Origin of the sequence: Kitasatospora sp. NPDC001540 (genome assembly GCF_042894345.1) — a bacterium.
GTDB classification, from domain to species: domain Bacteria; phylum Actinomycetota; class Actinomycetes; order Streptomycetales; family Streptomycetaceae; genus Kitasatospora; species Kitasatospora phosalacinea_C.
In genome coordinates this window covers 87,423-141,921 of the sequence record NZ_JBIAVO010000013.1, presented here as the reverse complement: position 1 = coordinate 141,921, position 54,499 = coordinate 87,423, and the positions used below count along the sequence as shown (strand labels likewise).

Genomic DNA, 54,499 nt, shown 5'->3' with positions numbered 1-54,499 from the left:
GGCGACTTCGAGGCGTTCGGCGAGGGCGCCGACCGGCATCGGGCCGTCGAAGACCAGGTAGGCGAGGAGCGAGAGGTGCCGGGGCGCGAGCTGGAACCCGGCCAGCGCCTCGGGGACGGCGGTCCGCTTGACCCGGGCGGCGACCCGGGGCATCAGCAGCAGCATCGCCCGGACGGCGTCGTCCGCGGACAGCCCCTCCGCGGAACCGGCGGAGGCCAACGGGCCGGTCATGCGCCCTCCCGGCAGCTCATGCACCCTCCCGGGCCGGTGCGCGGTCGGTGCGCGTCGAGGTCCGGCCCCGCCGGTCGCGGGGCCGGACCTCACGGTACCGGACGGCCGGTCAGGGCTGCGGGTGCGGGGCGGACGCGGCGAGCAGGTGCTCCTCCTCGTAGGCGAAGTGGGCTTCGAGCCCGTCGGTGAGCCGGTCGAGTTCGGCGCGCAGCGCGGCGGGATCGTCGGCGCCGGGGGTGGCGAGGTGGGCCTCGAAGCGGGCGAGCGCCTCGGCGACGGTGCGGTGGTCGGCGCGCAGGCGGTCGAGCGCGGGGGCGAGTTGCGGGTAGCGGCGCTGGAAGGCGGTGAAGGCGCCCTCCTCGCGGATGTGGTGCATGTCGAGCCCGTGGCAGAAGCTGAGGCAGCGGGCGCGGAGCTGGGCGGCCGGGTCGGGGGCCGGGGCGGGCGCGGCGCCGTTCAACTGGTCGCGCAGGTCCGCGAGTTGGCGGCGCAGGTCGGCGTGGTGGAGGCGGAGTCCGGCGACGATCGCGGCGGGCAGGGCGGGGTCGCCGGAGAGGTCGAGGGGGTGCAGGGCGACGACCGGGATGTCCCGGTCGGCGCGGGCGGCGTACTCGGCGAAGGCGGGGACGCGGCGGGCCTGTTCGGCGTACTGGCGGGCGCGTTCGTCGGGGTCGAGTTCGACGGGGCGGACGGAGTGGGCGACGGTTCCGCCGCGTCCGTCGGGGAGTTCGGCGGTGCCGCCGCCCGCGGCGAGCAGGTTGCGGTACCAGAGCGGGTGGCGCGGGCCGCCGCCGTTGGAGCCGAAGACGAGGAAGCGTCCGGCGTCCTCGCGGTAGACGAGCGGGGTGGTGCGGGGCCTGCCGGTACGCCGCCCGGCGGTGGTGAGCAGCAGCAGGTCGGGGAATCCTTCGACCCGGCCGCCGTTGGCCCGGAACCGTTCGATGACCTGCTGGTTGAAGTCCTCGGCCATGGCGTGCCTCTCCGTGTGGCTCTCCGTCGCGCGGTCCCTCGTCGGTGCCGCCGTCGATTCATATTTGCAAGCAAATACAATCTAGGCACACCCCGGCGCGGCGGTCAACCACCGCCCCGCTCCGCACACGTCCTTCGACTCCTATACGCACGGGGGTTGACGTGGCCGCGCCGACGCCCCTAACTTCACGTCTTGAAAAAGGTCCAGACCAAAGTCGGCAGGGCTGCTGGCCACCACCACGTCGCTCCCCCGTCCGGGGGATGCGCCGCCCTGCCCGCACCACTCCGGACGCTCCCTCAGGCATCGCTTCGCGTTCACTTCATGAACGAGTGAACGTTCTCCCCCACGAGGAGCCGCCTTGATCCGCACCCGTTCCGGCGCCCGTTCCAGCGCCCGTTCCCGCACCGGCCTGCGCGCCGCCGCGGCCGCCGCCGCGCTGCCCCTCGCCGCCTCCGCCCTGCTGGTGGCCGGCGCCGGCCAGGCCGCGGCCGCCGCCAACGCCGGTCCCGGCTTCCCCGCGCACTACGCGGCGCCGTACCTGGAGACCTGGAACTCGCCGAACACCCTGGCGGACGCCCGCACCAACGGCGGGCTGAAGTACGTCACCCTCGCCTTCGTGATCAGCGACGGCAGTTGCAACGCCACCTTCAACGGCAACACCCCCGTCACCGACGCCGGTTGGACCAGCGCGATCAACGCGCACCGGGCCGCGGGCGGCGACGTGATCGCCAGCTTCGGCGGCGCCGCGGGCACCGAGCTGAGCCAGGCCTGCACCAGCGTCTCCACCCTCCAGGCCCAGTACAAGCGGGTGGTGGACGCGCTCAACCTGACCAGGATCGACCTGGACATCGAGGGCGGCGCGCTCAACGACACCGCCGCCAACGACCGCCGCAACCAGGCGCTGGCCCAGCTCCAGCAGGCCCAGGCGGCGGCGGGCAAGCGCCTGGACGTCAACTACACGCTGCCGGTCAGCCCTTCGGGACTCGAATCCAACTCGCTCAGCCTGCTGAACAACGCCAAGAGCCGCGGGCTGACCGTCAACGCCGTCAACATCATGACGATGGACTACGGCTCGCCGATGGACATGGGCCAGGCCGCGATCAGCGCCGCCAACGGCCTGCACACCCAGCTCGGCCAGATCTGGACGTCCAAGACCTCCGAGCAGCTGTGGGCGATGGAGGGCAACACCCCGATGATCGGAGTCAACGACACCACCTCCGAGGTGTTCACCACCGCCAACGCGCAGTCCCTGGAGACCTTCGCCGCCTCCAAGGGCATCCAACTGCTCGCCTTCTGGTCCCTCGGCCGCGACAAGGCCTGCGCCAGCAGCGGCACCCTCTCCGACACCTGCAGCGGCACCCCGCAGTCGGCGTACCAGTTCGCGAGGACCTTCGACGCGCTCACCGGCGGCTCCACCACCCCGCCCCCGAGCGGCCGCACCGGGCAGATCACCGGCTACGGCGGCAAGTGCGTGGACGTGGCGGGCGCCAACTCCGCCAACGGCACCGCCGTGCAGCTCTACGACTGCAACGGCACGGCCGCCCAGCAGTGGACGGTCGGCACCGACGGCACGATCCGGGCGCTCGGCAAGTGCCTGGACCTGACCTCCGGCGGCACCGCCAACGGCACCCAGGCCCAGCTGTACGACTGCAACGGCACCGGCGCCCAGCAGTGGCAGGCCCAGTCGAACAGGACCCTGGTCAACCCGGCCTCCGGCCGCTGCCTCGACGCCACCGGCCCGTCCTCCGCCAACGGCACCCGTCTGCAGGTCTGGGACTGCTTCGCCGGCGCCAACCAGCAGTGGAACCTGCCCGCCTGACCGCCCGCCGACCCGAGAAAGGAGCGACACCCATGCGCAGCAGCACCAGACTCCTCCCGCTGACCGCCACGGTCGGCCTGCTGGCCTCCTCCGCCGTCCTGCTGGCCCCCGCGCCGTCCGCCCTGGCCGCCGTCCCGACCGGGGCGACCACGCTGGTGGCGCAGAACTCCGGCAAGTGCGTGGACGCCGCCGCGGCCGCCACCGCCAACGGCACCGTCGTCCAGCAGTACGCCTGCAACGGCACCACCGCCCAGCAGTGGCAGGTCCAGGACCTCGGCAACGGCTACGTCCGGATCAACAACCAGAACGACACCTCGAAGGTGCTGGACGTCACCGACGTCTCCACCGCCGACGGCGCGAAGGTCCAGCTCTGGACGTACGGCGGCGGCCTGAACCAGCAGTGGCAGGCCGTCGCCGAGAGCGGCGGCGCGTACCACTTCGTCAACCGCAACAGCGGCAAGTGCCTGGACGTGCCGAGCGCCTCCACCGCGGACGCGGTGCAGTTGCAGCAGTACGCCTGCAACGGCACCGCCGCGCAGTCCTTCACCTTCGGGAGCACCGTCACGAACCCGCCCGGCACGCCCGACTTCGGGCCGAACGTGACCGTCTTCGACCCGTCGACGCCCGCCGCCACGATCCAGGCCAAGCTGAACGCGGTCTTCGCGCAGCAGGAGACCAACCAGTTCGGCGCCCAGCGCCAGGCCCTGCTGTTCAAGCCGGGCAGCTACAACGTGGACGCCAACGTCGGCTTCTACACCCAGGTCGCGGGCCTCGGCCTGTCCCCCGACGACGTCACCGTCAACGGCGCGGTGCACGCCGAGGCCGACTGGTTCCAGGGCAACGCGACGCAGAACTTCTGGCGCTCCGCCGAGAACCTGTCGGTCAACCCGACCGGCGGCACCGACCGCTGGGCGGTCTCCCAGGCCGCGCCGTACCGCCGGATGCACGTGCGCGGCAACCTGCAACTGGACGACGGCGGCTGGTCCTCGGGCGGCTTCATCGCCGACTCGAAGATCGACGGCCAGCTCCGCTCCGGCTCCCAGCAGCAGTGGCTGTCGCGCAACGCGCAGTGGGGCAGCTGGACGGGCTCCAACTGGAACATGGTGTTCGTCGGCGACGTCAACGCGCCCGCCAACTCCTTCCCCAACCCGCCCTACACCACCGTGGGCCAGACCCCGGTGGTGCGCGAGAAGCCCTTCCTGTACGTCGACTCCGCGGGCGCCTACAAGGTGTTCGTCCCGGCGCTGCGCACCAACACCTCCGGCACCACCTGGGCGGGCGGCGCGCAGCCGGGCAGCTCGCTGCCGATCGACCAGTTCTTCGTCGTGAAGCCGGGCGCGACCGCCGCCGACATGAACGCGGCGCTGGCGCAGGGCAAGAACCTGCTGGTCACCCCGGGCGTCTACCACCTGAACCAGCCGCTGAACGTCACCCGGGCCGACACCGTGGTGCTCGGCCTGGGCCTGGCCACCCTCGTCCCGGACAACGGCGTCACCGCCGTGGACGTCGCGGACGTGGACGGCGTGAAGCTGGCCGGGCTGCTGATCGACGCCGGGACGGTCAACTCGCCGGTGCTGATGCGGATCGGCGCCGCGGGCTCCACCGCCGACCACTCGGCGGACCCGACCTCGCTGCACGACGTGTTCTTCCGGATCGGCGGCGCGGGCGTCGGCAGGGCCACCCAGTCGCTGGTGGTCAACTCCAACAACGTGATCGGCGACCACATGTGGCTGTGGCGCGCGGACCACGGCAGCGGCGTCGGCTGGACCAGCAACACCGCCGCCAACGGACTGGTCGTCAACGGCAACAACGTCACGATGTACGGCCTGTTCGTCGAGCACTACCAGCAGACCCAGGTGATCTGGAACGGCAACGGCGGCCGCACCTACTTCTTCCAGAACGAGCTGCCGTACGACCCGCCGAACCAGTCCGCCTGGACGAACGGCACCACCCGCGGCTACCCGGCCTACCAGGTCGCCCCCGGTGTCACCACGCACGAGGCCTGGGGCCTGGGCTCCTACGCCTACTTCAACGTCAACCCGGCCGTGGTCGAGGACCACTCCTTCGAGGCCCCGAACCGCTCCGGCGTCCGCTTCCACGACATGGTGACCGTCTCGCTGGGCGGCACCGGCACCATCGCCCACGTCATCAACTCCACCGGCGGACCGTCCGACTCCACCACCAACGTGGCCAACCTGGTCGCGTACCCGTAGGCCCGGCCCCCGCCGGAGAACGGCCGCCCCCTCCGTGCGGGAGGGGGCGGCCGCGCGTTCTCAGTCCCGGGCCGCCGCCGCGGACCGCTCCGCCGCGCTGCGCAGCACGCAGAACTCGTTGCCCTCCGGGTCCGCCAGCACCGCCCAGCCCGTGCCGTCCGCGTCGCGGTGGTCGCCGACCAGCACCGCGCCGAGGGCCAGCAGGCGTGCCACCTCCGCGTCCCGGTCGCGGTCCTCCGGGCGCAGGCACAGGTGGACCCGGTTCTTGACCGTCTTCGCCTCGGGCACCTGGTGGAAGTACAGCACCGGCCCGTCCGCCACCAGCACCTGCGTCTCCCGGTCGCCCGGCCCGCACTCCGGGTCGACCCAACCGCCCGTCACCCCGCTCCAGAACCGGGCCAGCCGGTACGCGTCCGCACAGTCGATCGCCACGTTCTGCACCGTCGAAACCATGCCCGTGAGTCTCCCCCACCGACCCGCCGGACGGCGAACGGGCGTGGGAGCGCCGCCACGGGGTATCCGGCGCAGGCACGGAACCGGGTGGTGGAGCGCAGGCGCGAAGGAGGGCCTCGACGGTGGGCAGCGAGCGGACGGCGGGTGTCGGGCGGGGGGAGCCGGTGCGGGAGGGCGGCGGCCGGGCGGGGCGGAGCGTCCCCTGGTGGCACCGGAGGCAGGAGAAGCAGGGGCGGAGCGGGCCCGCGCCCGCCGCCGACACCCCGGCGGCGGAGCGGCCCCGGCAGCCGTTCCTGCTCCGGTCCGGGCCGCTGTCCGTCGCCGTCCGGCTGCTGGTCCTGCTGGCCGGGCTGGTGCTGACCGTGGTGTTCGCGGTCGGGCTGGCCCGGGCGACGCTGGTGCCGGTGCCCGGCGCGCGGGACCTGGTGCACCCCAACTACCACCTGGGCGCGTCGATCCGCGGCTACCTGGACCAGCCCGCCGTCCGGGCCGCGGTGCAGCAGGTCGGCGGGAACGTCCTGCTGGGCGTGCCGTTCGGCGTGCTGCTGCCGGTGCTGTTCCCCCGGCTGCGCAGCGTGCTGGCCGCGACGGCGCTGACCGCGCTGGTGATGGTCACGGTCGAGGCGGCGCAGGGCCTGCTGGTGGAGGGGCGGGCGTTCGACGTGGACGACGTGCTGCTCAACACCCTCGGCGCCCTGCTCGGCCACCTGGTGCTGGGCCGCCGGATCGGCCGCGCCCTGTACGAGCGGCACTGACCCCGGACGGCCGCCCGCCGCTCGGCAACGGGCCGTTCAGCGGCGGGCGGCCCAGACCCGACGCTCGGTGCGCACCGCGAGGTCCGCGCGCCGGGCGACGCTGTCGGGGCCGTCGGCGTCCAGCAGGCGGTCCAGGGCGGCGAGGTCGGCGGGGTCGAGGTGCTCGGCGACGGCGGTGCGGATCCGGCGCAGGGCGGCCAGGGCGTAGCGGCCGACGGAGGGGTGCTCGGTGGCGGCGACCCGGACGGTGACGGTGCGTTCGCCGGTGACGGTGAGGCCCGCGGCGGTCAGCACCGGGCCCCAGTCGGCACCGCGGTGGGGCACCTGCTCGGCGTGCATGCGGTCGGTCGCGGCGTGGCAGCGCTCCTCCAGGCCGGGGCGCTCGGCGGGGGCGTCCGGCGGCAGGAAGCGCGGGAAGCCGGCCAGTTCGACCAGGGCCAGCAGGCCGTCCGGGGCGAGGAGCCCGCGGACCTCGCGCAGGGCCCGCCCGGGGTCGGCCAGGTGGTGCACCGAGGCGGAGGCCCACACCAGGTCTGGGGTGCCGAGGTCGGGCCAGTCGGCGGCGTCCAGGTCGGCCTGCACGGTGGTGACCCGGTCCGCGAGGCCCAGCGCCCCGGCCTTCTCGCGCAGGCGCAGCAGGTGCCCGGGCGAGGCGTCGACGGCGGTGACCCGGGCCCCGGGGAAGCGGCGCAGCAGGGCGAAGGTGCCGGCGCCGGTTCCCGCGCCGAGGTCGACGATCCGCTGCGGCGCGGTCTCCAGGGGCAGCCAGTCGGTGATGGCGGCGAGGTGGTCGGCGAGCACCTCGGCGTCGAGGTCGAGGACCTCGACCAGGGCGGCGTCGTCCTCGGCCGGATGCGGGTGCTGGTGCTGGTGGGTGTGGGTGTGGGTGTGGGCACTGGTGCGGGCGTGCGGGTGGCTCATGGGGCCACCGTACGGCGGTCATGCGCCTGGGGCACGCGTCCTCCCGGAATGCGCAAGAGCTTGCCCCTCCCGCATGCCGCAGGCGCAAACCGCCCGGTCAGCGGTCGCGCGGGCCGGGGTCGGGCCGGTGGCCGCGGCGGGCGTCCCGGTCGAAGATGCCGAGCACCTCGCACGGGCCGCCCTCCGCGCCGATGGCGTGCGGCAGCATCGTGGGGAACTCGGCGGCCTGGTGGGTGGTGAGGCGGATCCGGCGGTGGCCGAGCAGCAGGACCGCGGTGCCGGAGAGCACGACCAGCCACTCCCGTCCGGGGTGGGCGCGCATCCGGGCCGGGTTGTCGGGCGGCGGCTCGGTCATCCGCTGGCGCACCACGCTGATCCCGGGGTCGCCCCTGACCGGCCAGCGCATCGTGCCGTGCCGGGCGTCGACCGTCGGGGTGATCACCACGTCCTCGGCCGCGGTCTCCACCAACTGGTCCAGGGTGGTGTCCAACGCCCTTGCCAGCGTGACCAGTTGGTCGAGCGCGAGGCGGCGCTGCCCGTTCTCGATCCGGCTCAGCGAGGACTGGCTGAGGTTGGCCCGGGCCGCCAGTTCCTCCAGCGACCACCCCTGGGCCAGCCGCAACGCCCGGATCCGCTTGCGGACCAGCCCGTCCAGGTCACCGGCGTCTTCCGTCATGTCCGGCATGCTAGTGCCGGGCGTTCAGCGGCGACGGTCGATCAGGTGCCGCACGTCCGGCTTGCGCGGGGCCCGCCAACGCAGCCGGTTGCCCAGCCCGACGCCGGTCGCCGCGACCGCGCAGCCGGCCAGGATCAGCGGCAGGCTCCCCAGCCGGACCCCGGCGCCCGCCACCACCAGCCCGGCCGGCCCCAGGTACTCCCAGCCCGACCCCGACCCGCGCAGCACGATCTCCGCGCACATCAGGGCCACCAGCACGATCAGCACCAGGAGGCCGAGCACCGGCACGCCCTCCGGGTGCGGCAGCGCGATCCGCATCCGCCCACCCCCTCGGGGGGACCCTACTGCCCGTGGTCGTAGACCGTGACGGGCACGCCCCGGTCGGTCAGGCGGGCGGTGACCAGGGGTTCGACCCGCTCCCACTTACCGCCGGCCAGGCCGCAGCCGATCCGGGGCATGTGGACGGAGGCGCCCAGGCGCAGGGCCTCGGGGGCGAGCGCGGCGAGGGCGGTGTCGATGGCCTCGTAGCGGACGGGGGCGCCGGTGGAGCGGGCGGTGCGGATGCCGCGCTGGCCGACCATGTTGGCGACCCAGAGGTGGGGGGTGACCTGGACCAACTGGAGGGCGCCGAGGCCGAAGTCGTTGCCGGCCCGCTCGCGGTGCCAGCGGCGGAAGGCGGCCTCGGGTTCGGGCCAGCGGCGGGAGATCGCGAGGACGAAGCCCCTGCCCCAGCCGCCCAGGTCGTTGCAGACGTGGGCGATGATCCGGGGGCCCTTGCCCTGGGGCGCGGTGGCGTCGCCGCGCAGGTAGGTGATCGTCTCGGCCATGTCGGCATCCTGGCAGCCGTCACCGACAGCGCGCCAAGCGTTTTCGTCATGGGGTCGGCCGGCGCTCCCGGACGACGGGCCGCTCGGACGCCGGCCCGGGCCTTCGCGGGAGAACGGGCGGGCCGGCCCGGCCGACCTGATGCCGATCAGGTGGCCGGACCGGCTCGCCCGTTCCGGGCGTGAGCCCGGGGTACGGGCCTACTGCGCCCGGTGGGTGTTGGTGCGGCGGCGGCGCACCAGGACGAGGGTGCCGGCGCCCAGGACGAGGGCGGCGGCACCGGTGGCGGCTATGGCGGTGGAGTCGCTGCCGCCGCCGGTGCTGGCCAGGCTGCTCTGGGCCTGCTTCTTGGCCTCGTCGACCGTGGTGGTGGAGGGCTTCTTGGTGGGCAGCCCGGACGGCGCGGCCGTGGGCGCGGCCGAGGACGACGCCGACGCGGACGGCTTGGCCGAGGCGGAGGGCTTGGCGGACGCGGACGCCGACGCCGAGGGCTTGGCGGACGCCGAGGCGGAGGGCTTGGCCGACGCGGACGCCGACGCCGACGCCGACGCCGACGGCTTGGCCGAGGCGGAGGCCGAGGCGCCGCCGCCGGGGGCGGTGATGGTGAACGCCTGCTTCGCACCCTTCAGGAAGTCGTCGCCCTCGGGCTCCTCCTCGGACTCGGAGGCCGGGAACAGGACCGCGTAGGGCTGGGCGGTGGCCGCACCGGCGAGGGCGTCGGCGGCCACGGTCAGGCGGACCTGGATGGTGACGCTCTTGCCCGCCGGGACGAAGACTACGGAGTTCTCGTCGGGCTCGGCGTCGTTGTCGAGGGTTCCCAGGATGAGCGCGGCGCCCGGGCCGTCGGGGCCCTCGTCCTCCAGGTGGGCGTCGACCCACTTGTGGGTGTACGGGTTCTGGAACTGGGCCTTGACCTGGCCGGTGGACAGGTCGCCGGTCGAGGTGAGGAAGACCACCGGGAGCGCGACCGCGTCGTCGCCGGTGTTGGTGACGGTCTCGGCGAAGGTGACCTGGGCCCCGCCGGCCGCGACGGTGGAGGGGAAGTCCTTCAGGGACACGGTGCCGCCGAGCTTGGGCGCGGCGGGAACAGCGGCCACCGCGGAGACGGCGGGAGCGGCCAGGGCCGCCGGGGCGGCCGCGAGGGCGACACCGGTGACCAGCGTCGTGGCGGCGGATACAGCCATGGCACGGCGCAGCTTCATGCAGACCTCACAGGGTCGACCGGCGCGCCGCGGCGCGTCGGCTCAGGGGGGAGGGACAGGGGATCCGCGCAGGCCAAGTGCCGTATGCCGTGGCGACGGCCCGGGATCCGGTGCCGGATCATACGCACAGAGATGAAGGCGCTGTGAAGGCGCCCCCGAGCTGCGGAGCGTCGAACTCCGCTTTCCCGGCGGCAAATCGGAACAATTCCGTCCGGATGCTCCTCCGAACCGGCTGCGGCCACGACCGACACCTGCGCACCGGAGCGGGCCCGACTCGCGACGGCGGGTCAAGGTCCGACAACGCCCCAGGTCACGGGCACGGCCCGCACCACGAGGACGAACCGCCCCGACTCCGGAGCGCCGGGGCGCGATGACTCGTGGCGCGCCGGGAAGCCCGATCGGCGGGCAGGGGGACGGCACTCTTGCTCCTCAGCCGATCCGGGGGCCCCCTTCGTGGTACTCGTCGCCGTTTCCAGGGCCGCGCTGCCGGTCGCGGTCCTGGAGCGCCGCACGGTGCTGTGCACCGACAGCATGCGCGCCGCCCGGCGCACCCCCGCGGGCCCGCTGCGCCGATTCCCGGGGGTTTCGTGAACGACCGGCATCCCATCGGCTTCTGGACCTTCGCCCGCTACGGCCTCCCCGTCACCGTCGCCGTCTGCGCCCTCTACCTGTGGCTGCGCCACTTCGCCCCCGCCTGAACCGCCGCCGGGGCCGGGCCCGCCGGTGGAACGGGGGGCCCGGCCCCGGGCGGTGCGGTGCGTCGGTGTCGGGTCACCAGCGGTACCAGCGGTGCCGGCCCCCGGAGGGGTGCGTGCCGCGGGCCGCGAAACCGACCAGCCAGAACACCAGGACGACCACGGCGGCCAGCCAGAGGATCTTCACCGCGAAACCGGCGCCGAACAGCAGCAGGGCGAGGAGCAGGACCAGCAGAAGGGGAACCACGACGACCTCCAGGGGCTCGACTGTCGCGGCCTCTGCTGCCCGGGACCGGGGCGGATATTCACCGGAATCTTCCGGCGGACACGGGGCACCCGAGTGTTCGTCAGCGAGGAGCCGACAGCCGACCGAGAGCCAACCGACAGCCAGGAGGCGGACATGGGAGCGGGCGACAAGGCCGGGAACACCGGCGAGAAGATCGAGGGCGCCGTCAAGAAGAACGTCGGCAAGGCCGTCGGCAACGAGCGCCTGGAGGCGGAGGGCCGGGTCGAGCAGGCCGAGGGCGACCTCAAGCAGGCCGGGGAGCACGTCAAGGACGCCTTCCGGCGCTGAACGGCCCACGCCCACCTCCGGGCTTCCGCTGCACCACGGGTGGCAGCGGACACCGACGCCGCCCCGGCGTGATTCCAGGTCTCCGCCGCGGCGGTGCGGCCGGTGGAGCAGCACCCGGCCGAGCGGGCCCCGGGCACCGAACACCCTCACCGGTGAGGTGCCCGGGGCCGTGCCGTATCCAGGCCTCGCACCACCCGCCACACCTGCACCACCCGTACCACTCGTCCTACCCGCACCACGGCCGCGAACGGAACGGACCGACGACCATGAAGATGCCACCGGGACTGCGCGTCGTCACCACCGGCGCCGCCGACGGGATCCGCCGACGGCTGCTGGTGCCCCCCGACGCCGCCCCGACCGCGCCACCGGCCGACCCACCGGCCGACAGCCCGGCCGACCCACCGCCGTCCGCGACGCCGTCCGCGGGACCGTCCACGGCGCCGGTCCGGCGCTCCTCCCCCGCCCGGTGGCCCGGGTTCGCCACCGGCCTGCGGCTGGCGCTCGGCGCGCTCACCGGCTGGTTCCTCTTCCGCCAACTGCTGCGCCTGGAGGAGTTCCTGACCCTGCTGCTGCTCTCCGTCTTCCTCGCGGTGAGCCTGGAGCCGGTCGTCGCCGCGCTGTGCCGACGCCGACTGCGGCGCGGCTGGGCGGTGGCCACCGTGCTCGGCGTCTTCCTGCTCCTGGTCGCGGGCTTCCTGCTGCTGGTGGTCCCGCCGGTGGGCCAGGAGGCCGGGGTGCTGGCCCGGCGCCTCCCGGCCTGGCTGGAGCAGGTGCACGACCACCACTCGGCGCTCGGCCGGATCGAGGACCGCTTCCACCTCGCCGAACAGGCCAAGAACGCCCTCGGCGGCAGCGGCGGCCCGGGCCTGATGGGCGGGGTGCTGGGCGCCGGCCGCCTGCTGCTCGACACCGTCACCTCGGTCGTCGTGGTCGCCACCGTGACCCTGTACCTGATGGCCGACATGCCCGACATCAAGGAGTTCTGCTACCGCTTCGTGAAGGGCAGCAGCCGCGACCGGGCCCGCGAGCTCACCGAGGAGATCCTCGCCCGCACCGGGCGCTACATGCTCGGCAACCTGGTTACCTCCGTGATCGCCGGCATCGCCACCGCCGTGTGGTGCGCCGCCGTCGGCGTGCCGTACGCCGCCGCCCTCGGCGTGTTCGTGGCCCTGATGGACCTGGTGCCGATCGTCGGCTCCACCATCGGCGGCATCGTCGTCAGCCTGGTCGCCCTCGCGGTCTCCTGGCCGGTCGCCCTGGCCACGGCGGGTTTCTACATCGGCTTCCGGCTGCTGGAGGACTACCTGATCATGCCGCGGACGATGAAGTTCGCCGTCGACGTCCACCCCTTCGTCACGGTCGTGGCCGTCCTGGTCGGCGGCGCGCTGCTGGGCATCGTCGGCGCGCTGGTCGCCGTCCCGGCCGCGGTCGCCCTCGGCCTTCTGCTGGACGAGTTCGTCTTCCCCCACCTGGACCGCCGCTGAGGTTCACGGGCGCTCCCGGGAACCGCCCAGCGGAACGGGGGTGAACATCGGCGGTTCCTGGTCGGGCGTGAGCGCGGTCGGGCCGTAGATCCAGTCGGTGAACGCGTAGTCGTCGACGGCCCGTTCGCGCAGGACGGCGTTGCGCCGCAGGCGGGCCTCGCCGTCCAGGTGCCAGAGTTCGCCCCAGGCCCGGGCGGTGCTCTGGACGCGTCGGCAGTGCTCGACCCGGACGGCCTGGTAGGCGGCCAACGCGGCGTCCCAGTGCGGGGGTTCGCCCTCGCGGGCGAGCCGGGCGACATGCTCGGCGAGCACCCAGCCGTCCTCGATCGCCATGATCGCGCCCTGGGCCGTGTACTGCAGCGGCGGGTGCGCGGCGTCGCCGAGCAGGGCGATCCGGCCGTGCACCCAGGTCTCCACCGGGTCGCGGTCCATCATCTGCCACCAGCGGTCGCGCCACATCAGCGGGATGCCGGAGCGGACGGTGTCGCAGGTCGCCGCGAAGGCGGCGTCCAGTTCGTCGGGGGTGCCCCAGTCCGCCTCGCCCGCCTTGGCCTTCGGCGACTCGAAGACCGCGACCTGGTTGAACATCTCGCCGCCGCGCAGCGCGTACTGCACGAAGTGGCAGCGCGGGCCGACGTACACGGTGACGTCGCGCTCGGCGATCCCGTTCTCCCGGACCCGTTCGATCGGGACGGCGGCCCGGTAGGCGACGTAGTCGGAGCTGACCACCTCGTCGCCGACCAGTTTGCGCCGCGCCACCGAGTGCAGCCCGTCCGCGGCGATCACCAGCGGGGCCCGCTCGACGCCGCCGTCCTCCAGCACCACCCGGGCGCCGTCGCCGTCCTGCTGGTAGTCGACCACCGTCCGGTCGGTCAGCAGCTCGACCCCGGCCCGGCGGCAGGCGCGCAGGAAGATGCCGTGCAGGTCGCTGCGGTGGATCACCAAGTACGGGTGGCCGTAGCGCCGTTCGAGGTCGCGCAGGTCGAGGCGGGTCAGCTCGCGGGCGTCCAGCGCGTCGCGCATCACCATGCCCTCGGGCACGACACCCAGTTCGCGCGCCTCGTCCAGCAGGCCGTGGTCGGCGAGGATCCGGGTGCAGTTGGGCGCGAGCTGCAGCCCGGCCCCGACCTCCCCGAACTCCTTCGCCCGCTCCAGCACGCGCACGCCCAGGCCCTTGCGGGCCAGCGCGAACGCGGCCGCGAGACCGCCGATGCCGCCGCCGACGACGAGCACGTCAGGGGTGGTGGGAGGGTTCATGAGGCTGCTTCTTTCGACATCACGGGGAGGCAGGTGCACGCCCGGGGAGGGGCGCAGTGGGGTACGGGCCGCGCCGCGCATCACGATCCTGCTGACGGTCGATGGTTGGTCGCGCAGCTCCCCCGCGCCCCTGCCGGGGCGTGGGAAGAGGGGCCGGAAGGCGGAAGTCCGGGTCAGAGCCAGGGGCCGAGGGGCGGCGCGCCCTCGATGTGCTGACGACCCGTCAAGTAGGCTGCGAGCTGCGGGAGTTCAGCTTCGACCACCGGCTGATCGGCGTCACCCGCCGGGACCCACCGCACGCTTCCGTCCGGGGTCCGCAGGACGAACTCCGGCGCCCGCTTGGCGAGGACGTCCGCGCAGAGCGCGGCGAGGAAGTCCGCCGGGAGGTCGGCGAAGGTGACGCCCGCGGCCAGGTCGACCGCGTGGACGCAGGCCTCGCGGGCGCGGAGCCACGGGAGTTCGGCGGCGGGGACGGTGCGGCCCTGGGCGGTGACCACGGGGGCCTGCCACTGCTCGGGGGTGAGGGCGTCCAGCGCGGCGGCCAGCCGCTCGGCGGATTCCCGTACCCGGCGGGTGAGTTCGGCGGCGGGCAGGGCGCGTCCGCGTTCGATGCCCGCGAGCCGCTCCGCCGGGGAGGCGTACATCGGGGTGGGGGTGCCGGTCGCGGCCCAGTGGACGAGGTTGCCGAGCGCATCGGCGTTGGCGGCGAGGTGGGCGGCGAGGTGGGCGCGGCTCCAGCCGGGCAGCGGGCCGGGGGCGGCGTACTCGGCGGGGCCGAACGGGGCGGCGGCGGCCAGGAAGAGTTCGGTGCCGAGGGCGGCCCAGCGGCGGGCGTCCGCGAGGGTGCGGGTGCTCACGCGGCGCCGCCGTCCCGGACGACGCGGTTCTCCAGGCGGCCGAGGCCCTGGATCTCGGTGACGACCGTCTCCCCGCCGCGCAGGTAGCGGGGGGGCTTGCGGGCGTGACCGACGCCGCCGGGGGTGCCGGTGGCGATCAGGTCGCCGGGGTTGAGGCGGACCACGGTGGAGACGTACTCGACCAGGGTGACGGGGTCGAACAGCAGGTCGCCGGTGTTGTCGGACTGCAGGGTCTCGCCGTCGACGGCGAGCGTGACGTCGAGCGCGGGGCGGACGCCGCCGGGCAGTTCGTCGGGGGTGACCAGGTAGGGGCCGACGGGGGTGGTGGAGTCCCAGGTCTTGCCCTGGAGCCACTCGCGGGTGCGGAACTGCCAGTCGCGGCAGGTGATGTCGTTGAGGACGGTGAACCCGGCGATGGCGGCCGCGGCCTGCTCGCCGCGGGCCCGGCGCACGGACTTGCCGATGACGACGGCGAGTTCGACCTCCCAGTCGAACTCCTCGGTCTCCACCGGGCGCAGGATGTCGTCGCCCGCGCCGATCAGCGCGTCGGCGAACTTGGCGAACAGGGTGGGGTGTTCGGGCAGGTCGCGGCCCATCTCCTGGATGTGGTTGCGGTAGTTGAGGCCGACGCACACCACCTTGGAGGGCCGCGGCACCACGGGCGCGAACTCGGCGCCCGCGAGCGGGTACGCGGTGCCGGTCGCGGTGGCGGCGGCCGCCGCCCAGTCGTCCCGGCCCAGCAGCGCGCCGAGGTCGGGGTGCCCGAGGTCGACCAGGGTGTCGCCGTCGAGCCGGACGGCGCGGGTGGTGCCGCCGGTGCGGAGGGTGGCGAGCTTCATCGGGTGGTTCCTTCCACGTGGGTGCGCTGCAGGTGCAGGGCTTCGAAGATCGGGGCGTCACTGAACCGGAACAGGTCGAGCGCGCCGGAGTCGGAGTCGGTGGCGCCCGCCTCGGATCGGGCCGAGAAGGGCAGCCAGGAGGGGACGGTGAACAGGTCGCCGCGGCCGACCGTCCAGGTCCGCTCGCCGACCGTGACGGTGCCGGAGCCGTCGAAGACCTGGTAGACGGAGGAGCCGGTCTCGCGGACGGGCGCGGTCTCGGCGCCGCGGGCGATCCGGTGCACCTCGGCCCGGATGGTGGGCAGCACGTCGCCCGCGGTGGCCGGGTCGGTGAACCGGACGGCGGCGTGGCCGGGCTCCACGGTGCCGCCGAACCCCTCGGCCTCCAGGGCGAGTTGGTCGGCCAGGGCGCGGTCGGTGTGCTCCCAGCGGTAGGCCAGCAGCGGGCTGCCGGGGCCGGGGCGCCCGGCGGCGACCGGGCGCAGGCCGGGGTGGCCCCAGAGGCGTTCGGCGCGGGAGCGGTCGGGGGTGGCGCGTTCGGCGGCGGAGATCGCGTCGCGGCCGAACTCGAAGAACTGGGTCTCGCCGGTGTACTGGAACGGGATGTCGAGGCCGTCGATCCAGGCCATCGGCTCGCTGGTGGCGTTGTGGTGGGCGTGCCAGTTCCAGCCCGCCTGCGGGAGGAAGTCGCCGCGGCGCATGGCGACCGGGTCGCGGCCGACCACCGTCCACACGCCCTCGCCCTCGACGACGAAGCGGAAGGCGTGCTGGGTGTGGCGGTGCTCGGGGGCGTCCTCGCCGGGCATCAGGTACTGGACGGCGGCCCACAGCGTGGGGGTGGCGAACGGGCGGCCGCCGAGCGCGGGGTTGGCCAGCGCGATCGCCCGGCGCTCGCCGCCACGCCCGACCGGGACCAACTCGCCCGCACGGGCGGCGAGTTCGCGCAGGCGCTGCCAGCGCCACAGGTGCGCGGCGGCCTGCGAGCGGGGGTGGGCGGGCATCAGGTCGCCGATCTCGGTCCACAGCGGGACGAGCAGCTCCTGTTCGAAGCCCCGGTAGAGCGCGTGGAGCGCCGGGGTGACCTCGGGCTGCCCGTCCGCGGCGACGGCCTGGAGCCGGACCGGGGAGCCCGTTGCGGTGTCTGGGGCGGTGGTGGACTCGATCACGGGCTCGGCGTGCCTCGTCCCGCCCAGGAGAACGGATGGATTCTCCACAGCAGAACAGCCACTGAGAGGCCCGCCGTGGACAAGCCGCTGAAGACCCCGCCGCCGTACCCGATCGCCAGCGTGGACCACGCGCTGCGGGCCGCGACCATGCTGCAACTGGAGGGCGGGGCGACGGTCTCGCAGGTCGCCGAGCGCCTCGGCGTGGCCCGCTCCGCGGCGCACCGGATCCTGGGGATGCTGGTCCACCGGGACTTCGCGGTGCAGGGCGACGACCGGGTCTACCGGGCCGGGCCGGTGCTGGAGCTGGCCACGCACTCGCGCTCGCTGGTCTCCCGGCTGCGTCCGGCGGCGCTGCCGCACCTGCGCCGGGCGGCGGACGTGCTGGACGAGACGGTCAACCTGATCGTCCGCTCCGGCGACACCGCCCGCTTCATCGCCAGCGTGGAGTCCGCGCAGACGCTGCGGGTGGGCTCGCGCGAGGGCGTGGTCTTCCCGGCGCACCGCACCACCGCCGGACTGCTGCTGCTCGCCGAGCTGACCGACGAGCAACTGGAGGAGGTCTACGCCGCCGAGCGCTACCGGGACCGGCCCGGCGAGCGCCCCGATCTGCCGGGCCTGCGGGCCGAGTTGGCGAAGGCGCGCCGCAGCGGGTTCGCGGTCAACCGGGAGCGCTCCGAGCGCGGCCTGACCGCGGTCGGGGTGACGGTCCGGGACGGGGCGGGGGCGGCGGTGGCCGGGCTGTCGGTGTCGATGCCGAGCGTGCGCTACGACCCGCACCGGCTGCAGTCGCTGGTGGCGGTGCTGGAGGCGGCGGCCCGCGCCCTGGATGCGGACCTGGCCGAGCAGTCCTGAGCCGTTCGGCTGCACACTGACGAATGGTCAACTACTCTCACCCGCAGCAAGGTTGTGCACGTGAAGCAGTGAAGTCCGAGAGGTGCACCCGCTCTGATGAGCCACCAGGAACGATTGAGTTTCGGCCTCAAGACCACCCCGATGCACGTCGACTACGACGACATCCTGCGGGTCTGGCAGGAGGCCGACGGCATTCCCGAGATCGAGCACGCGTGGCTGTGGGACCACCTGCTGCCGCTGGCCGGCCCCAAGGAGGGCAAGATCTACGAGGGCTGGACGCTGCTGTCCGCGCTCGCCGCACAGACCTCGCGGCTCAAGCTGGGCCTGCTGGTGACCAGCAACCGGATCCGGCAGCCCGCCGTGCTCGGCAAGATCGCGACCACCGTCGACGTCGTCTCCCGGGGCCGACTGGTGATGGGCCTCGGCGTCGGCGGCACCCACCAGCCGGCCGGCGCGGGCGGCATCGCCGGTGACAACCCGGCGATCGCGGAGTACGAGGCGTACGGGCTGACGCTCGTCCCGCCGGGCGAGGGCATCGCCCGGCTGGACGAGACGGTCCGCATCCTGAAGCGGATGTGGACCGAGAAGGAGTTCGACTTCGAGGGCCGCTACTACACCCTCAAGGGCAACCGCAACGAACCCAAGCCGGTGCGGCCCGGCGGCCCCCCGCTGCTGATCGGCGGCTGGGGCGACCGGACGCTGCGGCTGGTGGCCGAGCACGCCGACATCTGGAACGTCCCCGGCCCGCCGCACAACCGGCTCGACTACATCGTCGAGCGCAGCCGCGTCCTGGACGCGCACTGCCGCGCGATCGGCCGGGACCCGGCGGAGATCCAGCGCTCGGTGCAGGTGATCGTCTCGTACGAGGACGACGAGGCGAACCGCCGGGTCGTCCGCGAGCTGATCGGCGCCGGGCTGACGCACATCGTGCTGAGCCTGCCGCGCGGCTACCCGCAGGGCATCGTCCGACGGCTGGCCGACGAGATCGTCAACCCCCTGCGCGCGGAGCTGGCAGCCGCCTGAACCGCCCGCCCGCCCGGGCCCGGAGGGCCGTCGGGCCACCGGGTGCGGACTCCCGCCCACGACGATCGCACCGGCGGCACCGACCGCCGACGGGCCGGTCGCGGGTCCGGGCCGCAGTGCTGACGACCCGTCGGCCGGAGCCCGCACGCCCGTACCCGCCGAACCCGCCGCATCCGCCGCACCCGCTCGACAGGGCTGAGGTCGCCCGCGCCGCGGTCCCCACCCGGCCCCGAGCGGTGCCGGCGGCGGACCGGCTCCGAACGCGCCGGAAGAAGTCAGCGGTCGGCGCCGTCGCGGCCCCGATCTTCCGGGCGGTCCTTCGGGCGGTCCTTCAACCGGTCCAGGGAGTCGACGTACTTGAGCATCAGGCGGGCGAAGTCGAGGCGTTCGGTGTCGGTCCAGTCGGCGGTGATGTACTCGAACGCGGAGCGCTGGTGGCGGCGGAAGCGGGCCATCAACTCGGCGCCCTGGGGGCTGAGGTGCAGGACGGTGCGGCGGCCGTCGTGCTGGGAGGCGGCGCGGAGCAGGTAGCCGGCCTTGATGTTGTCGGTGACCATCCGGCTGGCGACGGAGGGGTCGACGGCGAGGAGTTCGGCGATCGCGCCGACGGTGACCTCGGCCTCGGAGTCGCGGGTGTGCTCCAGGACGAGGTTGAGCACCAGGGTGCGGCTGAGGTCCTTGGCGGAGATGGGGTGCTCGACGTCCAGCAGCGAGGTGCGGCGCAGCTTGCCGAAGGCGGGGCCGACGGCGTCCAGCAGCTCGTCGGCCGTGGGGTGCGGCCAGTGTTCCTCGTTCTTCGTCATGCGCCCATGGTAGGTGCGTGGGCCGGGACAACTGCATGGGTGGGCACAGAAAGATGTTGCCCAGCAATTAGATGCATGACAGCATGCATGTGCAGGGCGGCGCATCCGCCGCCCCGTCCACCATCTCTTCCCGGGGGTTCCCATGACCGTTCTCGTCACCGGCGCACGCGGCCAGGTCGGCCGCGCCGTCCTGCAGCAGCTGCACGCCGCCGGGCGTCCCGTCCGCGCCGCCAGCGCCCGTCCCGCCGAGCTCGCCGTCCCGGCGGGGGTGCCGAGGGTGGAGCTGGTGCTGAACCGGCCCGACACCTTCGCCGCCGCGCTGGCGGGCGTCCGGCAGGTGTTCCTGTACCCGGAGCCCGCGGGCGTCGACGCGTTCGTCGCGGCCGCGGAGGCGGCGGGCGTGGAGCACGTGGTGCTGCTGTCCTCCGCCTCGGTGCTGGCGCCGGACGCCGAGAGCGACCCGCTGGGCGCGCACAATCTGGCGGTCGAGCGCGCCCTCACCGCCTCCGGCCTGAGCGCCACCCTGCTGCGGGCGGACGCCTTCGCCAGCAACGCGCTCGGCTGGGCCCGGCCGATCGGCGCCGGTCTCCCGGTCGAACTCCCCTACCCGGAGGCGCACTTGGCGCCGATCCACCCGGCGGACATCGCCGACGTCGCAGTCGCCGCACTGACCGACGACGCTCCGACCGGCACCACCCCGACCGGCACCACCCCGACCAACGCCACCCGCCCGGGGCTGCGCGGCCGCGCCGTCACGCTCACCGGCGGCCAGTCGCTGACCCTGCGCGCGCAGGTCGGTGTGCTGGCCGAGGTGCTGGGCCGGGAGGTGCCGGTGCGGACGATCAGCCGGGCCGAGGCGGAGCGCCAGCTGTCCCGCTTCATGCCCGCCCCGATGGTCGGCTCGCTGCTGTCCTACTGGTCCGCCGCCACCGCGGGCCCCGCGACCGTCGGCGACACCACCCGCAGCCTGCTCGGCACCCCGGAACGCACCTTCCACCAGTGGGCGGTCGAGAACGCGGCCGCCTTCTCCGCGAACTGACGCGCACTCAACTCCGTTCCCCCGCCCAGGAGAAGGCGGTTTGCCGGGCCGACGCGTCCGGTCGTACGCTGACGGCCGTCCACGGGGGCCCGGGCCTCCGGCGCTGCCACCGCCACCCCTTCCGGAGGGCCGATGCTCGAGGTCTCGCTGTCCGCCGCACCGCTGCTGTTCCCGGCCTTCGCCGTGCTCGGCGTGCTGTTCGGGGCGGTGGCGTTCCGGCTGGCCCGGCGGTGGGGGCGGCCGCCGCTCGGACCGGTGCTGTGGGGCGTGGCGCTGGCGGGCGAGTTGGCGGTGACGCTGGCGCCGACCACCGGCGGGTCCTTCGGGGAGCCGAACTGCGTGTTCGGTACGGGCGGCTGGGGGGTGGCGCACGGCCTGCAGGGGGCACTGAACCTGGCCCTGTACGTACCGCTGGCGGCGCTCGGCGTGTGGGTGTTCCGGCGGCCGCTGTCCGTACTGGCCGGGTGCGTGCTGCTCTCCGCCACGACCGAGGTGCTGCAGACCGTACTGCGGACGGGCCGCCTCTGCGACGCCGCCGACCTGCTCGACAACTCCTCGGGAGCGCTGCTGGGCACCGTCCTGGCCGCGGCCGTCCTGGCGGTGGCGGGGCGAGCGGCCTCCCCGTGGCGGTCGTTCGCCCCGCGCCGGGACGCGCTGGGCGCGCTGACCACCGCCGGTGGCGGTCTGGCGGCCGTCGCGCTGGTGGTGTGGCTGTACGTCCCGCTGTACGGTCCCGCGGGCCACACCCCGCCCCGTCCGGACGTCACGGACGTCCGCGCCCCGGCGCAGTATCTGATGGCGGGGCTGTTCGGCCCGGGTGACCGGCTAGAGCGGACCTCGCCGGTGACCGACACCGCGCACTCGGTCTTCCCGCTGACCGAGGCGGTCACCGACCGGGGCCGGTTCCGGTTCGAGGCGGGCTCCGGCCGCTTGGTCTCCGTCGAGTTCACCGCCCCGGAGGCGGCCGGAGGCGGCCCGCGCTCGGAGGACGAACTCCGGCACGTCGGAACGGAGTTCGCCAAGACCTGGTTCCCCGACCTGGCCGCCGGTGCGCCCAGCCCCACCGTCGCCGCCCCGGGCCCGGACGGCTCCCGGCTGCTCGCCTTCCGACCGCCGGACACCGCCGGCACCCGGCTGCTGGAGGTGACTGTCTCGGCCTCCGGCCGGGTCCGCTCCGCCATCGCCACCCGCGTGCGCTGACCACCGCCCGGAGCCGCCCCCACCGCCGATGCCACACCCACCGCCGATGCCGACCGCCACCCGCGTGCGCCGCGACCACCCCTCGGGCGGCAGCTCAGGCCAGCGCCGGAATGACCTGCTCCCCGTACGCGTCGATGGTGGCCTCCCGCGCGTCGTGCATCGCGTACACCGCGAACTGGTCGACGCCCAACTCCCGTAGCACGCGCAGCTTCTCGACGTGCGCGGCGGCGGGGCCGAGCAGGCAGAAGCGGTCGACGACGGCGTCGGGGACGAAGTCGGTGGAGGGGTTCCCGGCCCGGCCGTGGTGGCTGTAGTCGTAGCCGTGGCGGTCCTTGACGTAGGCGGTGAGTTCTTCGGGGACGAGGTCGGAGTGCTCGCCGTACCTGGCGACCAGGTCGGCGACGTGGTTGCCGACCATGCCGCCGAACCAGCGGCACTGCTCGCGGGCGTGGTCGAGGTCCTCGCCGACGTAGGCGGGGGCGGCGACGCAGACGGTGACGGCGGCGGGGTCGCGTCCGGCTTCCTCGGCGGCCCGGCGGACGGCCTTGACCATCCACTCGGTGAGGTACGGGTCGGCGAGCTGGAGGATGAACCCGTCGGCCTTGCGCCCGGCGAGGGCGAGCGCCTTCGGCCCGTAGGCGGCCATCCAGACGGGCAGTCGGCCGTCCTTGATCCAGGGGATCCGGACCGGGTTGCCGTCGACCTCGGCCTCCCGCCCCTCGGCGAGGTCGCGGATGGCGTCGATGGCGGCGCCGAGCCGGGCGAGCGTGTTGGGGCGGCGCCCGGCGACCCGCATCGCGGAGTCGCCGCGGCCGATGCCGCAGACCGTCCGGTTGCCGTACATGTCGTTGAGGGTGGCGAAGGTGGAGGCGGTGACCTCCCAGGTGCGGGTGCCGGGGTTGGTGACCATCGGGCCGACCCGGAGGCGTTCGGTGTGCTCCAGGATGCGGCTGTGGATGACGAAGGGCTCCTGCCAGAGCACGGCGGAGTCGAAGGTCCAGCCGTGGCTGAAGCCGGCCCGTTCGGCGCGGCGCATCAGTTCGACGACCTTCGCGGCGGGCGGGTCGGTCTGCAGGACGAGTCCGAAGTCCACGCGGGGCTCCTCGAAGGGGGTCAGAGGTACTGGCAGGCGGAGCGGGGCAGGAAGGCGCCGTGGCCGGGGCGGCCGAGGTAGTCGCCGCGGTCGAGCAGGACCTCGCCGCGGGAGAGCACGGTCTCGACCTTCCCGGTGACGGTGCGGCCCTCGTACGCCGAGTAGTCGACGTTCATGTGGTGGGTGGCGGCGGAGAGGGTCTGCACGGCGTGCGGGTCGTAGATGACCAGGTCGGCGTCGGAGCCGGGGGTGATGGTGCCCTTGCGCGGGTGGAGGCCGAACATCCGGGCGGGGGCGGCGCAGGCGAGGTCGATCCAGCGGCGGCGGCTGATCCGGCCCTCGACCACGGCCTGGTGCAGCAGGTCCATCCGGTGCTCGACGCCGGGCAGGCCGTTGGGGATCTTCGAGAAGTCGCCGACGCCCAGCTCCTTCTGGCCCTGGAAGCAGAACGGGCAGTGGTCGGTGGAGACCACCTGCAGGTCGTCGGTGCGCAGGCCGCGCCACAGGGCCGCCTGGTGGTCCTTGGGGCGCAGCGGGGTGGAGCAGACGTACTTGGCGCCCTCGAAGCCGGGTTCGGCGAGGTTGTCGGTGGAGAGGAACAGGTACTGCGGGCAGGTCTCGCCGAAGACGGGCAGTCCGAGGTCGCGGGCGGCGGCGAGTTCGGCGAGCGCCTCGCGGGCGGAGACGTGCACCACGTACAGCGGCGCCCCGGCGACCCGGGCGAGCTGGATCGCGCGGTGGGTGGCCTCGGCCTCCAGCAGGGCCCGGCGGACCTCGCCGTGGTGGCGCGGGTCGGTCTCGCCGCGGGCCAGGGCCTGTTCGACCAGGACGTCGATGGCGGGGCCGTTCTCGGCGTGCACCATGGTGAGCGCGCCGACCTCGGCGGCCTGCTGCATGGCGCGCAGGATCTGTCCGTCGTCGGAGTAGAAGACGCCGGGGTAGGCCATGAACAGCTTGAACGAGGTGACGCCCTCGCCGACCAGGCCGGGCATCTCGCGCAGCACCGACTCGTTGACGTCCGAGACGATCATGTGGAAGGCGTAGTCGACCGCGCAGTTGCCGTCGGCCTTGGCGTGCCAGTCGTCGAGCCCGGCGCGCAGCGAGGAGCCGCGGGTCTGGATGGCGAAGTCGACGATGGTGGTGGTGCCGCCCCAGGCGGCGGCGCGGGTGCCGGTGGCGAAGGTGTCGGAGGCGCGGGTGCCGCCGAAGGGCATCTCCATGTGGGTGTGCGCGTCGACGCCGCCGGGGACGACGTACCTCCCGCTCGCGTCGAACACCTGGTCGGCGCTCCACTGCTGGCTGCCGTGCCGGGCGAGCGCGACGACCCGGCCGTCCTCGACCAGCACGTCGGCGGGCGTCTCCTCGGCGGCGGTGATCACCAGGCCGCCGGTGATCAGGGTGCGGGCCACCGCGCTCAGCCCTCGGTCAGCGGGCCGTAGGCGTCCGGGCGCCGGTCCCGGTAGAACGCCCACTGCTGGCGGACCTCGTCGATCATGCCCAGGTCGAGGTCGCGGACGACGAGTTCCTCGCTCTTGTCGGAGGCGACCTCGCCGACGAACTGGCCGCGCGGGTCGACGAAGTAGCTGGTGCCGTAGAAGTCGTCGTCGCCGTACTCCTCGACGCCGACCCGGTTGATCGCGGCGACGAAGTACTCGTTGGCGACGGCGGCGGCGGGCTGCTCCAGCTGCCACAGGTACCCGGACAGGCCGCGGCTGGTCGCCGACGGGTTGTAGACGATCTCGGCCCCGGCCAGGCCGAGTGCCCGCCAGCCCTCCGGGAAGTGCCGGTCGTAGCAGATGTAGACGCCGACCTTGCCGACGGCGGTGTCGAACACCGGCCAGCCCAGGTTGCCGGGCTTGAAGTAGTACTTCTCCCAGAAGCCGTGCACCTGCGGGATGTGGTGCTTGCGGTACTTGCCCAGGTAGCTGCCGTCGGCGTCGATCACGGCGGCGGTGTTGTAGTAGAAGCCGGGCCTCTCGATCTCGTACACCGGCGCGACCACCACGATCCCCAACTCCCGGGCCAGCGCCTGCATCCGGCGCACCGTGGGCCCGTCGGGGACGGGTTCGGCCCAGGCGTAGTGCTCGGGTTGCTGCACCTGGCAGAAGTACGGGGCGTTGAACACCTCCTGGAACCCGATGACCTGCGCGCCCTGCGCGGCGGCGTCCCGCGCGGCGCGTTCGGCGGCGGCGAGCATGGTTTCCTTGTCGCCCGTCCACGCGGTCTGGAACAGGGCGGCCCTGACGACACGACTCATGGCCGTACTCCTCGGCTCGGAGGCGCAAAGGCGCAGCGGGAAGAGCGCGGTAGCGCTGTAGACCGTTGAGACTAGGAGTTCCGCGGCGGATGGCCGGTTGCCACGCGGGAGCGGGGAATAAATCGGTCCGGCGGGGATGAAACGGTCAGACGGGCAGCAGGCGGTCCAGGGCGCGGCGGGTGCGGGTGGCGGCGAGCGGGTCGCGGAGCAGTTGCAGGGCCTGGTTGAGGGCCAGGTAGATGCCGGTGAGCTCGTGGACGACCTGCTCGGGGTCGGTGTCGGCGGGCAGTTCCCCGGCCTCGACGGCGAGCCGGACCTCACCGGCCAGGCGGCGGCGCCAGACCATCAGCAGCCGGGCGACGTTGCGGCGGACCGGGCCGTCGTGGGCGTCGAACTCGACGGCGGCGGTGGTGAACAGGCAGCCGCCGGGGAAGACCTCGCTGGCGTGCTCCAGGTAGTCGATCCAGCTCTGGCAGACCGCCCGCAGGCGGCGCAGGCCCGGTTCGGCGGCCGCCGCCGGGTCCCAGACCAGGGCGGTGAAGAGGGTGGAGGCCCGTTCCAGGGTGGCCAGTTGGAGGGCCTCCTTGGTGCCGAAGTGGCCGAGCACGCCCGCCTTGGACAGGCCGAGGTCCCCGGCCAGCCGTCCGATGGTCAGGCCCTCCAGTCCGTCGACCGAGGCGAGGGCCACGCTCCGGTCGATGATCCGGGCCCGGGTCCGGCGGGCCTCGGCCATGGTGCTGCGCGGGCTCATCGCTCCTCCTCCGTGCTCGGTCCCGTCCGGGCGCGTCCGCTGCGCGCGTTCCGCGCCCAGGTCCGGAATCCTACGCGGGCGGCGCGCCCGTCCGGCGTTCCGCGGGGCGGTGCTCCATCAGCAGGTTCCCGTCCACCGACGGCTCCCCCGTCTTGCGGAACCCGGCCTTCTCCCAGGCCCGCACGGCCCGGACGTTCGCCGCCGCCGGGTCGACGGTCACCCGCCGCCACCCCGACTCCCCGCCCAGGTGGGCCAGCAGCGCCCGCGCGGCGTCCGGACCGAGCCCGCGGCCCCGGTCCTGCGGCCGCAGCACCAGGTCGATGCCGCCGCCCTCCGGCCCGGCCCGCCAGTACTGGGCGTAGCCGACCGGCCCGCTCCCGTCGAGCACCAGGAAGGACTCCACCCGCGGGCGCCGCCGCCCCAGGTACTTCGCGGCGACCTCCGCGCGCGACAGCGGCACCCCGCCCCAGTGCTCCACGAACCCGGGGTCGGCGAACCACCCGGCCAACAGCTCCAGGTCCCCCTCGCCGGTCGGCACCAGCCGGGTCAGCGCCCCCTCCAGGACGACACCACTGCTCACGGATCCTCCTCGCGCCGTTCCCCGTCCCTGCCGCAGGCCCACTGTCACACACCCCCCGGGGCCGTCGGCGGCACGGCGGTCCCCCGGCCCGGGCCCGTCCGGGAGCAGGCCGGTGCGGCGGGCCTTCAGGGTCGCCCAGCCCGCGAGGTTGCCGCGCGGGTGGGTCCGCAGGGCGGCCAGGTGCGCGGGCCAGCCGGGGCCGCGCAGGAGCGCGGTCAGCTGTTCGCGGACCGCGTCCCGGCCGTCCTCCGGGTGCTCGGTGAGGTGGGCGGCCAGGGTCAGGACGGAGCGGTAGCGGTCGGTGCCGGGGGCGAGGCGGACGACGTGGCGGGCGTAGTGGGTGAGCAGGTGGTCGGCGTCGTCGAGGTCGGCGAGGGTGGCGCCCATGCCGTGGCTCTCGGCGGTGGCGCGCAGCAGCCGCCCGGTCTGGTCGACGGTCTCGGGGTCGGCGTGCGGGTCGGCGATCGCCCGGCCGACGGCGGCGGCGACCAGCGTCTCGCCCGCGAAGCAGCCGGTGAAGTCGCCCTCGTCGGCGGCCCGTCGGCGCAGCCAGTGGACGGCCCGCGGGTCGGCGGGCCGGTCGGGCGCGGCCAGCGGGTGGGGGCCGGAGCGCCACGGGTAGTGGGCCCGGGGCGCGGCCAGCCGGTTCAGCGCGTGGACGCAGTACGTGCGGTCGATGCCGGTGGTCCGTTCGGCGAGCCAGATCAGGGCCGGTACCGCCGCCGGTGTCCGCAGGCGCTCCAGCGCGTACGCGGGCAGGCCGCCGAACGGCTCGCCGAGCAGGCCGACGGTCCGGATCAGTGGCGCCTCCCGCTCGGTGGCGGTCTCGACGAGCAGCAGCAGCCCGGCCGCCACCGCGTCCCGTTCGGTGCCGTGCCGCACCAGTCGGCGGCCGACCGCCCGCAGCAGCCCGGGCGGGTGGCACCGGGCCAGCGCGCCGATCGCCGGGTCGGGCCACCGCGGCACCGGCAGCTGCGCGAGCGCGCAGGCCGGCCGCCGGAGCGCGGCCGGGGTCAGCGGCCGGGCGAGACGCCGCTCCAGCAGGGCGGCGACCCGGGCGCCCGCGGGCTCCGGCCCTGCCCCGCGCCGCTGCTGGGCCCGCCGGTACCGCTCCTCGTCCGGCAGCGGCACCGTCCGCGGGAGCGGACTGTCGGGGGCCGCCCGGTGCAGTCGCAGCGCGTGCTCGTACAGCGGGACGCGGCCCCGCGTTCCGGGGGCGGTCACCGGAGGGTGTCGGACTCGATCCTCTTCACGCCCCGGAGCCTGGCACCGCGATCCCCCGCCCCGCAAGCCCCTTCCCGCCCCCGCCCGTCGCGGCCGCACCGGCTGCGTCCAGGAGGGCCGCCAGCTCGTCGGCCGACTCGGCGGTCAGCCGGTAGAACCCCTGCAGGCCGACGGAGCGTTCGAGTCGACCGTCCACCACGTGCTTCAGCCCCCTGGTGCGTCCGCGCCGGTTGCGCCAGGTCAGCCGTTCCAGGAGCTCGCCGGGCACCCGGGTGTCGAAGCCCACGGGCGTGCCGTCCACGTGCACGGGCGTCGCGCCGCAGCCGCCCGCGCCGAGCATCCACCAGTCGTCGTGGCCGGTGCCGCCGGTCGGGGTGCCCTCGCAGCAGTCGCCCCGCGCCGGGCCGAGCACCCGCATCCGGCTGACCACGAAGACCTCGCACCGGTTCACGTGCAGCGCGTACACCTCGTCCCCCGTCGAGGCTCCCGACCAGGGCGGCAGGGAGGCGTGGATCCCGCTGTAGGCGACGGTCGGACGCTGTCCCACCCGCCCCGCCCTGCGCAGCGCGCGGCAGGTTTCGTGGGTCCACAGGACGGTGAAGGCATCGGGCATGCCGTGATCGTAGGGGCGCGCTCCGACAGGCCCGCCGCCCCGGCGACGCCGTCGGCTCGATCGTGACCGTCTACCCGGCCCGGAGCGACGACGCGGGCTCCGTGCTCCGGTGACGGCCCTGCTCCGTTCGACGGGCCGGGACCCGCACCGGTCTCCAGCGGCCCGGTGATCCTGAGCCAGGCCGCTTCGGGCAGCTCCGCGGTGCGGTCGAGCCGGCCGACCGCCTCGGCGGGCCAGGGCTCCGGGAGCTCCGGCGGCTCCGGCAGGTGGACGAGGGAGATCCCGTCGGCGAGGACGGGGGTCGGCCCGGGGTCCCAGGGGTGGACCGAGTGCAGGTGGGCCAGCAAGTCGAGGGCGTCGAACGCCTGGCTTCGGTCGGTCACGGCGCAAGACCAGGCCGGTCGCCCCGTCGGGGGCCGCTCTCCTCGGCGTCCCGCCCGTGGGACCGGTGACCTCGGCCTCGATCGCCCGGCGGCCCGGTGCGGCGCGCGTGTGCGAGTGATCCGCCCCGGGAACACCCACCGGTCCGGGCCGCGCCGCGTACCCTCGGCCCCGTGCCCCGTCATCCGAAGCAGCCCCGCCGCCTGGTCGTCGAAGGACGCGTGTACCTGTGGACCCTCCGGCACAGCCACCGCTCCCCGGACGGCGACCGGTCCGCGGGCTGCCGCGAAACGCTCACCCTGCACCCGCAGCCGGCCCGCAGCGGCGGCCCCCTGCGCGTCGTCTTCGCCGAACGCCCCGGCAGCTACGTCCCGGGCGGCTTCCCGCTGGGCTCGGGGGACGTGGGCGACGTCCACGGCAGTTCGCTGAACCTGCACGAACCGGGCACCGTCCGGGCCCTGCTGGACGCGGCGACGGCCCGCGGCTGGCACCCCGACGGCCCGTCGGCGGTCGAGGTCGACGGCTGGCTCCTGCTGGAGGCGGCGGCCGCCGCCCGGCGCGGGACCACCTGAGCCCCGCCGGGCCACCGGGACGGGCCCCGCCGTCCGTCGTACCGCGCGGATCAGCGCCGCTCGAACGCCGCGTCCCGCGGTCGCACGTGCTCCCGCGGGCCCGCCGCGCGCAGGACCACGTCCAGCACCCGGGCCGGGTCGGCCGCGTAGGCGTGCGAGAACCACGCCATGTTGGCCTCCACCACGGCCCAGCGGTGGCCCGGGCGGTACGGGTCGAGCAGCTGCCCGACGTCCACCACGACGGCGCTCGGCAGCGTGGGCCCGGCCGCGGCGGCCAGCCGGTCGGTGAACTCCGCGAGCTGCGCGGCGACGGCCCGGTCCGCGCGGTCCGCGCCGAGCGGGCGGGGGTCGAGCCGGCCGAACACCGCGTACCGGCTCGCCGCGGCGATCCGGCCGTCCAGCAGGAACAGCCGGTACTCGGCCGCGAAGGTCACCACCTCGGACAGCAGCACCGGCGTCGCCGGGTCCAGGGCGGCGGACAGCCGGGACCCGTCGGTGTGGACCTCGGCGGGGAAGGACTTGTCCCGGGGCGGCTTGACGAACGTCGGCCGGTCGATCGCCCACGCGTCCGCGACGGTCCCCAGCCGGACCCGGCGGCCGGTGAACTCCTCCGGCAGCTCGGCGAGCCAGCCGTCCGTCGGCTCCAGCAGCGCGAACCCGAGCCGCCCCGCCAGCCGCGCCCCCGCGACCGGCCCCCCGTACCAGTACGCGGGCCCGGCCGGGACCGGCTCCTCCGCCGCCCTGACCGGCATGCCCCGGCCCGCCGCCTCGACCGCCAGCAACTCCATCGTCGACGTCCGCCGCCCGGGCATGACCAGCACCGCGCACCCCTCCCCCGCGCTCCGCGAAACCGCCACGCTAGCCCCACCGCCCCCGCCCCCGCAGCCGGGTTTCCCCGGTGGCCCGGCGCCGGTGACCGGGCATCAGGACGACGGTTCGGCGGCCCGGGAGCCGTCCGCCGCCTCGGGCCACGGCCGTCGCCGGGGAGTGGCGCCGCTTCCGCGCCGCCGACGCCCGCTGGTGGCCGACTCCCCCTCGGCCCGGGCCTCGGCGGCCGGCCACCAACCTGTCGCGACGTGCGGATCGAGCACGTCCGGCGCCTGCTGGTACTGCCGCCGGTCGCCGAGCAGCCGTGCCCGCTCCAGCGCGCAGAACCACTCCCCGCGCCCGGCCTGGAACTCCACCTCCCGCTCGTGGCCGAGCTCCACGAGTCCGGTCACCGGCGAGGAAGGGGTGCAGCCCGACGAGGTCCGGGTCCGGCGGTCGAGATCAGCGGCGTCCACGGCACCGCACACCCCAGGCCTCGTCGCCGACACGGCCACCGCACCGGCGGTGCCGCCTACAATCGGCGGATGGATCGACGTGTTCCCTCCGGTCTGAGCCCCGTGGACAGTTACGCCCTGCGCTGCTTCCAGCGAGATGACGCCGAGCACGTTCGGAACATCCGGCTCCACCCCGTGCATCCCGACGAGAACCTCGCCCTGTACATCAGCCGGATCGAGGCGGCCGGCTGGCACCTCGCGGAGCGGAGCTCCGGCGCCGAGGAGCCTCAACGGCGTTGTCGGCTGCGCTTCGTCCGCCCGGCCGCGTGATCAGGGGCTGGGGCCGCCGCCGGTGGTTCCCGGCGGGCGACGGCGGGTGCCGTGGCCGCGACCGGTTCGAGGAGGCCTCGTCCAGGCCTGCGGCTGCCTCCCCGTCAGGTGCTTGAATCCGTCGCATGACGGACTGGTCCTCACTCGAGCACGCGTACGGCACCGCCCAGGACATCCCCGGCCTCCTGGACGCCATGAGCCCGGACCCGTGTGATCCCTGCTGGAACAAGCTGTGGTCCGCCCTGTGCCACCAGGGCGCGGTCTTCCCGGCCAGCTACGCGGCGCTCCCCGCCCTGGCCGACGCGGCCCGGCGCTGGTCGCCGGCGGAGCGACGGCAGCCGCTCTACCTGGCCGGCGCCATCGTCGCCGCCACCGACCGGCCCGACGGCGGGGAGGACCCCCACGTGTCCCGCTCCGCGGAGATCGCCGCGATGCGGGAACTCACCGAGGAGGCCCTGCGGGATCCCGGGCTGGCCGGGGACCCCCGCGACTACGTCTCGCTGCTGGGAACGCTGCTCACCTTCGAGGGGGTCGAGGTCTGGGGCGAGCAGATCGACGGCCTCAACGGCGAGGAGTACGAACTGCCCTGCCCCGCGTGCGAGACCGAGAACTCGATCGTCTTCGGCGAGCACGGCTACTTCTCGACCACCGACCACCTGTACGTGCTCCGCACCCCCGCCAAGCAGTTCCCCCTCCAGCCGCGGGATCCTTCGGAGCTGCGGGGCCTGGCCGGCCGACTGCACGAGCGTCTCCTCGCGGACGGCCACCCCGACCTCGCGCACAAGCTGACCTACGTCTTCGGCACGGCCAGGTGCGCGGAGTGCGGCACGCCCTTCGACGTCGCCGAAGCCGTCGTCGCCCGCTGGGGCGCCTGACGAACCGGGGGAACGGCACCCCGGCCGCCAAGCGGCACGTCGACCGGTTCGACGCGACCGCGTTCCCGGCCCGCTCACACTCCGGCTGCTCCGGCTATTCCGGCTGCTCCGGTTACTCCGGCGCGCCGGGCCTGCAGTTCGGAGCGGACGAGTTCGAGGAGGCGTCCTGACCAGTTGCGGCCCCGGCCTGCGTTGTCGCCCCAGAAACCCGAGTTCATGTCGTCGTAGAGCACGGTGGCGTCGTCCGTCGCGAGCAGGACTTCGGCCAGTTCGGGGTGCTGGTCGTACTTGGCGCGCAGGAGCGCCGCCATGACGGCCGTCCGGGCCTGCTCCCAGCCCTCGCGGCGAGGGGCCCGGGCCGCGAGCCTGCGTGCCGCGGCGGCGTTCTGTGCCGTCGCGATCGCGTGCCGGGCCTCGGGCTCGGCGACCGACAGGGCCCAGTAGGCGTGGGTGACGGAGGGGTAGTCGGTGTCGGCGACCGTGATCGGGGCGGGGTGGTCGTGGCGCAGGCCGATCTTGCCGGGGTCGTCCACCGGCTCCTCCGGGAACGTCTGCGCGAGGTGGACCGCCGGGGCGTGCGAGATCACCGGCCCGTCCGCGGGAGCACGCCCGGACCGCTCGGCCTTCCAGCGGGCCCGCTCCTCGAAGTACCCGAGGGCGCTGTCGTAGGCCTCCTGCGTGACGGTGCCGTCGAACGGCAGGTAGGTCCGGCCGCCGGGGCCGGCCACCAGGACGCGTAGCGGCCGGTCCTTGCTGTCCATGTCGCCCAGCGCGTAACGGCGCTGGGTCTCCGGGATCGCGAGGAACGCGGCGCGGGCCGCGGCCCGGTTCTCCTCGGTCCGGTCGGCGAGGAAGGCGTCGACGGCGGCCAGACAACGGCCGGTCGAATCGGGTCGGCCGTTCAACTGGTCGATGGTGTCGCGGACTTCGGCGACGAGTAGGTCGGGCGTGACCCAGCTCTTCGGCTCGCCGAACTTCCAGCCCGCAAGACCGTGCGCGGAGGCGTCACCGCCTTCGGGGAAGCTGGTGGCCACCCAGCCGGTGCGCAGCTTCTCCTCGAGCTCTTCTAGGGTGACCAGGCCCCAGCAGTCGATGAGCCCGTCGGCGTAGATGAACAGGTCGGTGAGGAAGTGGTGGCCGCCGTTGCGGATGAAGGCGTGGCGCCAGGTTCCGGGTATGCGGACGCCGTCCGCCGTGCGATGGGTGATCCGGTTGCCGATCATCCTGGGATTGTGCCGCAGCGCCCGCCGCGCGGACCGTGATTTCCCTCCAGGCCGGTCGCCGCTGCCTTGGGGCGCCGTGCCTCGCCAGCCGACCCGTCCCACCGAAGTTCGACCGGTCCGACGAGATCACGCACCAGACGCCGCAGGGCTGCGACGGGGGTTTGAAGACGGACCCTGGCGCACCCGGCTAGCGCACCCGGCGCCTCTCCTGGCCGGCGGCCTTCGGTGCCCGGCCCCACATCCACGCGCCCCCGGCGAGGAAGGCCAGCACTCCCAGCGCTCCCAGGCCAGCGGTCCAGCCCACCCTCTCCAGGACCGCGACGACCAGCCCCACCAGCCCCTCCCCGCCGGGGTTCTCCCCCGGGGCCGGTGGCTCACCCGCCAGCAGGCTGGATCCTGCGCCGTAGGCTGCCTGGCTACCTGTCAGGACGACCGCCATGGTCTCCCCTCTCCGTCGTCCGGGAATCCCCGCCCCGTAGGCCGCCGCACAGGCCGCCGGGCGTTCTTGTGCGTGATCATTCCGCACAGGGCATCACGTGTGCGTACTGACGTGGACAACCGCCCACCGTGTTCCGGTTCCGCCGCTGGTCGGCGCAGGTGAGGCCAGGATGACACCGCCGCCCGGCACCCGGGCCGGCTTCCGGCACCCGGACGTCCCGGACATCGCCGTGGACCGGACGGTCGGACTTCCGTGGGGCGACCACCGATCGGTCGAACTCTGCCGAGACCGGTGAGACTTCGCCGGGACGGGTCACGAGTCGACGGACCGCGGACGGCCTCGTCGGCAGCGGCCCACCGTTTAGCTTCCGACCGGTCGGTTGCTATATTCCGGGCCGTTGCCCCGGCACCGGCCGGGGCCGCTGCGGAAGGGGAACGTCATGCCCGGAGTCCGGATCACCGCTCTCGGTCACCACCAGCCCGCCCGGGTGCTCACCAACGACGAGTTGGCGACGATGGTGGACACCAACGACGAGTGGATCCGGCGGCGGACCGGGATCGTGACCCGGCGGATCGCCGCGGCGGAGGAGTCGGTGACCGACCTGGCGGCGGGGGCGGCCGCGAAGGCGCTGGCGGCGTCGGGGCTGGACCCGGCGGACATCGGGCAGGTCACGGTGGCCACCTGCAGCGCGGTGGACCGCTGCCCGTCGATCGCGGCGCAGGTCGCGGGGCGGCTGGGCATCCCGTCGGCGGTGGCGTTCGACCTGAACAACGGGTGCGCCGGGTTCTGCACCTCGCTGTCGGTGGCGAGCCACTCGCTGCTGGCGGGCGGGGCGAAGCACGCGCTGGTGATCGGCGCGGAGAAGATGTCGGACCTGGTCGACTGGACGGACCGGCGCAGCTGCATCCTGCTGGGCGACGGCGCGGGCGCGGCGGTGCTGTCGGCGACGGAGGGCGCGGAGAGCGGGATCGGCCCGGTGGTCTGGGGTTCGGACCCGTCGCGGGCGAGTGCGGTGCGGCTGCTGGACGAGTGGCACCCGCAGTTCGAGCAGGACGGCCAGGCGGTGTTCCGGTGGGCGACGACCGAGCTGCCCGCGCTGGCCGAACAGGCGTGCCGGGCGGCCGGGTTGAGCCCGGCTGAGCTGGACGGGGTGGTGACCCACCAGGCGAACCTGCGGATCATCGAGTCGCTGGTGCAGAAGCTGGGCCTGTCCGAGGACGCGGTGATCGCCCGGGACGTGGTGGACTCCGGCAACACCTCGGCGGCGTCCGTCCCGCTGGCGCTGGCGAAGCTGGTGGAGCGCGGCGAGCTGCGCTCCGGCGCCCGGGTGCTGCTGTTCGCGTTCGGCGGCGGCCTGTCCTGGGCCGGCCAGGTGGTCACCTGCCCGTGAGGGCGGCGGAGCCGGCCCAGGACGTCGGGGAACCGGTCAGCAGGTGCAGCTGACGGTGAGCGCGATGCTCTCCGGCGGCGGCGGGGAGCCGTCGTAGGGGGCGATCCAGACGGCGACGCCCCGGCCGCCCTCGGTCGCGGTCATGCGCAGGCGCTGGCCGAGACCGAGCGGGGAGCCGTCGCCGTTGGTGACGTGGGTGTCGCCGGGGGTCAGGCCCTGCGGGCAGATGACCTCGACCCCGCCCGGGGAGCCGACGGCGGTGACGGTCTCCGGTTCGAGGGCGGCGGCGGGGCCCGCCCCGACGGCCAGCAGGGCCGCGGCCAGGCCGAGGCCCGGGCCGAGGATGCGCGTGCGGATCATGGGTGTCCTTCCGTGCGTTCGCGCCGCCCTCGTCCGTTCGTGGGCGGTCGATCCGCATCATCTCCGTCACGGAGCGTGATCTCACGGACGCCGGGGGCAACCACTCGTTCGGCCGGAGCGCGGGGCGGGACGGCGGCGCGGGGACGGCGCGGGGGGCGAGCTTTGCCCGCGGTGATCCCGGACGGGCAAGATAGCGGGGTGACCCTCCTGGACCTGATGCCGAAGCCCGCCACGCCCGACTCGCTGTTCGAGACCTTCGCCGAGTGGGCGTCGGAGCGCGGCATCACCCTCTACCCCGCCCAGGAGGAGGCGCTGATCGAGCTGGTCTCCGGGAACAACGTGATCCTGGCGACGCCGACCGGCTCCGGCAAGTCCCTGGTCGCGGCGGGCGCGCACTTCGCCGCGCTGGCCGAGGGCAAGCGGACGTTCTACACCGCGCCGATCAAGGCGCTGGTGTCGGAGAAGTTCTTCGACCTGTGCAAGGTCTTCGGCACCGAGCAGGTCGGCATGATGACCGGCGACGCCTCGGTGAACCCGACCGCGCCGATCATCTGCTGCACCGCCGAGGTGCTGGCGCAGATCGCCCTGCACGACGGCCCGCGCGCCGACATCGGCCAGGTCGTGATGGACGAGTTCCACTTCTACGCCGAGCCGGACCGCGGCTGGGCCTGGCAGATCCCGATCCTGGAGCTGCCGCAGGTGCAGTTCCTGCTGATGTCGGCGACCCTCGGCGACGTGCGCCGCTTCGAGGAGGACCTGACCCGCCGCACCGGCCGCCCGACCACCGTGGTGCGCTCGGCGACCCGCCCGGTGCCGCTGTTCTACGAGTACCGGCGCACCAACCTGCACGACACGCTGGAGGAGCTGCTGAACACCGGCCAGGCGCCGGTGTACGTCGTCCACTTCACCCAGAAGGAGGCGGTGGAGCGGGCGCAGTCGCTGATGAGCATCAACATGTGCACGAAGCAGGAGAAGGACGCGATCGCCTCGCTGATCGGCAACTTCCGCTTCACCACCAAGTTCGGCCGCAACCTCTCCCGGTACGTGCGGCACGGCATCGGCGTGCACCACGCGGGCATGCTGCCCAAGTACCGCCGCCTGGTGGAGCGCCTGGCGCAGGCGGGCCTGCTGAAGGTGATCTGCGGCACCGACACGCTCGGCGTGGGCGTCAACGTGCCGATCCGCACGGTGCTGTTCACGGCGCTGTCCAAGTACGACGGGCAGCGGGTGCGGATCCTGCGGGCCCGCGAGTTCCACCAGATCGCCGGACGGGCGGGCCGGGCCGGGTTCGACACCGTCGGCCAGGTGGTGGCGCAGGCGCCGGAGCACGTGGTGGAGAACGACCGGGCGCTGGCCAAGGCCGGGGACGACCCGAAGAAGCGCAAGAAGGTGGTCCGCAAGAAGGCCCCGGACGGCTTCGTCTCCTGGACGGAGGAGACCTTCGAGCGCCTGATCGGGGCCGACCCGGAGCCGCTGGTCTCCCGGTTCAAGGTCAGCCACGCGATGCTGCTGTCGGTGATCGGCCGCCCGGGCAACGCCTTCGAGGCGATGCGCAAGCTGCTGACCGACAACCACGAGGACCGCCCGGCGCAGCGCCGCCACATCCGCGCCGCGATCGCCATCTACCGCTCGCTGCGGGAGGGCGGCGTGGTCGAGCAGTTCGACGAGCCGGACGCCGAGGGCCGCATCGCGCGCCTGACCCTCGACCTGCAGGAGAACTTCGCGCTCAACCAGCCGCTGTCCACCTTCGCGCTGGCCGCCTTCGACCTGCTCGACCCGGAGTCGCCCTCGTACGCCCTGGACGTGGTCTCGGTGGTCGAGGCGACGCTCGACGACCCGCGGCAGATCCTCGCCTCGCAGGAGAACAAGGCGCGCGGCGAGGCCGTGGCGGAGATGAAGCGCGACGGCGTCGAGTACGAGGAGCGGATGAACCGGCTCCAGGAGATCAGCTACCCGAAACCGCTGGAGGAGCAGCTCGGCCACGCGTACGAGGTGTACCGCCGGGCGCACCCGTGGATCGGCGACCACCCGCTGCGGCCGAAGTCCGTGGTGCGCGACCTGTACGAGCGCGCGATGACCTTCACCGACTACGTGGGCTTCTACGAGCTGGCCCGCACCGAGGGCATCGTGCTGCGCTACCTGGCGGGCGCGTTCAAGGCGCTGGAGCAGACCGTCCCGGACGACATCAAGACCGACGACCTGAAGGACGTCATCGCCTGGCTGGGCGAGCTGGTCCGCCAGGTCGACTCCTCGCTGCTGGACGAGTGGGAGGCGCTGGCCAACCCGACCGAGCCGGAGGCCGGCGAGGTCCGCCTGGACGACAAGCCCGCCCCGGTCACGGCCAACGCCCGGGCCTTCCGCGTCCTGGTCCGCAACGAGCTGTTCCGCCGGGTCGAGCTGTGCGCCCTGGAGCACTACGACGAGCTGGCCGCGCTGGACGGCGAGGACGGCTGGGACGCCGACCGCTGGGCCGACGCGATGGACGGGTACTGGGAGGAGTACGACGACCTGTTCACCGGCCCGAACGCGCGCGGCCCGAAGATGCTGCTGATCGAGGAGGTCGAGGACGAGGGCCTGTGGCGGGTCCGGCAGATCTTCGACGACCCGAACGGCGACCACGACTGGGGCATCTCCGCCGAGGTCGACCTCTACGGCTCGGACGAGGAGGGGCGCGCCGTCGTCAAGATCACCTCGGTGGGCGCGCACTGACCTCCCGTCAAGCCCCCGGCCGCTGCCGCGCGTAGTGCGCGAGGTACGCCAGCAGCCGGGGGTCGGTGGGGCCGTCGCCGTTCGTGAAGTCCAGGCAGATCCGGCTCTCCACCCAGTAGCGGTGGGCGAACTCCTCGAACGAGGCGGCGCACCAGCGGATCGCCTCCGGGTCCGCCATCTCCTCCTCGGTCAGCTCGCCCTCGGCCAGCCGTTCGTAGTCGTTCTCGTACTCGTTCCAGGAGTGCACCACGAAGCACTTCCCGCCGGGCCGCAGGTAGAGGTACCAGATCACGCAGTCCTGCTGGTCGCGGAAGAAGCGGACCAGGTACGCGCCGGGCTCGACCGGGCTGGGCAGCGGGCCCGAGAGGTCGGTCCAGTTGCCGGCCGGCGCCACCTCGTCGAGCGACCAGAGCAGCCGCCCGTCGCGGTGGTAGGTCAGGAAGTCCGTCGGCAGCGCCAGCCCGAGCTCGGCCACCGCCCGTTCCAGTCGGGCGAGTTCGGCCGCCGACGACTCCGGCACCGGCTCCCCGCTCGGGCCGCCGAGCCAGTCGAAGGAGCCGGTGAACAGGCCCGGGTCCAGCGGGGGCAGCGTGTCGTACGGGTAGAGCTCGTAGGTGTACGCGCACTCCCGGTAGGGGCCGAGTTCGTGGTGGCACCATTCGGCTTCGAAGCGGACGGTCATGTGGGCCTCGGCGGGTTCGGCGGGATGTCGGCGTCCCGCAGGCTAGCGGTGCCCACCGACAGGCCGGGGCCAGCCGGTCCGTAGGATGGCGCGATGGGAGAACTGGTGCGGGTACCGCCGGAGGTCCGGGAGCGGTTCGCCGTCCGGTTCGGGGCCTCGGTGGTCGGCTGGTGCGATGAACTCCCCTACCTGGTGCGCGAGTTGGCCGGTCACTGGGGCCTGGAGGTCGCCTCGGCGGGCGGCGGCGGGACGTCCCGGGTGTTCCGCTGCGTGCGGGAGGACGACGGGGCGGTGGTGTGGCTGAAGCTGACGCCGGAGCCCGCGATCGCCCGCGAGGAGGCCGAGGCGCTGCGCGGCTGGGCGTCCGTGCCCTCGGTCGTCCCGCTGCTGGCGGCGGACCTCCCCGCCGGGGCCCTGCTGCTGGCGGACGTCCTGCCCGGCACGCCGGTGCGGCAGCTCGGCTGGCGGCTGCCCGAACTCGCCTCCCTGCTAAGGGACTTGCGCACCCCCGTGGCGCCCACCGCCGGGTCGGTGCTCCGGCCGCTGGCCCACCGGGTCGGCCTCGTCTTCGACCTCGCCGAGCGCCGCGGCCGCACCGGCCTGGCCGCGCACCGGGCGGCGGCCCTGGAGCTGGCCGCCGACGGCCCGGTCGCCCTGGTGCACGGCGACCTGCACCCGTCCAACGTCCTCTCCGGCCCCGGCGGCCGCCTGGTGGCCATCGACCCGCGGCCGAGCCGGGGCGACCCGGACTTCGACGCGGTCGACTGGGTGCTGACCGGCCCGGGCACCCTGGAGCGGCGGATCACCGACCTGGCCGCCCTCGTCCCCGGCCTCTCCCCCGACCGCCTGCACGCCTGGTGCCGCGCCCTGGCACCCCTCGGCGGCTGACGGCCCCCGCCGCCGGTGCGCGACGGGGCGGTTCAGGACCGCCCGGGGGACGGCGCGACCGGCTCCCCGGTGCGGTGCGCCGCGGCGAAGGCCTCGCGGGCCCGGCTGCCGGGCGGGGCCAGGCAGGCGAAGACGTACCGGCCGGGCTCGGGGAGGGCCAGCACGGTGTACTCCAGCACCTCGGTGTCCAGGGCGGGGTGGCGCACGTGCAGGCGGCCGGGGCCCGGCGGGCCCGCCCGGTGCTGCGACCAGAGCGCGGCGAAGGCCGGACTGGCGGCGGAGAACCGGCCGACCAGGTCGGCCAGCGCCCGGTCGGCCGGGCGGTCGGCGTGGTGCACCCGCAGCGAGGCGACCAGGTCGGCGCCGATCGAGCGGTCCGGGGCGTGGTTGTCGGCGCTGCGCGAGCCGTACGGGCAGCAGAACACCTGCCAGAGCAGGTTGCGCTCGTGCGGGGGCCGCCGGGCGGGCTCGGCCATCAGCAGGGCGGCGGGCCGGTTCCAGGCCAGCAGGTCGAAGGTCGGGCCGGTGACGAACGCCGGCGCGGCGTCCAGGGTGTCCAGCAGCGCCAGGGTGCTCGCCGAGACGGCGGGCGGGGCCGCCCGCTCGCCCTCCCGTTCCCGCTCCCGTTCCCGTTCCCGCTCCCGGGCGGGGCGCCCGCCCGCCAGCCGGTGCAGGTAGGCCCGCTCGGCGTCGGCCAGGTGCAGGGCGTCCGCGATCCCGTCCAGCACCGGCCCGGTCGGCACGCGCTGGCGCCCCTGCTCCAGCCGGGCGTAGTAGTCCGGCGAGATCCCGGCCCGGGCCGCGACCTCCTCCCGCCGCAGCCCGGGCGTCCGGCGCCGCCCGCCTCCGGCCAGGCCGACCTCGGACGGCGCCAAGCGGGCGCGACGGGCGCGCAGGAACGCCCCCAACGGAGTCTCGGACATGCGCGCCACCCTGCCACACCCCCCACCGCGCAACCAGGACCCACCAGGTCCCGGCTGACCACCGGAGCCGGGACCCGGCCGGTCCCGGACCGGCGGTCCCCGGTCGGGGTGGCCGCTGGTGGGGGCGGGCCGGGGGCGGCACCCTCTCCGGCATGGGTCTTCTCGAGGACAAGGTCACGATCGTCACCGGCGCGGGACGCGGCATCGGCGCCGCGGCCGCGCGGCTGTTCGCGCGGGAGGGGGCGGCGCTGGTGCTGGCCGCCCGGAGCCGGGACGAGGTGGGAGCGCTGGCCGCCGAGCTGCGGGCGGGCGGGGCGCGGGCGGTGGCGGTGGCCGTGGACCTGACCACCGCGGCGGGTGCGGACCTGCTGGTGGACGCCGCGCTGGACGCGTACGGCCGACTGGACGCGGCGTTCGACAACGCGGGCAACGGCCTGCCGCCCGTACCGCTGGGCGAGCGGGCCGAGGACGACTGGGACGCCGTCCACGCGCTGAACCTGCGCGGCACCTGGCTGTGCCTGCGGGCCCAGCTCGCCGCGCTGGTGGCGGGCGGCCGGGGCGGGGCGGTCGTGGTGAACTCGGGCGTGGGGGCGCTGGTCGGCGGGTTCGGCGACGGGGTGCAGCAGGCCGCGAAGCACGGGCTGACCGGCCTGGTGCGGGCGGCGGTGGCCGACTACGCGCCGCTCGGCATCCGGGTCAACGCGGTGGCGCCGGGCGTGGTGCGCACGCCGGGCACCGAGCAGTTCTTCGCGCTCGGCGCGCCCTTCGCCGACCTGGTGGCCCGCTCGACCCCGCTGGGGCGTCCGGCCCGGGCGGAGGAGGTCGCGCAGGCCGCGGCCTGGCTGCTCAGCGACCGCGCCTCGTACGTGACGGGCGTGACCCTGCCGGTGGACGGCGGGATCACCGCGACCCGCCGCTTCGACTGAGCGCCACGAACCGCGCCACGGCGCGGGCGCAGTCGACGGGCGGGGTGCGGGTGGTGTCGACCTCCAGGTCGTAGTGGACGCCCCGGTGCACGCGGACGGCCTGGTCGACGGCCATGCCGGTGGTGCGGTCACCGCGGGCGCGCTCGCGGGCGGCGGCCTCGGCGGGGTCGCAACGGACGCCGACCCAGAGCACGTCCAGACCCGCCAGGGCTTCCCGCCAGCGCTGCTGGGAGGCGGGGCCGCCGAGGAACACGTCGTCGACCACGACCGGTGCGCCGGCCCGGACGGTGGCGGCGACCCCGGCGGCCCAGGCGGCCTCCAGGGCGCGGAAGCCGTCGCCGACGGAGACGGTGCCGTCCGCGGCGAGGTCGAGGCCGGGACCGGTGCCGGTGCCGGTGCCGGGACCGGTGCCGGTGCCGGACGGGGGCAGCGCGTCGATCAGACCGTCGATGCCGAAGAGCAGCCAGGGCTCCGGCAGGAGGCCCTGGAGCGCCCGCGCGAGACTGGTCTTGCCGCTGCTGGAACCGCCGTTGAGCACGATCACCCGAATGTCCACCGGCCCACCCTAGGACGCGCTGTCGTCGGCGTCGGCGCGGTGCGGCTCCAGGCGATCGAGGGTCTGCTCGCTCCACGCCCGGACGACCGAGGCCTGCTCGGGGGTGAGCGGGTCCAGGAAGTGGCGGCGGATGTTGGCGCCGTGCACGAGGACGGCGCCCTCGGCGGCGCGGCGGCCCTCGGGGGTCAGCCCGATCCCCGCGCGGCGGCCGTCGGCGCCGTACCGGGTGCGCCGGACGAAGCCGCGTTTCTCCATGCGCGTCAGCTGGTGCGAGACGCGGCCCTTGTCCCAGTCGAGCGCCTCGGCGAGTTCGCCGACCCGCAGCTCGCGGTCGGCGGCCCGCCACAGCGTCACCAGCACGCTGAACTCGGCCTTCGAGATGTCGCAGTCACGCTGCAGACCGCGCTCCAGCTCCCTGGCGAGCAGGCGCTGCGCGCGCATCCAGGCGTCCCAGAGCTCCCATTCCGCAGGCTCCAGCGATCGAATCTCCGTCATGCCGCCGAGACTACCGCGACCAGCGGTGTTGTCACATCAACTTCCCTCAGCCTAGAGTTGACGTGACAACTCCACCGGAAGGAAGACCATGCCGCTCCGCATCGCACTCATCCTCGGAAGCACCCGCCCCGGACGCCGCGGCGACCGGATCGCCGCCTGGGCCCTGGAGGCCGCCCGCGCCCACGGCGGGGCCGACTACGAGCTCGTCGACCTCGCCGACCACGACCTCGGCAACCTCGACGAACCCGGCAACCCGAACTTCCAGCAGTACCAGCACGACCACACCCGTGCCTGGGGCGCCCTCGTCGACGGTTTCGACGGGTACGTGTTCCTCGTCCCCGAGTACAACCACTCCTACCCCGGAGCCCTGAAGAACGCCCTGGACCACGTCTACCGGGAGTGGAACGACAAGGCCGCCGGGATCATCAGCTACGGCGGCTGGGCCGCCGGGGCCCGGGCCGCCGAGGCACTGCGGCTCGTCCTCGCCGAACTCCAGGTGGCCACCGTCCGCGCCCAGCCCACCATCTCCACGCACGCCGCGTTCCACACCGGCGCCTTCGTCCCCCCGGAGGGCCTCGACTCCGCCGTGGGCGGCATGCTCGACCAGGTGATCGCCTGGTCCGGCGCCCTGCGCGAGGTGCGCCGGGCCAAGGCGCGGCCGCAGGCGCCCGCGGCCGCGTGAGGCCGCGTGGGGCCCGGTCGGCGACCGATCGCGCGGCGCCCCCGGTCATCGACGCGCCCTCTCGCGCCGCTCCAGCCACTCGAGGCACCAGGTGCCGAAGGTGTGCCGGTTGCCCCGTGCGTCGCGGTACGGCTCGAAGGGCGGGTTGACGTCGCAGTCCCGAGCGCGGACCTCCCCGCGGTGCGGACCGACGACGACGAGCCAACCGGTCATCCCGCCCCCGGCCCCCGCTTCCGTCCGGGCCGGGCCGGGCTCAGCGCGGGGCGAGTCCGTCCAGGACGAGGTCGACCAGGGCGGTGACGTAGGCGGGGGTGACGGGTTCGCCGAGCAGCAGGTGGCGGGCGAACAGCGGGCTCATCAGGGCTTCGACGGCGGCGCGGGGGTCGGCGTCGGGGCGGATCTCGCCGCGGGCGGCGGCCCGGTGCAGGAGGTGTTCGGCGCGGGCGAGGCGCTCGGCCCAGTAGGCGTCGCGGCCGGTGCGGGTCTCGACGGTGGCGGGGGCGATGCTCAGGTGGAGCAGCGCGGGGCCCTCGGGGGTGTCGAGGAACGCGGCGAGGGCGGTGAGGAGTTGGCGCAGGTCCTCGCGCAGGGTGCCGGTGTCGGGCAGCGGCAGGACCTGGTCGGCGTAGTCGGTGAGCGCCTCGCGCAGCAGGCGCTCGCGGGTGCCCCAGTTCCGGTAGACCGAGGTCTCGTGGACGCCCGCGGCGGCGGCGACCGCCGCGACGCTCGCGGCCTCCAGCCCGCCGTCGGCGAGCAGTCGCACGGTGGCGTCGAGCACGGCCCGGCGCATCGCGGCGCCGCGGCGGCGCAGCGGGGCGGCGGGCTCGGACCGGTCCTGGGGCGTCTCGTCCTGGGGCACCCCCGGAGCTTAACGCAGGGCTCCTTGCGTTGCCGGGGGTGGCGACGTAGCCTCGACAATGCAAGTCGCCTTGCGATAGCCCGCCGGGCCCGCCGCACTCGCTCCGGGGCCGGGGCCCTTCCGGCGCCCCCGAACCCTCCCGGCGCCTTCCGGCCCGGGCGTCGCGAGCGGCACCGAGGTCGAGACGGCCGACGGCTCGCCGCCGGCCGGAGAGGAACACCGCCATGGCCGTGATGCGCGCCGTCCGCCTGCACCTGCCCACCCGCACGCTGAGCGTGGAGGAGGTGGAGCGTCCGGTGCCCGGCCCCGGCCAGGTGCTGGTGAAGGTCGAGGCGGCGGGCGTCTGCCTGTCCGACGTCCACCTGGTCGACGGCACCCTCACCCCGCTCCACCTGCCCGGCGAGAGCGTCACGCTGGGGCACGAAGTCGCGGGCACCGTCGCCGAGTTGGGACCGGAGGCGGGCCGCTGGCAGCTCGGCGACCGGGTGGTGCTGCAGGCCGGTGAGAAGCGCGACGGGATCACCTGGACGCGCGGCGTCGACTACGACGGCGGCTGGGCCGAGTACGCGCTGGCCCGGGTCGACACGCTGTTCGCGCTGCCCGGGTCGATCCCGTTCGAGCAGGGTTCGATCATCCCGGACGCGGTCTCCACCCCGTGGGGCGCGGTGACCACCACCGGCGGCGTACGGCCCGCCGAGCCGGTCGGCGTCTGGGGCGTGGGCGGCCTCGGCGCGCACGGCGTGCAACTGCTGCGCGCGATCGGCGCCCACCCGATCGTCGCGGTCGACCCGGCGCCCGCCGCCCGCGAACGCGCCCTCGCCTTCGGCGCGGACCTCGCGCTGGACTCCGCCGACCCCGAGCTCGCCGCGAAGATCGGCGCGGCCACCGGCGGGGCGGGCCTGGCCGCGGCGTTCGACTTCGCCGGGGTGCCCGCCGTCCGCGAGCAGGCCCTGAAGGTGCTCGGCGCGGGCGGCCGCCTGGTGCTGGTCGGGCTGACCGACCAGCCGCTGACGGTCGCGGACGGCATCCGCTTCTCGTACCTGCAGCAGCGGATCCTGGGCCACTACGGCTCCGCGGAGGAGGCCGTCCCGCAGCTGATCGCCCTCGCCGCGGGCGGACGCCTGGACTTCTCCCGCTCCGTCAGCGAGGTCCTCCCGCTGGAGCGGGCCGCCGAGGCGGTCGAGCGCCTGCACACCAGGCAGGGCAACCCGATCCGCCTGATCCTCAAGCCCTGACGGCCCGTCCGTCCGGGCGCCGGTGGGGTACGGCCGCGTTCGAACACCACGGCTGGATCGGCATCCTGACGGGCGCCGCCGTCGACGGCGACGACGGACCGGCCCGCACCCGGGCAGCCTTCGAGGAGATCGGCGGCGCATCCGGGAGATCGACAGCCCTCACCTGCTCGACCCGAGGTGGACGAACGGCGGGGCGTTCGTCCACCTCGCGGGCGCCCCGGACCACCGCGGCCCGGAGATCGTCCGCTTCTTCGCGGAGGTCGGCGAGCGCGCCCCGGTCGTACGGCTACTGCGCCGAGGCGGCGGCCGTGGACGGAGCGGGCAGGTTGGTTCCGTCCAGGCCGTGGATCTCCCCTCCCTCCAGCAGCGTCACGGGAACGCTGCCGGCCAGTCCCTCCAGGGCGGCCCTCAGTTCTCGGGAGGCGACTCCCTCCTTGGTGGTCTGCACCTGGACGCCTGCGGCACCGGGCGCCATCCGGACGGCGAAGACCGGCACCGGGAGCGTGTCGGCCTGGGCCGCGTCTCCGATCTTCTCGATGACCGGGTCGACGTCCACCCGCGCGTACCGGCACTTCACCACCTCGGCGCGCTCGGCCTCGATTCCCGGACGGGAAGCGACGGCAGCGGCGATCAGGTCGTGGGCCTTGGCCTCGTCGGTGGCGTAGACCCTCACCTTGCCGGCCTGCGCATCCAGTTCCAGGGATCCGAAAACGGACCTGAACGGGCCGCGGCCCTGCTCCCCGAGCGCCGACTCCAGGTTCTGCAGCGCGGTGTAGGTCAGCGCATCGACACCGGGCGGGAAGGAGGACGCGGCCGTCGGCCCGCGGGACGGACCCGCCGCGCTCCGGGCCGTGCTCCCGCACCCGGACAGGACCACGAGGGCTGTCACGACCACAGCGCAGGCCGCAGCCGACCGGACGATGCGCACAACTGGCTCCTTCGGTGAGACGGACAACTCCAGGTCGCCGTCGGCCTGCCCCTGGCCGGGAACCGCGACGACCGCCGGGCCTTCACCCAGTCCGGTGCCGACCGCGTCTGCCGGGACGCACCGATCCTGGCAGACGGCGGCCACAGGGAACCGGCGCCCTGTCCCGCACCGGCGACGTCGCGGACAGGAACACCTCCCCGGGAGCAGGAAGCCGACAACGCCGTCCACCGCAGGGACGGGGCCCGCGTCGAGCGCGTCTTCCCACGGATTCCGGCTCGACTTCCGTCTGCCCCGTGAGGCGCCGTTGGTTCAGTGTTGGAGAGCTCAGTGCCGGAGAGCTCAGTGCTGGAGAGCGCAGTCATCCGCTGCCAGGTGCAGGCGCCGAAGGGTTTCCAGTTCGGTGGCGGGGAAAGCGTGCAGCCGCCACTTCCGAAGGTAGCCGTCCTCGCCGTGGATCCGCAGCACCTTCTCGACGGCCATCAGGACCGCATGCGCCAGGAGGGTGCGAGGACGCGTGGACGTCCACACGAGGGCGCCCTTCCCGTCCGGCGCGTCGAAGCTGGCCGAGATGTCCGGGAAACGACGGATCGCTATGTGCACGTCGCTGCTGCGGCGGCGAAGGATCCACCGTTCCTCTGCCGGTTCGAGATCGAACGAGAACCGCTGGGTGCCGTGGAGTCCGTAAAGGCCCGCCACGCCTTCCAACAAGTCGGCGAGCGCGTTCGTGCAGTAGCTGACGCTCCCCCGGTGCTTCGTCGAGCCGTCCCAGATGCTGCACGTCGCCCAACCGGTGCCGCTCAGTTCCCAGTCGAAATGCAAGGACCTCGTCACTTACCCCCCCCGGATCGTCTGCGGCAACGCTACAGCGGTGCTGAGAACGGAGGACGGCTGGGTACGCCGTGCACCGAGACGGGCCTTGGCCCCTGCATGCTGATCCACCCGGCCTGCGGCGTCCCCGCATTCTCACCGCCCTCGACGCCCCCGCCAGCACCCCCAGCTCGCCCGCGCCCTGGGGCCGCGCCCCCGGCGCCGTCGTCGACCACCTCGCCGTCCTGCGGGCCGCGGGCCTGCTCTCGCGCGCCCGCGCGGGCCGTTCGGTGCTCTACCGGCGCACCCCGACGGGCGACGCCCTGGTCGGTTCCGCGGGCCGAACCGGGCGGCGTCCGGCGGGACTTGCCTTGGAGTGAACTCCAACTCCTAGGCTCACGGCCGTTCGCACCGCGACCACGATCACCAGCAACCCCAGGAGCCCTCTCATGAACACCACCACCGCCACCGACGCCGCCACCACCCGGCAGGAGCGCCTCGACCACGGCCTGGAGGTCCTGCGCGCCATCGACGGCGACGCGGGCACCGACGTGCTCGCCTCGCTCGCCGACGTCTCCCCCGAACTCGCCCACCAGGTCGCCGCCTGGGGCTTCGGCGAGATCTACGCCCGCCCCGCCCTGCCGCCGCGCGACCGCCAGTTGGTCACCCTCGGCATGCTCACCGCGCTCGGCGGCTGCGAACCGCAGCTCCGCGTGCACGTCAACGCCTCCCTCAACGTCGGCCTGACGCCGCAGGAGATCGTCGAGGCGCTCCTGCACTCCGCCGTCTACTGCGGTTTCCCGCGCGCCCTGAACGCGACCCTCGCCGCCAAGCAGGTCTTCGCCGAGCGCGGCCTGCTGCCCGTCTCGCCCGCCGCCTGACCGGCCTTCCGCCGTTCCGGTGGCGGGGCCCGGCCCCGGCGACGCGTCGCCCGGGCCCGCGGGGCGCCCCCGGCTAGCGTCGGGCGGACCGTTCCCCTCGGCAGGAAGCTGCGGTCCATGACATCCTCCGGCTACGACATCGGCCTGTACGGCCAGGGCCTGTTCGACACCGATGACGACGCGCGGAACCGGCGGGCGCTGCAGGACCTGTCCGGCTCCGGTTTCACCACCCTGGTCCTGTTCACCCTGCACGTGCACCCGAGCGGCGACCTCTACCTGGGCGACAACGTGATCGCCAGGAACGGCGCCGTCGCCTACCGCTGGAAGGACACCCAGGACCCCTCCTTCCCCGCCCTCGTCCGGGGCCTGCGGGCGGGCGGCTTCCGCACCGTGCTGTTCTCGATCGGGTTCGGCGGCCCGCCCGCCCCCGAGGACTGGCAGCACATCCAGGAGCTCCTGGACCAGGGCAGGGGCGGGGTGCTGGTGGCGAACTTCAAGGCCGTCGCTCAGTGGACGGGCGTGGACGGCTTCGACTTCGACTGCGAGGAGGACGTCCGGGTGAGCACCGTCGCCACCGTGACCACCGAACTCGCCAAGGTCGCACCGGGCGGAGTGATCACGTACTGCCCGTACGACCGGACGCAGTGGTGGATCGACTGCCTGGCGGAGGTGCACCGCACCCACGGCAACCAGGTGGTGCGCGGGCTCAACCTGCAGGTCTACGGCGGCGCCGACCCCCTCGACTGGATCGCCCGGCTCACCGCCCGGAAGGGGAGCACCGGTGTCACGGACCCCGCCGCGTTCCTGTCGGCCGGGCAGTTCGTGCGCCCGCCCGCCGACCTTCCCGCGATGTTCGCCGACTACGGCCGGGCCGGGATGAGGGCCGGTTTCCTGTGGCAGTACGGCACCTTCGAGCTGCCCGCGCGCGACTACGCGAAGGCCGTGCTGGCCGGTCTGTCGGAACGTTCCCACCCGTAGGACCCGGGCCGCACCGGACGCGGTCCCCAGGTGTGGGCGGGCCGTACTACGGTGCGGCCATGACGGACAACTCTTCTGGTACAGCTGGGATTTCGAGCCCCGGCGGCAATTGGGACGCGCAGCTGGCCGCGGCGTTCGGGGTGCTGCTCGGGCGGCCGCTCGACGGGGAGGACGCGGGGGCCGTGTACGCGGCCGGGATCGGCGGCAACCTGCTGGACGAGACCGGGTTCAGGACGGATCCGGGCTGGGTGCGTCCGGCCGCGCTGCGGGGCGACGAGCCGGTGCCGGGTTCTGGCTGTACGACGCGGCGCGCGAGGTGCCGCGGTTCGACGCGAGCCGGTCGCTGTTCGACTTCGCGGCGGGCGGGCCGGGACGGGAGGCGCTGCCCCCGGCGTTCGCGGCGGCGGTGGGGACGGCGTGCTTCCGGCCGTCCCTGATCCGGGGCGCGGACCTCGCACCGCTGGTCGAGGAGCACGGGGTGGACCTGGGCGTTCCGGCGTTCGAGGGGGCCTGGTCGGTGCGCTTCGCCCGGCTGGTGTCGGACGGGACCCTGTTCGGGGCCTTCGCGGCGGCGTTGCAGACCGGGCGGACGCCGGAGGAACTGCTGGAGTTCGAGTTCGACCCGGAGGAGGAGGTCACCGGGTCCTGGGCGGAGGAGCTGGCCGCCGTCGGGGATCCGGCGCTCCGCCACCACGTGGCCTTCTTCTGCACCGGGGGCGACTCGGGCCTGGTGCCGGTCGACCCCGGGAGCCGGGGGCACGCCCTGGCCGGGGAGGGCTGCACCCGGGTGATCGGTTGGGAGGACGGGTACGGCCAGATCGAGGTGGACGTCCTCCGGCTGAGCGAGCAGGTGGCCGGGCCGCGCCGCTGAGCGGCACCAGCCCTGCAGTCGGCTTTCATCACCCCTTCACAACTGATCTTGCGTCAATCTGTATCTTTTTTGCACACAGCCGTGGACTTCCTGCTGTGCCGCGCCCTACGCTCGGCACGCCCGGCCACCACCCGGGCCCTCCCCCCTGCAGGAAGCACGGTCACCCATGCAGAATCCCCCCACCCGCGCCAGGCGGACCGTCGCGTCGTTGACCACCCTCGCGCTCGGCGCCACCGGCCTGCTGGCGGTGGCGTTCGTGAACGCCGGCACGGCCCACGCCGCGGCGGTCCCCACGCTGTCGCCGCTGGCCGTCCCGAACCGCGGGGCGAGCGTCCCGTTCGTCGAGCAGGAGGCCGAGTACGCGGCCACCAACGGCACCGTGGTCGGCCCCGACCGGCAGTACGGGCACCTGGCCTCGGAGGCCTCCGGGCGGCAGGCCGTGACGCTGAACGCGGTCGGCCAGTACGTGGAGTTCACGCTCGGCGCGCCCGCCAACTCGATCGACTTCCGCTACAGCCTGCCGGACTCCGCGGACGGCAAGGGCCGCGACGCCTCGATGGACCTGCTGGTCAACGGGCAGAAGCTGAAGAGCGTCGACGTGACCTCCAAGTACAGCTGGTACTACGGCGGTTACCCGTTCAACAACAACCCCGGCGACAGCAACCCGCACCACTTCTTCGACGAGACCCGCACCCTGCTGGGCAGCACCTACCCGGCGGGGACGAAGGTCCGGCTGCAGGTGTCCTCCACCGCGCAGTCGCCGAGCTTCACCGTCGACCTGGCCGACTTCGAGAAGGTCGCCGACCCGATCGCCAAGCCCACGGGCGCGATCGACGTGGTCGCCGACTACGGCGCCGACCCCACCGGTGCCACCGACTCCACCGCCAAGTTCCAGGCCGCGGTGAACGCCGGTGCGACGCAGGGCCGGACGGTGTACATCCCGCAGGGCACCTTCACGCTGTACGACCACGTGGTGGTCGACAAGGTGACGCTGGCCGGGGCGGGCCCCTGGTACAGCGTGCTGGGCGGGCGCGACCCGATCAACCGCAACCGGGCGGCGGGCATCTACGGCAAGTACGTGGCCGGTGGCGGCTACGGCGGCGGCATCCGGCCGCAGGAGGCCGGCGGCCCGAGCCAGAACGTCACGCTGAAGGACTTCGCGATCATCGGCGACGTGCGCGAGCGGGTCGACGACGACCAGGTCAACGGCCTGGGCGGCGCGATGTCCAACTCCACCGTCGACAACCTGTGGATCCAGCACACCAAGGTCGGCGCCTGGATGGACGGCCCGATGGACCACTTCACCATCAAGAACAGCCGGATCCTCGACCAGACCGCGGACGGCGTCAACTTCCACACCGGCGTGACCAACTCGACGGTCGCCAACACCTTCCTGCGCAACACCGGCGACGACGGCCTGGCCTCCTGGCCGGAGCGGCTGGCCAACGTCAACGACAGCTTCACCCACAACACGGTGGTGCTGCCGATCCTCGCCAACAACATCGTCACGTACGGCGGCAAGGACTTCACCATCTCGGACAACGTGATGGCCGACACCATCACCAACGGCGGCGGCCTGCACATCGCCAACCGCTACCCGGGCGTCACCTCCGGCAACGGCACCGCCGTCTCCGGCACGATCACCGCGGCCCGCAACACCCTGGTCCGCGCCGGAAACAGCGACTACAACTGGCAGTTCGGCGTCGGCGCGATCTGGTTCGACGGTCTGAACGAGCCGATCACCGGCGCGACCATCAACATCAGCGACACCGACATCCTGGACAGCTCGTACGAGGCGATCCAGACCATCGAGGGCGGCGTCACCGGGGTCAACCTGACCAACGTGAACATCGACGGCGCGGGCACCTACGCGGTCCAGGCGCAGGCCAACGCGCAGATGAAGTTCACCAACGTCAAGGCCAAGAACATCGCGCAGGCCGCCACCCCGATCCACAACTGCGTGGGCACCGGCTTCCAGATCACCGACGGCGGCGGCAACTCCGGCCTGAGCGGCTCCACCTGCACCGGCCAGTGGCCCGCGCCGGTCTGGACGTACAACGGCGTCCCGGTCGGCGGCGGCAACGGCGGCACCAGCTCGCCCTCCCCGTCCCCGTCCACCTCGGCCCCGGCCTCGCCGTCCCCGTCCCCGTCCCCGTCCGCATCGGCCTCGGCCTCGTCGACCTGCCCGAGCGGCACCGGGAACCTCGCCCAGGGCCGCCCCGCCACCGCCTCCGGCACCAGCCAGACCTACGGGCCCGGCAACGCCGTCGACGGTGACGCCAACACCTACTGGGAGAGCGCCAACAACGCCTTCCCGCAGTGGATCCAGGTCGACCTGGGCTGCGCGCGCAACCTGACCCGGGCCGTCCTGAAACTGCCCCCGGCCACCGCCTGGGCCACCCGCACCCAGACCATCACCGTCCAGGGCTCCACCGACGGCACCACCTTCACCACCCTGGTCGGCGCCACGGGCTACGTCTTCGACCCGGCCACCGGCAACACCGTGACCGTCAACCTCCCGGCCACGCCCACCCGTTACCTGCGACTGACCGTCACCGGCAACACCGGCTGGCCCGCCGGACAGCTCTCCGAACTCCAGGCGTTCGGCGGCGGCACCTCCTCGCCGTCCCCGTCCACCTCCGCCTCCTCGTCCCCGTCCCCGTCCGCCTCGGCCTCGTCGACCTGCCCGAGCGGCACCGGGAACCTCGCCCAGGGCCGCCCCGCCACCGCCTCCGGCACCAGCCAGACCTACGGGCCGGGCAACGCCGTCGACGGTGACGCCAACACCTACTGGGAGAGCGCCAACAACGCCTTCCCGCAGTGGATCCAGGTCGACCTGGGCTGCGCGCGCAACCTGACCCGGGCCGTCCTGAAGCTGCCCCCGGCCACCGCCTGGGCCACCCGCACCCAGACCATCACCGTCCAGGGCTCCACCGACGGCACCACCTTCACCACCCTGGTCGGCGCCACGGGCTACACCTTCGACCCGGCCACCGGCAACACCGTGACCGTCAACCTCCCGGCCACGCCCACCCGTTACCTGCGACTGACCGTCACCGGCAACACCGGCTGGCCCGCCGGACAGCTCTCCGAACTCCAGGCGTTCACCTCCTGACCCGGTCGCTGCCCGGCGCCCGGACACGGCGGGGAGCCTCCTCCCGGCCCCGGGCGGCGACCGTCCCACCACCACCGATCCCCACCCGGCCCTCCGCAGCCGGGTGGGGATCGGTGTTCCCGCGCCCGGTCACCGCGCGGACGCCTCGGCCCGGGCCGGGCCAACACCGGGTCCTCGCGCGGGCGCGGGCGCAGGGCGTCAGCGTGCCGCCACAGTTCGGTCGGCACCGAACCGTGACCGCGCGAGCCCCCCGGTATCAGCACGCCGCCACAGTTCGCCCAGCACCGAACCATGGCCGCGCGGCCGCGGATCCGCGAGCGGGCGCAGACCTGCGGCGAGCAGCTCCCCCAGCCACCGCGTGGGCGCCTCGCGGGCCCGCGCGGGTCACCGGCGGGTGGCCTCCGCGGCGCCGTACGCGACGTCGGCGGAGAGCAGCACCAGGAAGCTGCCGACCACGCACAGCCCGGCCGGGACGCCGGTGGCGATCCGGACGAACGCGCCGCGTCCGGCCTCGTACGCGTCCCGGGTGAGGTCGGTGCGGACGTTCCCGTGCTGCAGGTAGTAGCCGGTGGCGTCCCGGTGGGCGTCCGCGGCGCCGCCCGCCGTGGCGAGGCCGAGGCCGACCAGGCAGAGGGCGAGCCCGTACCAGGTCTTCAGTCCGCGCGGCAGGTGCCAGACGTACGGCACCGGATCGAACCAACCGCCGCGGCGCGGACAGGGGATGGCGAAGCAGCGGGCGAGCGCGGAGACCAGGAGCAGGACCACCAAGCCGGCCAGGCCCGCCCACAGCCAGACCGGGGCGATCAGCCGCAGTGGCGGGGCGGTCGCGACGAGGCAGAGCAGTTCGGCGGCGAACAGCACCCATGCCGCGGCGAAGTGCAGTCGGTGGCTGCCCGTCAGGACTTCCATGTCACGCCCCCGTACCCATCCGTGATCGCTCGAAGTGCGGGTCGGCAGCCTACTGCCGCCCACCCCCGTGCGGGCCGCCGAGCGCCGCACCGGGATGCAGCCGCGGCGATCGAAGCACTTCTCGAAACTTTCGAGAAAGTTACCCCTTCCGGAGGCCCCCGCCCTCCCATCCTAGCCGCCCCACACTTCCCTGAAATCAGTCGATACGGCACCCAGGGCGCCACAAGGGGCCTGTGAGCTGCGGAATTTCCCCATCTGGATGATCCCTGACCAACCCAGATCATTTCGCAAGCGTGTCGAAAGTGTTGACAGTCCGACAGGTGCGGGCCAGCATCGTCGCCATCGACCGGCCCTGTCGCACGCTTCTGTCAGCCCCCACCCGAAGAGGAAGCACGCACGTGAAGCCCACCCACTCCACCCGGGGCGGCCGCCTCTCCCGGTTCGCCGGCAAGGCCCCCATCATTGCCGCGGCCTGCGCGGCCGTGCTCGTCATCCCCAACGTCGCGAGCGCCGACACGACCATCTCGACGAACAGCACCGGCACCAACAATGGGTACTTCTACTCGTTCTGGAGCCAGAACAGCGGCCAGGCCTCCATGACCCTGGGCGCCGGCGGCCAGTACAGCACCACCTGGAACAACGTCACCAACTTCGTCGCGGGCAAGGGCTGGAACCCCGGCACGACCGACCCGGTGACCTACTCGGGCACGTTCAACTGCAACGGCAACTGCTACCTGTCGCTGTACGGCTGGACCACCAACCCGCTCATCGAGTACTACATCGTCGACAACTACGGGAACTACAACCCGAGCACGGGCGCCGCCAAACTGGGCTCGGTCGTCAGCGACGGC

The 54,499-nt window shown here is 74.1% G+C and carries 54 protein-coding genes and 3 pseudogenes (2 of these 57 only partly in view); 25 read left to right on the top strand and 32 right to left on the bottom strand.

Features of this window, described 5'->3' with window-relative positions; translation table 11 throughout:
- Both ACFY00_RS18005 and ACFY00_RS18000 read right to left on the bottom strand, forming a co-directional pair.
- On the bottom strand, positions 1-231 hold the beginning of the coding sequence (locus ACFY00_RS18005) for a MarR family winged helix-turn-helix transcriptional regulator (protein WP_388032458.1). Its footprint begins 255 nt before the window's first position; 231 of the gene's 486 nt are visible here — the first part of the coding sequence; its start codon is at positions 229-231; its stop codon lies off the left edge, out of view.
- Between the two features lie 109 nt (positions 232-340).
- Positions 341-1,201 (bottom strand): nitroreductase/quinone reductase family protein, encoded by an 861-nt coding sequence (locus ACFY00_RS18000; RefSeq protein WP_388032457.1) that lies wholly within the window; start codon positions 1,199-1,201, stop codon positions 341-343.
- Positions 1,202-1,562: 361 nt separating this feature from the next.
- On the opposite strand from ACFY00_RS18000, the gene ACFY00_RS17995 reads away from it, so the two are divergent.
- Both ACFY00_RS17995 and ACFY00_RS17990 read left to right on the top strand, forming a co-directional pair.
- The gene (locus ACFY00_RS17995) at positions 1,563-3,020 is read left to right on the top strand and encodes a ricin-type beta-trefoil lectin domain protein (RefSeq protein WP_388032505.1); all 1,458 of its coding nucleotides are present in this window, start codon (positions 1,563-1,565) and stop codon (positions 3,018-3,020) included.
- 32 nt (positions 3,021-3,052) lie between these two features.
- On the top strand, positions 3,053-5,233 hold the full coding sequence (locus ACFY00_RS17990) for an RICIN domain-containing protein (RefSeq protein ID WP_388032456.1): 2,181 nt from the start codon (positions 3,053-3,055) through the stop codon (positions 5,231-5,233).
- 60 nt (positions 5,234-5,293) lie between these two features.
- Here the strand turns inward: ACFY00_RS17990 and ACFY00_RS17985 are convergent, their stop codons facing one another.
- Complete coding sequence (locus ACFY00_RS17985) at positions 5,294-5,686, bottom strand: VOC family protein (RefSeq protein WP_388032455.1); 393 nt, start codon at positions 5,684-5,686, stop codon at positions 5,294-5,296.
- A gap of 122 nt (positions 5,687-5,808) precedes the next feature.
- On the opposite strand from ACFY00_RS17985, the gene ACFY00_RS17980 reads away from it, so the two are divergent.
- Entirely contained in the window at positions 5,809-6,441 is a 633-nt protein-coding gene (locus ACFY00_RS17980; protein WP_388032454.1) for a VanZ family protein, read from the top strand.
- Positions 6,442-6,477: 36 nt separating this feature from the next.
- Here the strand turns inward: ACFY00_RS17980 and ACFY00_RS17975 are convergent, their stop codons facing one another.
- The 6 genes from ACFY00_RS17975 to ACFY00_RS17950 all read right to left on the bottom strand — a co-directional run bounded on the left by ACFY00_RS17975 (position 6,478) and on the right by ACFY00_RS17950 (position 11,007).
- Positions 6,478-7,362 (bottom strand): class I SAM-dependent methyltransferase, encoded by an 885-nt coding sequence (locus ACFY00_RS17975; protein ID WP_388032453.1) that lies wholly within the window; start codon positions 7,360-7,362, stop codon positions 6,478-6,480.
- Between the two features lie 97 nt (positions 7,363-7,459).
- Positions 7,460-8,038 (bottom strand): helix-turn-helix domain-containing protein, encoded by a 579-nt coding sequence (locus ACFY00_RS17970; protein WP_388032452.1) that lies wholly within the window; start codon positions 8,036-8,038, stop codon positions 7,460-7,462.
- Between the two features lie 24 nt (positions 8,039-8,062).
- Positions 8,063-8,356: a hypothetical protein gene (locus tag ACFY00_RS17965; protein WP_388032451.1), complete on the bottom strand. Its 294-nt coding sequence runs from the start codon at positions 8,354-8,356 to the stop codon at positions 8,063-8,065.
- 23 nt (positions 8,357-8,379) lie between these two features.
- A complete protein-coding gene (locus tag ACFY00_RS17960) occupies positions 8,380-8,865 on the bottom strand; it encodes an Appr-1-p processing protein (RefSeq protein WP_388032450.1) in 486 nt (161 codons plus the stop codon).
- 198 nt (positions 8,866-9,063) lie between these two features.
- Positions 9,064-10,047, bottom strand: a complete 984-nt coding sequence (locus tag ACFY00_RS17955) for an LPXTG cell wall anchor domain-containing protein (protein WP_388032449.1) — start codon at positions 10,045-10,047, stop codon at positions 9,064-9,066.
- Positions 10,048-10,836: 789 nt separating this feature from the next.
- Positions 10,837-11,007 (bottom strand): hydrophobic protein, encoded by a 171-nt coding sequence (locus tag ACFY00_RS17950; protein WP_388032448.1) that lies wholly within the window; start codon positions 11,005-11,007, stop codon positions 10,837-10,839.
- A gap of 153 nt (positions 11,008-11,160) precedes the next feature.
- Between ACFY00_RS17950 and ACFY00_RS17945 the strand changes: the two genes are divergently transcribed.
- Together ACFY00_RS17945 and ACFY00_RS17940 are read left to right on the top strand one after the other, a co-directional pair.
- Complete coding sequence (locus ACFY00_RS17945) at positions 11,161-11,334, top strand: CsbD family protein (protein ID WP_388032447.1); 174 nt, start codon at positions 11,161-11,163, stop codon at positions 11,332-11,334.
- A gap of 266 nt (positions 11,335-11,600) precedes the next feature.
- A complete protein-coding gene (locus ACFY00_RS17940; RefSeq protein ID WP_388032446.1) occupies positions 11,601-12,818 on the top strand; it encodes an AI-2E family transporter in 1,218 nt (405 codons plus the stop codon).
- A gap of 3 nt (positions 12,819-12,821) precedes the next feature.
- On the opposite strand, the gene ACFY00_RS17935 is transcribed toward ACFY00_RS17940, so the two are convergent.
- The 4 genes from ACFY00_RS17935 to ACFY00_RS17920 all read right to left on the bottom strand — a co-directional run bounded on the left by ACFY00_RS17935 (position 12,822) and on the right by ACFY00_RS17920 (position 16,937).
- The gene (locus ACFY00_RS17935; protein ID WP_388032445.1) at positions 12,822-14,075 is read right to left on the bottom strand and encodes an FAD-dependent monooxygenase; all 1,254 of its coding nucleotides are present in this window, start codon (positions 14,073-14,075) and stop codon (positions 12,822-12,824) included.
- A 173-nt stretch (positions 14,076-14,248) separates the two neighbouring features.
- A complete protein-coding gene (locus tag ACFY00_RS17930) occupies positions 14,249-14,932 on the bottom strand; it encodes a maleylpyruvate isomerase family mycothiol-dependent enzyme (protein ID WP_388032444.1) in 684 nt (227 codons plus the stop codon).
- Complete coding sequence (locus ACFY00_RS17925) at positions 14,929-15,771, bottom strand: fumarylacetoacetate hydrolase family protein (protein ID WP_388032443.1); 843 nt, start codon at positions 15,769-15,771, stop codon at positions 14,929-14,931. Before ACFY00_RS17925 ends, ACFY00_RS17930 begins: the two co-directional genes overlap by 4 nt.
- Positions 15,768-16,937, bottom strand: coding sequence for a cupin domain-containing protein (locus ACFY00_RS17920; protein ID WP_388032442.1), 1,170 nt, complete (start codon positions 16,935-16,937; stop codon positions 15,768-15,770). The genes ACFY00_RS17925 and ACFY00_RS17920 overlap by 4 nt, the downstream gene beginning before the upstream one ends.
- A 75-nt stretch (positions 16,938-17,012) precedes the next feature.
- Here ACFY00_RS17920 and ACFY00_RS17915 point away from each other — a divergent pair, with 75 nt between their 5' ends.
- A complete protein-coding gene (locus ACFY00_RS17915) occupies positions 17,013-17,789 on the top strand; it encodes an IclR family transcriptional regulator (RefSeq protein WP_388032441.1) in 777 nt (258 codons plus the stop codon).
- Positions 17,790-17,885: 96 nt separating this feature from the next.
- Complete coding sequence (locus tag ACFY00_RS17910) at positions 17,886-18,812, top strand: LLM class flavin-dependent oxidoreductase (protein ID WP_388032440.1); 927 nt, start codon at positions 17,886-17,888, stop codon at positions 18,810-18,812.
- Between the two features lie 275 nt (positions 18,813-19,087).
- On the opposite strand, the gene ACFY00_RS17905 is transcribed toward ACFY00_RS17910, so the two are convergent.
- Positions 19,088-19,615 (bottom strand): MarR family winged helix-turn-helix transcriptional regulator, encoded by a 528-nt coding sequence (locus ACFY00_RS17905; RefSeq protein WP_388032439.1) that lies wholly within the window; start codon positions 19,613-19,615, stop codon positions 19,088-19,090.
- A 142-nt stretch (positions 19,616-19,757) separates the two neighbouring features.
- Between ACFY00_RS17905 and ACFY00_RS17900 the strand changes: the two genes are divergently transcribed.
- On the top strand, positions 19,758-20,654 hold the full coding sequence (locus tag ACFY00_RS17900) for an SDR family oxidoreductase (RefSeq protein WP_388032438.1): 897 nt from the start codon (positions 19,758-19,760) through the stop codon (positions 20,652-20,654).
- 132 nt (positions 20,655-20,786) lie between these two features.
- Positions 20,787-21,854, top strand: a complete 1,068-nt coding sequence (locus ACFY00_RS17895; RefSeq protein ID WP_388032437.1) for a VanZ family protein — start codon at positions 20,787-20,789, stop codon at positions 21,852-21,854.
- Between the two features lie 94 nt (positions 21,855-21,948).
- Here the strand turns inward: ACFY00_RS17895 and ACFY00_RS17890 are convergent, their stop codons facing one another.
- The 6 genes from ACFY00_RS17890 to ACFY00_RS17865 all read right to left on the bottom strand — a co-directional run bounded on the left by ACFY00_RS17890 (position 21,949) and on the right by ACFY00_RS17865 (position 28,372).
- Entirely contained in the window at positions 21,949-22,947 is a 999-nt protein-coding gene (locus ACFY00_RS17890; RefSeq protein ID WP_388032436.1) for a TIGR03842 family LLM class F420-dependent oxidoreductase, read from the bottom strand.
- A gap of 20 nt (positions 22,948-22,967) precedes the next feature.
- The gene (hydA, locus tag ACFY00_RS17885) at positions 22,968-24,356 is read right to left on the bottom strand and encodes a dihydropyrimidinase (protein ID WP_388032435.1); all 1,389 of its coding nucleotides are present in this window, start codon (positions 24,354-24,356) and stop codon (positions 22,968-22,970) included.
- A gap of 5 nt (positions 24,357-24,361) precedes the next feature.
- Positions 24,362-25,204 (bottom strand): nitrilase-related carbon-nitrogen hydrolase, encoded by an 843-nt coding sequence (locus ACFY00_RS17880; protein ID WP_388032434.1) that lies wholly within the window; start codon positions 25,202-25,204, stop codon positions 24,362-24,364.
- Positions 25,205-25,349: 145 nt separating this feature from the next.
- A complete protein-coding gene (locus ACFY00_RS17875) occupies positions 25,350-25,955 on the bottom strand; it encodes a TetR/AcrR family transcriptional regulator (protein WP_388032433.1) in 606 nt (201 codons plus the stop codon).
- A gap of 70 nt (positions 25,956-26,025) precedes the next feature.
- Positions 26,026-26,535 carry a GNAT family N-acetyltransferase gene (locus ACFY00_RS17870; protein ID WP_388032504.1) on the bottom strand — a complete coding sequence of 170 codons (510 nt, stop codon included), beginning with the start codon at positions 26,533-26,535 and terminating at the stop codon, positions 26,026-26,028.
- 1,249 nt (positions 26,536-27,784) lie between these two features.
- On the bottom strand, positions 27,785-28,372 hold the full coding sequence (locus ACFY00_RS17865) for a hypothetical protein (RefSeq protein WP_388032432.1): 588 nt from the start codon (positions 28,370-28,372) through the stop codon (positions 27,785-27,787).
- 554 nt (positions 28,373-28,926) lie between these two features.
- Here ACFY00_RS17865 and ACFY00_RS17860 point away from each other — a divergent pair.
- Positions 28,927-29,325, top strand: a complete 399-nt coding sequence (locus ACFY00_RS17860; RefSeq protein ID WP_388032431.1) for a hypothetical protein — start codon at positions 28,927-28,929, stop codon at positions 29,323-29,325.
- A gap of 50 nt (positions 29,326-29,375) precedes the next feature.
- On the opposite strand, the gene ACFY00_RS17855 is transcribed toward ACFY00_RS17860, so the two are convergent.
- A complete protein-coding gene (locus ACFY00_RS17855) occupies positions 29,376-30,113 on the bottom strand; it encodes an ATP-grasp domain-containing protein (protein ID WP_388032503.1) in 738 nt (245 codons plus the stop codon).
- A gap of 135 nt (positions 30,114-30,248) precedes the next feature.
- Positions 30,249-30,545, bottom strand: a complete 297-nt coding sequence (locus ACFY00_RS17850) for a hypothetical protein (protein WP_388032430.1) — start codon at positions 30,543-30,545, stop codon at positions 30,249-30,251.
- Between the two features lie 132 nt (positions 30,546-30,677).
- Between ACFY00_RS17850 and ACFY00_RS17845 the strand changes: the two genes are divergently transcribed.
- Together ACFY00_RS17845 and ACFY00_RS17840 are read left to right on the top strand one after the other, a co-directional pair.
- Positions 30,678-30,917, top strand: coding sequence for a hypothetical protein (locus ACFY00_RS17845; RefSeq protein ID WP_388032429.1), 240 nt, complete (start codon positions 30,678-30,680; stop codon positions 30,915-30,917).
- 125 nt (positions 30,918-31,042) lie between these two features.
- Positions 31,043-31,792, top strand: coding sequence for a hypothetical protein (locus tag ACFY00_RS17840; RefSeq protein WP_388032428.1), 750 nt, complete (start codon positions 31,043-31,045; stop codon positions 31,790-31,792).
- A 74-nt stretch (positions 31,793-31,866) separates the two neighbouring features.
- Here ACFY00_RS17840 and ACFY00_RS17835 read toward each other — a convergent pair whose 3' ends face one another.
- Entirely contained in the window at positions 31,867-33,015 is a 1,149-nt protein-coding gene (locus tag ACFY00_RS17835; RefSeq protein WP_388032427.1) for an NADAR domain-containing protein, read from the bottom strand.
- Between the two features lie 878 nt (positions 33,016-33,893).
- Between ACFY00_RS17835 and ACFY00_RS17830 the strand changes: the two genes are divergently transcribed.
- Complete coding sequence (locus ACFY00_RS17830; protein ID WP_388032426.1) at positions 33,894-34,844, top strand: beta-ketoacyl-ACP synthase III; 951 nt, start codon at positions 33,894-33,896, stop codon at positions 34,842-34,844.
- A 36-nt stretch (positions 34,845-34,880) separates the two neighbouring features.
- On the opposite strand, the gene ACFY00_RS17825 is transcribed toward ACFY00_RS17830, so the two are convergent.
- Positions 34,881-35,204: a hypothetical protein gene (locus ACFY00_RS17825; RefSeq protein WP_388032425.1), complete on the bottom strand. Its 324-nt coding sequence runs from the start codon at positions 35,202-35,204 to the stop codon at positions 34,881-34,883.
- 198 nt (positions 35,205-35,402) lie between these two features.
- Between ACFY00_RS17825 and ACFY00_RS17820 the strand changes: the two genes are divergently transcribed.
- On the top strand, positions 35,403-37,913 hold the full coding sequence (locus tag ACFY00_RS17820; protein ID WP_388032424.1) for a DEAD/DEAH box helicase: 2,511 nt from the start codon (positions 35,403-35,405) through the stop codon (positions 37,911-37,913).
- A 7-nt stretch (positions 37,914-37,920) separates the two neighbouring features.
- On the opposite strand, the gene ACFY00_RS17815 is transcribed toward ACFY00_RS17820, so the two are convergent.
- Entirely contained in the window at positions 37,921-38,595 is a 675-nt protein-coding gene (locus ACFY00_RS17815) for a hypothetical protein (protein WP_388032423.1), read from the bottom strand.
- 93 nt (positions 38,596-38,688) lie between these two features.
- Here ACFY00_RS17815 and ACFY00_RS17810 point away from each other — a divergent pair, with 93 nt between their 5' ends.
- Entirely contained in the window at positions 38,689-39,483 is a 795-nt protein-coding gene (locus ACFY00_RS17810; RefSeq protein ID WP_388032422.1) for an aminoglycoside phosphotransferase family protein, read from the top strand.
- Positions 39,484-39,515: 32 nt separating this feature from the next.
- Here ACFY00_RS17810 and ACFY00_RS17805 read toward each other — a convergent pair whose 3' ends face one another.
- A complete protein-coding gene (locus ACFY00_RS17805; protein ID WP_388032421.1) occupies positions 39,516-40,406 on the bottom strand; it encodes a helix-turn-helix transcriptional regulator in 891 nt (296 codons plus the stop codon).
- Positions 40,407-40,558: 152 nt separating this feature from the next.
- On the opposite strand from ACFY00_RS17805, the gene ACFY00_RS17800 reads away from it, so the two are divergent.
- The gene (locus tag ACFY00_RS17800; RefSeq protein WP_388032420.1) at positions 40,559-41,332 is read left to right on the top strand and encodes an SDR family NAD(P)-dependent oxidoreductase; all 774 of its coding nucleotides are present in this window, start codon (positions 40,559-40,561) and stop codon (positions 41,330-41,332) included.
- Here ACFY00_RS17800 and cpt read toward each other — a convergent pair.
- Positions 41,307-41,888, bottom strand: a complete 582-nt coding sequence (gene cpt / locus ACFY00_RS17795) for a chloramphenicol phosphotransferase CPT (RefSeq protein ID WP_388032419.1) — start codon at positions 41,886-41,888, stop codon at positions 41,307-41,309. The genes ACFY00_RS17800 and cpt overlap by 26 nt on opposite strands.
- A 9-nt stretch (positions 41,889-41,897) precedes the next feature.
- Entirely contained in the window at positions 41,898-42,383 is a 486-nt protein-coding gene (locus tag ACFY00_RS17790; RefSeq protein ID WP_388032418.1) for a MarR family winged helix-turn-helix transcriptional regulator, read from the bottom strand.
- Positions 42,384-42,471: 88 nt separating this feature from the next.
- Between ACFY00_RS17790 and ACFY00_RS17785 the strand changes: the two genes are divergently transcribed.
- Complete coding sequence (locus ACFY00_RS17785) at positions 42,472-43,065, top strand: NADPH-dependent FMN reductase (RefSeq protein ID WP_388032417.1); 594 nt, start codon at positions 42,472-42,474, stop codon at positions 43,063-43,065.
- Positions 43,066-43,318: 253 nt separating this feature from the next.
- Here the strand turns inward: ACFY00_RS17785 and ACFY00_RS17780 are convergent, their stop codons facing one another.
- On the bottom strand, positions 43,319-43,855 hold the full coding sequence (locus ACFY00_RS17780) for a TetR-like C-terminal domain-containing protein (protein ID WP_388032502.1): 537 nt from the start codon (positions 43,853-43,855) through the stop codon (positions 43,319-43,321).
- 293 nt (positions 43,856-44,148) lie between these two features.
- Here ACFY00_RS17780 and ACFY00_RS17775 point away from each other — a divergent pair, with 293 nt between their 5' ends.
- Positions 44,149-45,159: a zinc-binding dehydrogenase gene (locus ACFY00_RS17775; protein WP_388032416.1), complete on the top strand. Its 1,011-nt coding sequence runs from the start codon at positions 44,149-44,151 to the stop codon at positions 45,157-45,159.
- Between the two features lie 286 nt (positions 45,160-45,445).
- Here the strand turns inward: ACFY00_RS17775 and ACFY00_RS17770 are convergent, their stop codons facing one another.
- Positions 45,446-46,048, bottom strand: a complete 603-nt coding sequence (locus tag ACFY00_RS17770; protein WP_388032415.1) for a hypothetical protein — start codon at positions 46,046-46,048, stop codon at positions 45,446-45,448.
- Positions 46,049-46,105: 57 nt separating this feature from the next.
- Between ACFY00_RS17770 and ACFY00_RS17765 the strand changes: the two are divergent.
- Positions 46,106-46,357: pseudogene (locus tag ACFY00_RS17765) on the top strand (IS5/IS1182 family transposase); the annotation flags it as partial.
- A 69-nt stretch (positions 46,358-46,426) separates the two neighbouring features.
- Here the strand turns inward: ACFY00_RS17765 and ACFY00_RS17760 are convergent.
- Positions 46,427-46,906, bottom strand: a complete 480-nt coding sequence (locus ACFY00_RS17760; RefSeq protein ID WP_388032414.1) for a hypothetical protein — start codon at positions 46,904-46,906, stop codon at positions 46,427-46,429.
- Between the two features lie 437 nt (positions 46,907-47,343).
- On the opposite strand from ACFY00_RS17760, the gene ACFY00_RS17755 reads away from it, so the two are divergent.
- The 5 genes and pseudogenes from ACFY00_RS17755 to ACFY00_RS17735 all read left to right on the top strand — a co-directional run.
- The gene (locus ACFY00_RS17755; RefSeq protein WP_388032413.1) at positions 47,344-47,775 is read left to right on the top strand and encodes a carboxymuconolactone decarboxylase family protein; all 432 of its coding nucleotides are present in this window, start codon (positions 47,344-47,346) and stop codon (positions 47,773-47,775) included.
- 117 nt (positions 47,776-47,892) lie between these two features.
- On the top strand, positions 47,893-48,753 hold the full coding sequence (locus ACFY00_RS17750) for a hypothetical protein (RefSeq protein ID WP_388032412.1): 861 nt from the start codon (positions 47,893-47,895) through the stop codon (positions 48,751-48,753).
- Between the two features lie 316 nt (positions 48,754-49,069).
- Entirely contained in the window at positions 49,070-49,624 is a 555-nt protein-coding gene (locus ACFY00_RS17745; protein WP_388032411.1) for a hypothetical protein, read from the top strand.
- 166 nt (positions 49,625-49,790) lie between these two features.
- Positions 49,791-52,229, top strand: a pseudogene (locus tag ACFY00_RS17740) (discoidin domain-containing protein); the annotation flags it as partial.
- A gap of 129 nt (positions 52,230-52,358) precedes the next feature.
- Positions 52,359-52,739 (top strand): annotated as a pseudogene (locus tag ACFY00_RS17735) (discoidin domain-containing protein); the annotation flags it as partial.
- A 384-nt stretch (positions 52,740-53,123) separates the two neighbouring features.
- Here ACFY00_RS17735 and ACFY00_RS17730 read toward each other — a convergent pair.
- Positions 53,124-53,648: a hypothetical protein gene (locus ACFY00_RS17730; RefSeq protein WP_388032410.1), complete on the bottom strand. Its 525-nt coding sequence runs from the start codon at positions 53,646-53,648 to the stop codon at positions 53,124-53,126.
- Positions 53,649-54,046: 398 nt separating this feature from the next.
- On the opposite strand from ACFY00_RS17730, the gene ACFY00_RS17725 reads away from it, so the two are divergent.
- Positions 54,047-54,499, top strand: the 5' end (the start) of a protein-coding gene (locus ACFY00_RS17725) for a glycoside hydrolase family 11 protein (protein ID WP_388032409.1). 645 nt of this gene lie beyond the right edge of the window; only the first 453 of its 1,098 coding nucleotides appear in the window; it begins with the start codon at positions 54,047-54,049; the stop codon falls past the right edge of the window.

Excerpts from the sequence above, each read along its gene's own strand:
- ACFY00_RS17970 (WP_388032452.1), bottom strand. The coding sequence starts at position 8,038 with ATGACGGAAGACGCCGGTGACCTGGACGGGCTGGTCCGCAAGCGGATC.
- ACFY00_RS17755 (WP_388032413.1), top strand. The coding sequence starts at position 47,344 with ATGAACACCACCACCGCCACCGACGCCGCCACCACCCGGCAGGAGCGC.
- ACFY00_RS17940 (WP_388032446.1), top strand. The coding sequence starts at position 11,601 with ATGAAGATGCCACCGGGACTGCGCGTCGTCACCACCGGCGCCGCCGAC.
- ACFY00_RS17780 (WP_388032502.1), bottom strand. The coding sequence starts at position 43,855 with ATGCGCCGGGCCGTGCTCGACGCCACCGTGCGACTGCTCGCCGACGGC.
- ACFY00_RS17955 (WP_388032449.1), bottom strand. The coding sequence starts at position 10,047 with ATGGCTGTATCCGCCGCCACGACGCTGGTCACCGGTGTCGCCCTCGCG.
- ACFY00_RS17910 (WP_388032440.1), top strand. The coding sequence starts at position 17,886 with ATGAGCCACCAGGAACGATTGAGTTTCGGCCTCAAGACCACCCCGATG.
- ACFY00_RS17935 (WP_388032445.1), bottom strand. The coding sequence starts at position 14,075 with ATGAACCCTCCCACCACCCCTGACGTGCTCGTCGTCGGCGGCGGCATC.
- ACFY00_RS17840 (WP_388032428.1), top strand. The coding sequence starts at position 31,043 with ATGACGGACTGGTCCTCACTCGAGCACGCGTACGGCACCGCCCAGGAC.
- ACFY00_RS17815 (WP_388032423.1), bottom strand. The coding sequence starts at position 38,595 with ATGACCGTCCGCTTCGAAGCCGAATGGTGCCACCACGAACTCGGCCCC.
- ACFY00_RS17975 (WP_388032453.1), bottom strand. The coding sequence starts at position 7,362 with ATGAGCCACCCGCACGCCCGCACCAGTGCCCACACCCACACCCACACC.
- ACFY00_RS17835 (WP_388032427.1), bottom strand. The coding sequence starts at position 33,015 with ATGATCGGCAACCGGATCACCCATCGCACGGCGGACGGCGTCCGCATA.
- ACFY00_RS17750 (WP_388032412.1), top strand. The coding sequence starts at position 47,893 with ATGACATCCTCCGGCTACGACATCGGCCTGTACGGCCAGGGCCTGTTC.
- ACFY00_RS17990 (WP_388032456.1), top strand. The coding sequence starts at position 3,053 with ATGCGCAGCAGCACCAGACTCCTCCCGCTGACCGCCACGGTCGGCCTG.
- ACFY00_RS17730 (WP_388032410.1), bottom strand. The coding sequence starts at position 53,648 with ATGGAAGTCCTGACGGGCAGCCACCGACTGCACTTCGCCGCGGCATGG.
- ACFY00_RS17875 (WP_388032433.1), bottom strand. The coding sequence starts at position 25,955 with ATGAGCCCGCGCAGCACCATGGCCGAGGCCCGCCGGACCCGGGCCCGG.
- ACFY00_RS17880 (WP_388032434.1), bottom strand. The coding sequence starts at position 25,204 with ATGAGTCGTGTCGTCAGGGCCGCCCTGTTCCAGACCGCGTGGACGGGC.
- ACFY00_RS17945 (WP_388032447.1), top strand. The coding sequence starts at position 11,161 with ATGGGAGCGGGCGACAAGGCCGGGAACACCGGCGAGAAGATCGAGGGC.
- ACFY00_RS17805 (WP_388032421.1), bottom strand. The coding sequence starts at position 40,406 with ATGTCCGAGACTCCGTTGGGGGCGTTCCTGCGCGCCCGTCGCGCCCGC.
- ACFY00_RS18000 (WP_388032457.1), bottom strand. The coding sequence starts at position 1,201 with ATGGCCGAGGACTTCAACCAGCAGGTCATCGAACGGTTCCGGGCCAAC.
- ACFY00_RS17900 (WP_388032438.1), top strand. The coding sequence starts at position 19,758 with ATGACCGTTCTCGTCACCGGCGCACGCGGCCAGGTCGGCCGCGCCGTC.
- ACFY00_RS17830 (WP_388032426.1), top strand. The coding sequence starts at position 33,894 with ATGCCCGGAGTCCGGATCACCGCTCTCGGTCACCACCAGCCCGCCCGG.
- ACFY00_RS17960 (WP_388032450.1), bottom strand. The coding sequence starts at position 8,865 with ATGGCCGAGACGATCACCTACCTGCGCGGCGACGCCACCGCGCCCCAG.
- ACFY00_RS17810 (WP_388032422.1), top strand. The coding sequence starts at position 38,689 with ATGGGAGAACTGGTGCGGGTACCGCCGGAGGTCCGGGAGCGGTTCGCC.
- ACFY00_RS17905 (WP_388032439.1), bottom strand. The coding sequence starts at position 19,615 with ATGACGAAGAACGAGGAACACTGGCCGCACCCCACGGCCGACGAGCTG.
- ACFY00_RS17790 (WP_388032418.1), bottom strand. The coding sequence starts at position 42,383 with ATGACGGAGATTCGATCGCTGGAGCCTGCGGAATGGGAGCTCTGGGAC.
- ACFY00_RS17825 (WP_388032425.1), bottom strand. The coding sequence starts at position 35,204 with ATGATCCGCACGCGCATCCTCGGCCCGGGCCTCGGCCTGGCCGCGGCC.
- ACFY00_RS17895 (WP_388032437.1), top strand. The coding sequence starts at position 20,787 with ATGCTCGAGGTCTCGCTGTCCGCCGCACCGCTGCTGTTCCCGGCCTTC.
- ACFY00_RS17925 (WP_388032443.1), bottom strand. The coding sequence starts at position 15,771 with ATGAAGCTCGCCACCCTCCGCACCGGCGGCACCACCCGCGCCGTCCGG.
- ACFY00_RS17865 (WP_388032432.1), bottom strand. The coding sequence starts at position 28,372 with ATGCCCGATGCCTTCACCGTCCTGTGGACCCACGAAACCTGCCGCGCG.
- ACFY00_RS17800 (WP_388032420.1), top strand. The coding sequence starts at position 40,559 with ATGGGTCTTCTCGAGGACAAGGTCACGATCGTCACCGGCGCGGGACGC.
- ACFY00_RS17775 (WP_388032416.1), top strand. The coding sequence starts at position 44,149 with ATGGCCGTGATGCGCGCCGTCCGCCTGCACCTGCCCACCCGCACGCTG.
- ACFY00_RS17985 (WP_388032455.1), bottom strand. The coding sequence starts at position 5,686 with ATGGTTTCGACGGTGCAGAACGTGGCGATCGACTGTGCGGACGCGTAC.
- ACFY00_RS17855 (WP_388032503.1), bottom strand. The coding sequence starts at position 30,113 with ATGGAGTTGCTGGCGGTCGAGGCGGCGGGCCGGGGCATGCCGGTCAGG.
- ACFY00_RS17785 (WP_388032417.1), top strand. The coding sequence starts at position 42,472 with ATGCCGCTCCGCATCGCACTCATCCTCGGAAGCACCCGCCCCGGACGC.
- ACFY00_RS17845 (WP_388032429.1), top strand. The coding sequence starts at position 30,678 with ATGGATCGACGTGTTCCCTCCGGTCTGAGCCCCGTGGACAGTTACGCC.
- ACFY00_RS17965 (WP_388032451.1), bottom strand. The coding sequence starts at position 8,356 with ATGCGGATCGCGCTGCCGCACCCGGAGGGCGTGCCGGTGCTCGGCCTC.